Here is a 57671-nt window from a genome sequence, read left to right on the forward strand (position 1 = left end):
CGATACTATTATTGTAATTGCAAGACGTCAGCTTGTCGCCCTACTCAAACCATCTAAATCCATCCTGTTTGCCTTCCGTTCCCTTTGTCTAAAGTAGTCAAAAAGCTATATAAAACAATCGGCTAGTCTGCGCATACTAAATCGTCCGGAAATTCCCCGCTGAACCGCAGATCAAGATTTATGTGCCTTTCCAATCTATACGATTGAAATCTTATATATAATATATGAATCACCAGCATAATTATTATATATTTTCTTTCACCCGCTCACTTGGCTTGAGTGAAACAACATTCCAATTGGCAAGTATATATAATTGATTCACATGTATTGATATGCTATCTCATGAAAAATATATCTAAATGTGTGCAGATTCACGTCCCTCAAGGTTGCAGAAATGGATTGACTATTACAATCAGCTAGCAGACCATCTGCTCAAAATGACAGGGGTAGCGAAATCAACATGTCGCCAGAGCGCTTTAATCAATGTCTGCGAGTCATCCGCTGGACGCCGATCAATATTGCGTCCGCCCTGCAATGCGAGCTTTCGTGGATCGAGGCCCTTGAAGCGGGCAACAACGCCGTCCCTGCCGGTCTAGCCGAATGGCTCGAAACGCTTGCACAAGCACATGAGGCTCTTCCGCCGCCTATCGACTACAGAGGCAAACGGTCGGACCTCTGATCGTCAACACCGCCATCTTAACAATTACCGGATCACACACTATGAAACATGTCATTGCAGCACTGAGCTTCACAGCTTTTGCAAATCCAGCTCTTGCCGCATCCTGCGAGAAAAACTTCAGCGTTTCCGGCCTACCAATGGTGACCGCCGTGTCTTACAAGTCGTGGCAGGAGTTGCCTAAAGCAAAAGCCCCTATTGTCCTGCAAAAACTCGCGCAGGCCGTGGCCGCTGAAGGCTTCTCGGGTATCAAGATCGATAAGTCCTTGTCATCAATTGACGCCCATCAGGAAACCAGCGGAAGCGGCAGGATCCAGACGCTTCGGGTTGTTGCCAGGCAAAAAGGTGCAGCAGTTCGAATCGACGCCGTGTTCAATATTCAAGCCGGACAGGTCACCGATAAAAATATCGTCCGTAAAGGAATCTGCAACATCATAAACGGCGTTTAGGGCCGGCTTAACGACCGGTCCAACAGTATAAGGCCCTATGAACATGAAACCAACCCGCTCATATCAGCCGCCATCGAATAAGAAATGGTAGAGGGATGTGCATCAGTGTGTCTCTCAAATTATCCCTGCCACGAATCAACAATGATAGCACCGGTACCATCGAAATCCCGTACGTTCCGCGTAACAACGGTCAGGTTGTGAACAAGCGCGGTCGAGGCAATCAAGGCATCGGCCTCGTTACGGTCCTGCCTGCCGGGACAGGCCACAAGCGGTTGAAGGCCTCGCCGGACTTTCAGGTCGTAGGCGCATATCCTCCAGATCAGGAGGTCGACATACAGCGCTCAGCTCCGACGAAAGATATGCCGAGAAAAATCAGGGCGCTTGCTACTCCAACAAATGATCCGTAGAGGGATCGCCGGGTGCCTTGCAGAGGTTATGGGGCATGAAATAAACACCCATCCACATCAGGCAACAGCAATCGAAATTACCAGCGATACGACGAGATGACGGTCAAGGGCGGTGGATATAGTTCAAAAGGGGAACAAAATCCGTCATAATCAGTTCGTATCCATTGAGCGGCGTGGCGGCGCCACCGCTTGCATGTTGACCACGGATGTACTGGCGACAGATGATGACAAGCGACAGAAGGTCGGTGCAGTTGCCCCGACCTTTTTTGTTTCCAATATGTTGAAGACAAATGCGCACGCCGGGCTTTAACGCTGGTAACTCCTGCAAACACCGATTAGCGGTCCAAGCCGCACCTATAAGCCAGCGACAGACTGGGTATAAAGGTCCACATTCGAGACATTTTACAGGTCAGAATTCGCACGAGGCTCAACTGGAACCGGTCGGCGACCGATCGCATTTGATCGGGGTAAGGAGAATGCTGCATGAGCCAGACAGAGATCAAGCAATACAACGCCGAAATGCTCCAAGAAGTCTACGAGCTGAGTTTGCCAAAAGCCATCGAGGTTTTAGATCGCTTCGGTGGAGACAGCGCGTCGATCGAAAAGATGATGAAGCGGTGTCCTCGTCGGGGCCCTAAGAATAGACGCTAGAAGGGAAACAGGGGTCGTTCAATTACCGCACACCTTCGTATTTGGTTTTTCTGGTCGGAGCTGAAAACCTTCGTAGCAAGCACTGCACCAGTGGAAAATCAGAAAAGTTCTTGGGGCAGCGCGGTGCAGGCATCGCTCGAACATCGCAATCTATGACACTAAGTCGGGCTCACCGTCACGAGCCGTGCCAGCCCCAAGCCCGGGGTGAGATTTGCGTTCGCTCAACGTGCCTCTATCGCGCCATTCGGCGCGTCGAAACCGTCGAGATAAGAAACGTCGACGAACGAAACTTCCGTGGGGACCAATGTCGGAACAAGCACTAACTTATCGCCGTTCCATCACCGAATGAGGTTCTATTTACCCATTGAAATGGGTTGAATAAATACGTGAATCGCATTACTTGTACCACTAAGAGGGTCAATAAATGCGCTTCACGCTCCAAACCCATTTTGACGACGCGTGGCACCGTGCCGCAACACTAGAACTTAAGGACGACGCGGCCGGATTCCGGGGCGCGTCTATTGTCGATTACGATCTCGACTATTTCGTCAATGTGGCATCGGCGGAATTCGCGGCCGGAAAAACCGTCCGCGACCACCACGCCTTATCGGTCTGTTATCCTGTTGATTTAGAAAATCGATATAGCGGCAACTGGCCGCCTTTCCTCCTGGATCTTATGCCGCAGGGGCATGCAAGGCGAAAGCTTGCGGAGCACCTTAGCCTTGCTGAAGGTTCGCGCGCCTCCGATCTCCCGCTGCTGTTACGATCGGCAACAGGCGGTATAGGCAATATTCGGATCAAAGAAGCGTCAGACGAAGAAACAGAGCGGCTACGCGGTGTTGAGCGCCAAGGGGTAGCAGAAGTGGAAATCCGTGAACGGTCGGATCGCTTCATGGAAGTAGCCGACCGCTTCGGCATGCTCGCCTCAGGCTCCAGTGGCTTGCAAGGCGAGTGGCCGAAGGTCTCAATGACCCAGGCAGATAATGGGCTCTATTATCCTGACAGCTTCGTGAGGGATGACGAGGCTGTGCGCCATATCATCGTCAAACTGGTGCGCAGCAACGAACCTGTGGATCGCCTTATACTCGAAGGAGAAGCTCTCTATTCGCGGATTGCTCGCGAGATCGGCCTTAATGTCCACGAACCCTCGACCTATGCCGAAGGCGTCTTGATCATCCCCCGTTTCGACAGGAAAAAGAGAAAAGGCGGTGGCACTGTGCGGTTGGGGCAAGAGAGTCTTGTTTCAGCGATTGGCGTGGCAGATTTCGGACATATCGGCACACATGAGGCCTACATCGACGTTCTACGTCGATATTCGGCTGATCCTTTCTCGGACATAGTTGAATACTTGAAGCGCGACATTGCAAACCAAGCCCTTGGCAATCCTGATAATCACGGCCGCAATAGTGCGCTAAGCAAACACCAGGAGGGCACGATACGTTTGTCTCCACTCTTCGATTTCGCCCCTATGCGGCTGGCCAGGGAGGGGATTGTTCGCTCCACTCGATGGGCGACTATGCGTGAAAGCGGTCGCGATCATCGTCCCGATTGGAGAAGCATTTGCGGTGAATTAGCACCTGATCCTGCCGAGCAGAAGGTGTTAGCAACTGCGCTCGCCAAGTTTGCCGAACATCTGCGCCAAGTTCCTGCCATAACAAAAGATCTGGGAGCATCTCCGGAGATTCTAGAGCGTGCGATGGGACGCTGTATCGAAGTCGCAGACAGTGTTTTAGAGACATGCCAGTGACGGCGGGGAACAGGTGATGGCTCGTTGGAAAAAACCCACAAAAGAAGAAATCCTTGAGAACCGGAGAACACTGGCGGAGCGCGCGCGCACTGGGGACTTAAGGCTGCCAAGTGCTGTGCTAGAAATCCGCAAAGGGTTCGGTATGACGCAAGAAGAGTTCGCCAGGACGCTATCACTTACCCGGCGCCAAATCGCTGAGATCGAAACAGGAACAGGGAACCCGACGCTCGAAACATTAGAAAAGATCGGCAGGCTTTTCGGGTTCGGAATCGGTTTCGTACCCAAAAGCGGTTGATGCAAAAGCTGAATTGCGCGAGAACAAACTCCGCAAGAGCACGCCAGACCACCTCGCCCATCTAACGACTTCACCAGAAGCGTAAACAAGCGCCCGGCAAATGCCGGACCGAATAACAGCTGAATGCTACAGAGCCGATCAGAAGAGCACAGAGACAGAAGAGGCCTGTTTTCGCGAAGACTTTTGTCACCTCGCCCGCGAACCAATCAGGGGCGGACATGCCGACGCTGCGTAGAAGGACACCGACCAGCCGCCTCCGCTCGCGGATGTCGCCCTTTATTTCCATATGGCGAGCCGTGATCTCTTCGTCAGCTCCGGTCCCACGTAACGGCGTTTTTCACCCTCATCCGTCGGGCACTCAAAATACAAATACTTGCGTCCTTTGACAGGTACGGACACTAACCGACCATCTGACGAAAAGTCTGCTCGAATTGAGCATCGAATATCTGTTTCGCGAGTTCCGCGAATGCAGTATGATATAAAAGGTCGATTTGCTCCACGGGCTTCATAATATAAGGAATCTGCAAAAACCTTATAACGCCATCGCGGCCCTAACAAAGCGGAACGCAAGCCTTGGGAACGTGTCCGACTGGTCGATGACGACCGCTTTTCAAAGCCGCCCGCGCCGCTGCATCCGCCATCTCGTTTCCTTCGATTCCTGAATGCCCCTTGCACAAACGAATCCTGATCTGCGGAATCCGGCCTAGCAGATCATCGAGTTCCTGCCATAGCTTTGCATCCGGGATCGTGCGGCGTCGTTCATGGGAATTCGCTCTCACTCGCTTCCAGCCGTTGCCGCGCCAAATATGTCGCCATCGGTTACAGCCCTCTACAACATGGACGGAGTCCGTCCAGATAACTGCAGTGACCGGCGGAGCTTCATTCACAAGCCATGATGCCGCACGAACGACCGACGTGACCTCAAACGTGTTGTTCGATGTACCTGTCATGGCCCCTGCAGCGGAATGTATTTGAAGCTCGCCGTGTATGGCCACGAACGCCCAGCCTCCCGAGCGGGAGGCGGCATCGAAGGACCCGTCGGTATAAAGTTGAAGAGTATCAGACATGGAACGCAGCTTAGCACGCCGTGGAAGCCGGGCAAGGCGCACTCGCGCATGCGCAGCAATGGTAATTGCGGCAAAAAAGCTGTCAGCATATTGGTTTCCACGCGGAATTGAGCCGGTAGAGATGCGGACGAAAACTCGAACCACTAGATGACGTATCCCATGCATACACCAAAATGCCGAGCCGTCGATCAACCTCGGCAAGCAGGTTAATGCGCCTAGCGTTACAATGCGATGCTGCCCATCGGAGATCCGCTCGCACCAATCGACATTCAGGCTGGATAGCCCTAAAACACTATCAAGCTATCCCTCTGTCGAGCCTGGGACGTTAAGACGATCCACGCTTGCATCAGGCCGTTTGCCCTCATCAAAACACCGACGTCAAGGACGCACCATCATGGTAATGAAACCGCGCAGACCATCAGACCCCAGAGAGGCTGCCGAAGCGCTGTTTGCAGCGTCGAAAAAGGCGGCTGCACCCGCCGTGGAAAAACGTGCCATTCCTAATACAAAAGAGCTTGTGTCTTTGAGGATCGATAGTGATGTTCTTGCGTATTTTCAGGAAGACGGCCCCGGCTGGCAGGACAGAATAAATGATTTGCTTCGAGCCAAAATGTTGGCAGCCGAATGAACGGCAACCGATAATACGCGCCCTCATCAAACGATGAAAACACGTTCAGGCTCAGACAAAGGTGTATATTGTTTGCCTATCCCCGTGCAGACTTTTTTTATCACCTTGGGCACAACGTTCGCTTCGTTATCGATGCCAGCGGCAAGACATTTCGTCTGCTAAACAGGCGGTACACGAGCGAACCATAGCTTCCATTCTTGTTGGATTGAACGACGACATTCCAGGCGAAGGCCTCCCCGATCAAATCGCCATCGTGAAAGGTGGGGAAAGCCGCACTGTCATGGCAATCAGGAATCTCTAATCCGCCAACGTCTCAACAATAGGTTATTTCTGAAAGACCCAGTCGCCGCACTTGAGTCTCTGCGTACTCAATAGCACGGTCTTTCTCAGGGAAAGTGAACAAAGCCGACGCGCCTTCTTCGGTCACGCGCACTGACCAAAGATTATCGTCACCAAACAGTTCGACTTTTGCCAACAGGGCTTCGTCCACGCGATTGAATATGTCTGCCATGAAGTAAAAATACACACCGGCAGTGTGGTAGTCCAGTACTCGTGTCTGTACGATATCGTACATATGCTATATTAGGAATATCTTCATTAGTGGAACATTTACCGGCTTGTGCGATTGGGGGCCGTCTAGGAGAGCCCCTTTGAAAACAACCTACTTTTTCCATATGATCTATGATCAGCATTCCGACATCGATCAGAGGGGATCAGAGTTCTCCACATCCTATAGGGCCGTTGACGAGGCAGTTCTAACCCTGCTGACAAAAGCGTTAGATGCGCAGGTTTTTGGGAAACCATCCCCCCGCCAAGTTGCCGTGGTGGAGGGCGGAAAAATCCCAAAAGTGGTTGCGATTAGAGACGTAACGTAAATGAGCTGAGGCCGAACAGGAATTTCTAAACAGATCGACTTCAGTTTGACGGCGAATGATTAACCACGCAAAGGCTTCGGAACGCCATTGACCCTTGCTTGATGCATTGCGGCCACCAAATGCCAATCTTTACCACTGACGCTTCGAGGTTGATGCGTTCGAGAAGCGCTGCGCCTGCAATGCAAACCTATGGTGCAATCAACGTCCTTCGAGTATCCAATCTCGATGTACAAGCAAAGTAGCTTGTTCCCACTGTTTGCTCAGTTGGTTTTGCCAATTCCGGTCATTTGTTTGAACGCGAAACGTATAAGGCTGAGAAACAGGACAAAAAATCTTGGAAAAAAGACGAAATCTCAGGCTGATAGCCCGTTCGGTTGCCAGAAATCATTCGGTCTTTACCCGTTCGTACGCAGGGAATTTCAGGGCTGTGGCTCGGGCCGTATCGTGACCTCTGCGCCATAGGCTTGGCGCAGCTCGTTTTGGCCGGGCTCACGATCCTTCGCCTGATGTAGCCGCGTTGAAGTATATCCCATACCACCCGTTCCCTCGATGAGGGTAACGTCGGCATTTCCCGGATTGACGGATCGTTCGAACCAATCGACCGGATGCTGCAGGAAACTCATTTCAAATGCGCGGTTTGTAACACCGTGGCCGACAATCACCACGTTATCGTGGCCCTGTCGGGCCTCATGCATGATCGTCTGCAGGAACAGCCGCATGCGCTGCGCGACATCGGCGCGGCTCTCGCCATCGGGCGGTCGGGCGTAGAATTTACCGCTGTTGCTGCGCAGTCTTGCCCATTTCTCGAACTCGTCAGGAAACTTCTTCTCGCGCTCAACGTGGTCGTAGATTTCTGTGAAGAGCCCAAAATCCTGCTCTCGCAATAGATAGTCTTCACGTACCTTTTCGACGCGTTCGACCGGTAAAGCCTCGAGTACAGCGTCTTTGCTTTGCCGGGTGCGCAGAAACGGTGAGTACCATACGCGAAGATTTCGCAATCCGGGTTCCGCCAACCCCGCGAGATAGGTGGCGATCACCGCCCCAGCCTCGGCAGCCTGGCGGTATCCCCATTGCGTCAACGGTACATTGTGATCGCCAAACTGGCTGTAAGCCCGTTCGTCGAGATTGCCAAGGGATTCGCCGTGGCGAACAAGAAAGACGCGCATCAGCTATCCCGCTGCGATTGATAAGACGCCCCAGCGACCATGACCGCCGGCCATCGTGTCAGCGACCCGGACTGGATCGCCAAACCCTTATTATCATATGATTTTCAAATCACGAGACCACAAAGGCGCCAGTAAGCAACAAATCACTGGTGTGGCCTTACCAGGCCATTAATAGCCAACGACATCATCTTTACCGACTGATCGCCATGAGACCTGGATCACCGAACAGCAGCTGTAGATTTGTCCCATCGAGCCGCTGCTCGCCTTATCAAATCACCGACCTCATTCTCCACGGCGCTAGCCTGACGCAATAACTGACTGATGTTGCCGACAACCGACAGCAAGTGTCGATTTGAAGGTCGCGTAGGTGTTCGACCTCGGTTACAGAGAGAGGTCAAGATTTGCAACGACGGAAATCTTTGTGCCGCTATCAAGTACAATGTGCAGATCGCGGATCATACCTGCAGCCAAAAGAAACGCAGCGCGAACCTGATCGTCGTCTCGCCAGCCCCGTTCGACCGACAGAGCCGTTGTATGAATATCGAGTACGATATCGCGCCCTGGCCCTTTGGATATCCCTACAGCCTCTCGTAGGTCTGCAATCGTCGCGACGGCGCGCTCAAGCATTTGCCGTTTTTGAAGCGCATCAAGGCGCTCTATCCGATTGGCATCGCGGATAAGTTCGCCAATAAAATTCGTGACCAGGCTCATCATGCATGAAATGCCGGACGCATGCATTTTTTCAAGTCCCTGACTGGGTGAAACTTAATGAGTCCTGCTGTTTGAGAATGTCTGTGGTCCAACCGCATCACCGATGCCAGCCGATACTCATAGGTGCGAAGCTAATCGCCACCGGAACCTCACGGTCATCGTGATCTTTTCCACATTGAGACAGATCAACGGAACTCCGGAGACAAATATGGACATCGAGCACTTCTGGCTAACAAAAAGCGATTGGGTCCCCAACAATGAGCGATTGCCAGTCATCGTCTATCGCCAGATTAATCCAGATATAGACCCAGCTGGTTTCGAAAGTCTGTTTCTGAAAAATGGATGGACAGGCACATGGCGAAACGGGATTTTCGATTACCATCACTACCATAGCGGAGCGCATGAGGTCTTAGGTGTCGGACGCGGTCGCGCTGCGGTACAACTCGGTGGCCCAGAGGGACCGACCTTGGAAATAACACGGGGTGACTGCCTGATCCTCCCTGCCGGAACCGGCCACAGAAAGCTCACCGGATCGTCAGACTTCCAGGTCGTTGGAGCTTATCCACCCGGTCAGGAACCCGACATTCAGCGCGAGGCTCCCACACACGAGATGATTAAAACGATCCGTTCTCTTCCAACGCCTGCCACTGATCCTGTACAGGGATCCACTGGTGCTCTGCAGTCCTTATGGACTTGAACATAGCCGTTGCGAAGTCTCCTCTTCACGCGGTGGCGAACGCGTTTGGATAGCGCGCCCAGTCTCGGCAAGACATGCCCGGCGCTAAGGGACACCGCATTTCAACCCATCATCAATAACGGCTCTCATCGTCGTCCCACGCGTGCCATCGGTGGCGATCCCTCTCACATTGTCTTGGAAAGCGCTCCGAAAATGATACGCAACGGTTGCATTTATGACCATCGACGACGAAAGCTACGCTACCTGCATCGCGTTCAAATGGTGGTCCCCCTCTCCCGTTTCTTGATGCGTTCGCAACATCCCGTTCTGCCTCCTGAATACTGCAAAAATTATTTGAAAAGAGATCACATTGACCCCAGCGCTTCACCTTCCAAACCGCCCGTTTTCGTTGTCTCGCAATGTGATTTCAATTCCCCGCGCCTATATCTGGTCAACGCCCATCATTCTGGCACTCACGGCGTTTCTTCTTTTCTGGGAAGGACCAGGCGTATACCGAGATTTCCTCATCAGCCAGAACCCGATGGTAGTTGAGGACGGTGATATCCGGGATGGTCGATGCACGACACGAAAGGCAATCCTCACTGACTGCAAAGCACGTCTTGTCTACAGTTTCGACGCCAGAAGCTACGACACGAAGGTCGAAGTCATGTTCGTTGACTTCCACACGGGAGACTATGAGACCGAACTGGTTGTCTCGGCAGACCATCCCGAGTTGGCGACGATAAGCCTTGGTCTCGAAAAGCTATGGAACCGGATCATAACCCTCACGCTCTTTACTCTAGGTTTGGGCGGAATGGGTATCGGGATGATTTTTCTGGCGTTGCGCATTCTGAGGGTCAAGAGCCAGTTGTCCCGGCCGGCATTGCTCCAAACCGTTCCGGTGGAAATTGCTGAATTCGACCGCAAGAGCAATATTCTGTCCGTCACCTACAACGACAAGATCGCCGATGACAAAACTGGCCGATCCGCCTACACACGTTTTACCAACGGCGAAGAACCATTGATCGTAGGGGCAGCAGATGGAAAGCTTTTGGGCATGGCTGTGCGGCATGGAGCCACAGCTCTTCCTGTGCTTCTGGATGACCGCTTCAACCGTGTTGCTTTAACGGACGATGAGCGAGCCGCAGCCCTCATTCCTTTCGCAAATCACCCATCCATCGACGAGGTGCCCAACAGCGTGGCGCAGAAAACGACGATGTCGCCCCGCAGCGTCTTGCAAATTTTCGTCATCACGCTCCTCTTAATCGTTGTTGGCCTGTGCGGCTTTTGGCTTTGGTATGTAACCACATCGCCAACACAGTTTCAGACGCCTGGCATGGACATCAACAGCATGATGCCTCAACCCCTCAACAGCTGGGGCTGCGATCAACTGAAAGCACGCTTTGGTCATGATAGAGCGCCATATGGCTGCGTTGCAGCCGACCACCTCAGTTGGAAATAGGATATCCCTTTAGGCAGGGGCCTGCTTCGACACAGGATGGTTTGAAAGAACGGATTAACCCACCCGCTCCTTCGCGATTCTCACATTTCGGCGCTCCCAGCTGACGAGCACGAGACTTGCTGCCGCGATGAGGATTGCGCCGACAAAAACGTTGATGGCGGGGATTTCCGTCCAGATGGCGTAGCCGTAGACGAAGGCCCAGATCAGGCCGGTATATTCCACCGGTGCCAGCGACGAGGCGGGCGCATGTCTGAAGCCTTCATAGAGAAGATATTGGCCTACCGTCGAGACCAGCCCGACTGCGATCATGAGAAGCCAGCCTTGAGCATCCGGGTTTTCCCATAGCCAGGGCAAGGACAGTGCGCAGGCTATGCCGAACAGTGCACTGGTGGCGTACATCTGCGTTAGCGTCGTCTCGCTTCTGCTGACGAGACGAATGAGGATTGTGCTCACGCCCAGCAGAAGCCTGCGATGATGCACAGTGTTGCGGGGAGCCAGTTTGGAGAATTGGCCGGATTGGCCGCCACGACGACACCGACGAAACCGACCGCGCAGGCTATCCAGCGGCCGGCACCGACCTTTTCCTTCAGAACGAAGATGGAGAGAACCATCACCATGATGGGTGCGGAGAAATAGAGGGTGGTGAGTTCTGCCAACCCCAGATATCGTGCGGAGCTGTAAAACAGGATCCATGCAGCGAGCATGAGGGCTGCGCGAATGACGACGGTGCCGCGATATTTGCTTTTGAGGATGGACGGATGGCGGTAGCGGTATGCCAGCACGCTGGTGATCAGGAAGATGACTGCGCTTCTTACAAAAAGGATCTGGGGAACCGCGTAGCTTTCGACAAGCCATTTGACGAGCGCATCCTGAAGAGCAAAACAGGAGTAACCCATGGCCGCCAGCCCGATGCCGAAAAGCGGTCTTGCTTCCAATGATCCTGCCATGAATTTCACCACGATACTCTGATGGTTTGTCCTAACCGAGCCCAGCGACACGGTCCATCAAATACGTCAGCGTATTTCGACGCGTTTGCCCCGTGGTCCGGTCACGGCAGCCAAGCTCCAAAGCCAAGGGTAAAGCTTTGCTAGACATACGAGCTGGATGAGCGGACACCCAATCCAGCCGCGTTGTGTCATTGCCTCGCTAAACGACGTGGTTTAAAGCCCTCGATCTTTGCACATCGACGGTCTTGACGGTCAATTCACAGGCATCGCGCCCGTCGTGCCACACTTTGCAAATTTACCCTTTGTATCCTCGCACTGTACGGCCTTTTTCTTGACCGGCTCGCACTTTACAAATTTACCTTTGGCGTCTCGGCACTGCTCAGCGCTAGCTGGCGCCGTGACAAAGGAGATCAAGGCAACGTCAAACGCAAACCAAAACCAATTTCCACATATCCGGTTCCTCTAGTCGGGATCGACAACGCTATTGATATACCGACCCGGGAAAAATGCCAGATGCGGCCCGCAACTGTGATATCCAACAGCGGGAGGCCGGCGCCATAGATCGGCGTTGATCAAGGGTCCGCACCAGATCATCTGAACTGGCTCTCAAACCAACACTCGTGGTCAATCGCGCTGCGTACACCCAGCGAAAGGAGTCAGATCAGAAACCAGATCGCGGCCGCTGCGGTGATACAAAGAACCACGAAATGCTGCGCTGTTAGAGAGTATCCCGTCTTGCACGCGGGCATTCCAGGAACAGGCTCACCGACTGGCGGATATGCTCGTGCGCTCACCGCTGGGGACGCGACATCGGTCGTTGTGTCTTCCGGAGGAGAGCTGGGGGCTGCGGCAGACTGCATTGCCGACACGGCGACAACTCTTGTGGTTTCTTCGTCGGACTTGACCGTCACACGGATTTCGGAACCGGACCTGACTGCGTCAACGGCGTCGCGGGCCGCCGCAACCTCGTTATCGGCTTCAACAAGGGTGGTATAGGTGACGAGAAAAAAGGGCATCGCTTCCAGAACTATTTGAACCAAATTATCACCGAGAAAAAACAGTCGATCGTTCTGCCGGATTATAACTTTGCAGGGCCACGATCACTCAGCGCCAGATCGCGCAGCGAGCGGTTCAGCATCCGGCAGAACCCGATCCTCCTTTAGACCACCAAGAGACTGGATAAGATCGAGGACACGCTGGCGAATGCTGGCGTCATCAATCTCCAGGAATGCCTTTACCAACGCCATGCGCTCTTTCGAATCCAACTCCAACGGACGAAGAGTTGGTGCCAGCGAACCCTGATCCATCGATGTTTTCGGATCACCCTCGAAAAAGAAGGAGATGGGAACACTCAAAAGCTCAGATATGCGTTGTAGCCGGCCGGCTCCCGCGCGGTTTGTGCCCTTTTCGTATTTCTGAATCTGCTGCAACGTGATCCCGAGACGGTCTCCAAGCATGCCTTGGGTCATTCCCACCGTCGACCGACGCATCCGGATACGTGCGCCAAGATGAGCGTCGATGGCGGGTGGTGACTTTGTCATGAGGGGCGAAACTCCAAAACGTTCGGCCGAACCCGTGCAACAAATCTGTTGAAGCTGCAACTGCGCAACCCCGAAATTCTCGAGCGTTCTCTCACCTCTGCTGTAGCATGCGTGCCACTTTGCTGGACAGAGCAGACTTTAATGTCACCAACAATAAGAAGATAGACGAGCCTTTCGCGGGGGCAGCATCTGAATCTTTGACTATCATCAGCCAATTCATGCTTGCTGTTATGCTTCATCCGGCAGCACGTCCTGCTCCAGCATTGCGATGTGTTCGTCACAGACATTCTTTACCACCTCGAGAAGATGCGCCGTCCGCTCCCCAAGCCAGACAAGCGCCTCCTCGCTGATCTCGAAATGCTTCGAGTACCGCGCCTTCACATAGGCCTCGTTGATCGTGTTGAACCAGGCCCGCTCCCGATGGTGATCGCGCGGAAAGGCTTCCACCAATCGAAGGCTTTGTTCCTCTGCAAGCGAGCGCAGAAACTTGAGATTGTGAGAAGGTGGCGCGTAGTTTGTAAGCGTCAACAACACGCAAGTGTAAGCTTGCTCGATCAACTGATGTAGATCAAAAGCCGCCAGATCACGGTTGCCTCGGCTAATGTGAAAGGAAGCTCCTTCCGAAAACTGGCGGAGCAAATCTGTTCTGCTTTCAAATGAGTCCCTCGCGACCCTCAACCGCTCTTTCGCAGTGAGCGGCTTCGGCTCAGCCAATGGCTCGTCATCCAGTTCGTAAAGAACGATCCCGTCTCTGCGGATATCCGAGAAGAAGTAATGGCCTTCCTTCAACTGCGTGTTCACCTCACGACGCGAGTGAACGATGAACTGTGCCGGCGTTTCGATAAAGCTGTCGCGTATGAGACGATCGGCTGCTTTGTACCAGTATTCAGCAAAGTCTGTCAGCTTGCGATTGTTGACGATGACAAGCAGATCGAAGTCCGAGCGATAACCCTTCATCGTATGCGGTTCGTCGACAAAGGTGCCACGCGCATAGGACCCGAACAGGATGATTTTGAGGATGCGTCCGCGCTTCTTGAAGTCTGCTGTTCCCTCGCCAAGCGCATCCTCAAATTCTTCGTGCAGGATCTCGAGCGCACGGGCAAGTTCACGTTGCTTGCGTGGCGGGATATGATCGAGCGAGGACTTCATCATGGTAGCAGGTTCTGTTCGTTAGTGGTGGCGACGTCGACTCTCTTAAGGGTAGTGCGGAAAACCTGACACAGTTCAACTGAAACAACAACTGCAGGAAATCCTACTAGGTCTTTGACACGCTTCACACAAAAGCTCTCAGCGGAGTTGGCATGCCTTCGTCTGCGGTGCTGCTTTCAGTTCTGATTTGGCTGCCTTGCCCTTCCTTGCTTACTCATCAATCGTGGCTCTGCCGGGCCTTCCCGTCATCCGTCCAAGTGTTTCGTCATTCAGCGCGAAGCGGTGAACGAGCGCCATGGTGACGTGGCCTGCGATCAGAACCGACAGACCCCATGCCAACAGACTGTGAAAAAGATCGGCCGGTGCGATCATCCATAAAACCTCCGCCCCGCTCGCCGGGATCCACGGCTCCCACCCCTTGCCGCTGCCATAGGCCCGCAACAGCGCCAGTGCCGGAATGCTAAACATCAGAACATAGAAGCTGACGTGAACAACAGCGGCCATACGACCGGTGACGGTGGTCGATTGAACCGGGCGACGGTTGCGATTGACGGTCCACCAGGTAGCGCGAATGACGACAAGCACGATCACCAGAAGGCCGACGGTGCCATGGCCAGGTCCAAGCGACGTGACCGTCCTGACCCACTCCGTATCGCCAAATACACGCCACGTCAGAATGACGAGAAACTGCCAAATCAAAAGAATGGCCATCGTGCAATGAAAGGTTCGGCTGATGAGACCATACTGCCTCGGCGTATCCAGCCACATACGAGAATTCCTGTTTATCATTGCCTGCCTCTAGCTGTGGTTGACGCAGAGCGCAACGGTGGGATCCGACGATCGCCCTTGGTCTGATCCTTGCGCTGCGCTTCGCTCATCCAATAGCGCCAGACGCACGCCTGTCCTGCCGCTCACTACGGCGCTATGGGGAGCGCGTTCCCGTCAGGACAGGCTCATCCCGCAATCCCTTTTGAAAGTCCAGTCATCCGTATCGCCGCCAACGCGTAGCCGAGGAGCAAGCGTTATGACATCCAGCACCGTCAAAGTTGAGCCTCCCCGGTGACATTAGCCTGACTGCTCCTGGCTTGCGGATATTCACTGCTCTGTTGCGCATTGCCGTCTGCCGCACCGTGGCCTTGACCCATCCGGCATTCATCGATCAGGTCGGCAAACAAGGCCCGATCGGCATCGCGACGGAGAAACGCTGGCAGCTGTGTTGCAAGCCAATGCTTCAGGTCACACTGAACGCCGGTATTACCATCCTGCGCCAGGCGCTCCAGCACAAACGAACCGAGCAATATCTTGCGCCGGGTATCGTGCGCACGCTCCTGCCTGTCCAGTCGCGATTGCAAACTGCGCTTGCGCTCTTCGAGCTCTTTGATGCGTTGCGCGATCGGCTTTCTCATAGCGATGTGCTCCTTTGGCGATTTGGCCTCGGAGCTATTCGAACTCCATTCTCTCAGGGCCCGCAACCTGCAAATCTGCACGTCGCCCGCACGGCCTGCCGGTGCTAGCGATGGCCTCATGAATGCAACAAGGGCGCACTTACGAGTTCGGGGGGCGAGTTGCAGCATTCCCACTCACCCGGTTTCCACCATTGGGAAAGGACAGATGCCGGTGGCGATTTACCATCTGAGCAGCAAGCCAGTTTCCAGATCAGGCGGCAGAAGTGCCGTGGCGGCCATTGCCTATCGCACCGCAAGTCTGCTGGTAAATGAACGCGATGGTCTTGTGCATGATTTTACCGCAAAGCAGGGTGTTGATCATTGCGAAATCGTGCTTCCCGATGGCATCGATGCCGACTGGGCACGCGATCGCTCCGCGTTGTGGAATGCCGCAGAGTCCGCCGAGAAACGCTGCGATGCCCGTGTTGCCCGCGAGTTCGAGATCGCCCTTCCGCATGAGCTGAACAACGATGATCGTTTGTCGCTGACGCGTACCTTTGCGCAGGATCTTGCCAACCGCTTTGGCACAGCCGTCGACTTTGCCATCCATGTGCCTCAGGGCAAAAGCGATACCCACAATATCCATGCCCATGTGATGATGACCACGCGGGTGGTGACGTCGGATGGCCTTGGCGACAAGACGCTGATCGAGCGCGAGAACAAATGGCTACTCGCCCATGATCTGCCGACGTCGCACAGCCAGATGCGCGATATCCGCCAGATGTTTGCAGAGCATGCCAACCGCCATCTCCTGCGCGCTGGTCTTGATGTGCGTGTCGATCATCGCTCGCATCTGACGCGCGGTCTGTCGATCGAACCAACCGAACATATGGGGGTGCATGCCAGCCAGATGATGCGGCGCGGGCTTGATGTCTCGAGAACCCGGCTGGAGGAGAATGCGGCACGGAGAAACGCCGAGCTGATCCGGCGCAAACCGGACGAGGTGCTGCGCCTCATCACCGACGAAAAGAGCGTGTTCACCCGTCACGATGTCGCTCGCACGCTGCATCGCTATATCAACGACAATGGCAGCTTCCAACGCGCGCTTGCCGCCGTCATGGCGTCACCGCAACTGGTCGAGTTGCAGCCTGAACGACACGACAACGTGGCGCGCTATTCGACCCGCGAAATGATCGGGATCGAACATTCCATGGCGGCCAGTGCACTGCGCATGGCAGACAGACACAGCCATGGTGTCAGACCTGAAAACGTTGATCAGGCGCTTGGTCGTCAGGACGCGCTTCTGCCCGCTTCTGGTCTCAGCGACGAGCAGCGATCTGCTGTCCATCACATCACAGCTGCGCAGCAGATCGCCGCCGTCATCGGCTTTGCCGGGGCTGGCAAATCCACCATGCTGGCCGCGGCACGCAACGCCTGGGAGGCACAGGGCTTTACCGTTCATGGCGGCGCCCTTGCCGGAAAGGCAGCGGAAGGATTGACGCAATCATCCGGTATCGCCGCACGCACCCTGGCGTCATGGGAATATGGCTGGAGCCGAGGCAAAGGCGAACTTCAACGCGGCGATATCTTCGTCATTGACGAGGCCGGTATGGTCGGCAGTCGTCAGCTCGCCCGGATCGTGTCGCAGGTCGAAAAGCGAGGTGCCAAGCTCGTTCTGGTTGGCGATCACGAGCAGCTTCAGGCGATTGGTGCCGGCTCGCCTTTCCGCGCCATTGCCGAGCGCATCGGCTCGGTCGAGCTTTCTGAAATCCGACGACAGAAACACGACTGGCAGCGCCACGCGTCGGTCGCGTTTGCCACGCATCGCACCGGTGTTGGACTGGTCGCCTATGCTGAACGGGGCGACATCCTCTTTGCCAATGACACAGAGATGGCGCGCGAAAACCTCGTGCGTGATTATCTCGGCGATCTCAATCAACATCCCTCCGCATCCCGCATTGCCCTTGCCCACCGCCGCGTCGATGTTCGCGCCATCAATGACGGCATCCGACAGGCGTTGCAGGCTGAAGGGCGGCTTTCGAAAGGCAGTGGTCTGGGCATCGCAGACCATGAAGCGTCGACCGTTAACGTTAGGACGGGACCGGCTGACAATGGAGATCGTGAGATCGTCTATCAGACCGTCAACGGCAAGCGCTCCTTTGCGCCCGGCGACCGCATCCTTCTTCTGGAAAACAACCGTGATCTCGCTGTGAAAAACGGCATGCTGGGAACCGTGGAGGCCGTCGAGCCGAACGCAATACATCTGCGGCTCGACGGAGCTGCCAGCGGGCAAAACAATGCCCGTGTTCTCTCTCTACCCGTAAAAGATTACCAGAGTTTTGATCATGGCTATGCGACCACCATTCACAAGGCCCAAGGCGCCACCGTCGACCGTAGCTTCGTCATGGCATCGTCGACCATGGATCGACACCTGACCTATGTCGCCATGACGCGCCATCGCTATCAGGCAACCCTTTATGCCGGTCGCGATGACCTCGGCGACACCAAAGACATGGTTGCCAGACTAAGCCGGTCCGGTGCCAAGGAAACGACACTCGATTACACAAACCTCTTTGCCGAGAGGCGTGGGCTGACATCAAAGTTGCACGACACGGACGAGATAAAACGTGAAGTCCGGAACACGATCGCGCATGACGTCCAGCACCCAGCCGGGCAACCGGTGGGCCAGGAGCAGGATCGGCCACACGATCGCAGGCAGGCTGACGAGGAGCTCGTCGACGATCTGGTCGGTCCCGCCCTCAACGCCATCGACGCCGCGCACGGTTTTGAACACGTTCAAGACGATCGGGATGCCCGTCTCGTTACCTCAGCAGACATCCCCGCCCCGCTCATTCCCGCCGTTCGTTTCTACGATCGTACTATCGAAGACATCGCTCGTGAAAAAGCAAAGCCCTCTCTGGAGCACGACATGCAGGCCGTCCGCTCCGTCGGTCGAGAGGTTTACCTCGATCCTGAACAGGCAGCAGCCAGGCTCAGTGCCGCCATCGTCGACAACGGCATTGAGGGCCACGTCCTGGCCAGATCTCTCATCGAGACCCCCGAGCAGTTCGGACCCCTGCATGGTAAAGTCGGGCTGTTCGGCGAAAACAAGGAGCGCAGGCTTGCCCGCCATTACACACAGGCCCTTGGCAGCCACGTCCTATCCGCTGCAAAAACCTGGCAGCGTCGTCTTGAAGCCGAGCGCAAGTCAGAAACATGGAAACGTGAGCGCCAGGATATCGTCGAAGTCCCCGGCCTTACAAAACGCAGCCAAGTCCTTCTGCAGCAGTTTGACAGCCTCGTCGTTGAAGACAGGCCGACATTCCTGGCGCAACTCTCCGCCACGCCTGAGGGCAAGCTGGCCATCGTCGAGGCACGCGCAATCGCCAGTGCCCTCGAGCAGCGCTTTGGTAGCGCCGATATGCGCACCCTGAAACCGGAGGCGCTACGGCTGGCTCCAGAGATGGCCAACACATTCAATCAGATCAAGGATGTGGCCCGCATCGTCGAGCGGGTCCAGCGGGCTGAGCTCACCCAAAAGCATCAGCTTAAACAGGCTTTGACGAAAAGTCTGGGCCTGAGGATGTGAGGTCAGCGGGCCGGACGGTTGATACGGTCGAGAGCTGTTGCAAGCAAGAAGGCTGCCCGCCTATAAAGGTTACGGCCCACCCTTAGATATTCCATTCGGCACATGTTGGAGTGTTGAAGGTCACGACGCAATGATCCGGAAGCTCCCGGAATGGTGGGAGGCATCCGTTGGCCCGTGGCGTATCGTGTGAGCCACACCTGTCATTATCATAGTGCGTGGGGACGTGTTCGCAACAGCCGAGCGCAGGGTCAAAGCTTTAGAAAATCGACGTCCGTCGCCATTGGGTCTCCCCGTGTCGGAGTCGCGGCAGTCCAATAGCGCTGTTGATGTTCTGCTGGAAGAGGTAAGTTGCGTTATCTACTTGGCATAACCTTTAAGAGGAGGAACGATTCCACGGCAGAACTGGCGTTCAAACGACTGCCAGCCAGAAGGTGTCGCTTCGAACTTTACCCCAGAGGAGGAATGGGAATGAGCAGGAACAGAGGCGTAGTGTATTTGCGGCCAGGCAAGGTCGAAGTAAGAGACATCGACGATCCCAAGCTTGAGGCACCTGACGGTCGTCGGATCGAGCATGGCGTCATCCTCAAAGTCATTTCTACAAACATCTGCGGCTCCGACCAGCACATGGTCAGGGGCCGAACCACGGCCTTACCAGGTCTCGTGCTGGGCCATGAAATCACGGGGGAAGTCATTGAAAAGGGCGTCGACGTCGAGATGCTGGAGATCGGAGATATCGTCTCAGTGCCCTTCAACGTCGCCTGTGGTCGCTGCCGCTGCTGCAAGTCTCAAGACACTGGCGTATGTCTCACCGTCAATCCATCACGCGCGGGCGGGGCTTATGGTTACGTCGACATGGGCGGATGGATCGGCGGCCAGGCCCGTTACGTCACAGTCCCCTACGCTGATTTCAATCTCCTGAAATTTCCTGATCGTGACAGGGCTTTATCGAAAATCCGCGATCTTACGATGTTGTCCGACATCCTGCCGACAGGTTTCCACGGCGCGGTGAAGGCCGGGGTCGGCGTTGGCTCGACAGTCTATGTCGCAGGTGCCGGTCCGGTCGGTCTGGCAGCAGCAGCGTCAGCGCGCATTCTTGGTGCAGCGGTCGTGATGATTGGTGATTTCAACAAGGATCGTCTCGAGCATGCAGCCAAGGTCGGGTTCGAGCCGATTGATCTTTCCAAGAGCGACCGGCTCGGAGACATGATCGCCCAGGTCACCGGGATCGATGAGGTCGATAGCGCCATCGATGCCGTTGGTTTCGAAGCCCGCGGTCATTCTGGCAGTGAGCAGCCAGCCATCGTTTTAAACCAGATGATGGAGATCACACGAGCGGCAGGTTCGATAGGCATTCCAGGCCTCTATGTCACGGAAGACCCAGGGGCAGTAGATGACGCCGCCAGAAAGGGTAGTTTGTCCCTTCGACTGGGTCTCGGCTGGGCCAAGGCCCAGTCCTTCCACACCGGCCAGACACCAGTGCTGAAATACAATCGTCAGCTCATGCAGGCTATCCTTCACGACCGACTGCCGATCGCCGACATTGTCAACGCAAAGATCATTTCGCTTGATGATGCCGCGCAGGGCTATGAAAGCTTTGACCAGGGGGCGGCGGTAAAATACGTTCTGGACCCTCATGGAGACCTGACGAACGCCGCCTGATTTGATCAGACACCATGGTGGCTCGCTATCCTTGCTCCGCCCTTTATCGAGGTTGGACAAGGGCAGTTTGTTCGTCCTCCCTTGCCACAAATCAATGTTCATTGGACCCAGTTGCTCTTGTTGGAAAGGTCGACGGAGCGGGTGAAGGGAATATTTGGAGCGGGTAGAGGGCTCTGACTAATCATATGTGCGTTGATTTAATTGCACAATTATTAGTGAAACCGAGATATTCTGCACGTCTTGTGGCACATGTTGTGGCACGCCAGTGTCGCAGCTCGTAAGCAATATTAGTGCATGTCACCGCTCAATACTACAGTGCGTGGCGCCGGCAACGTAAGCCATCCAGCCTCATTGATAATTCTAATGAACGATGAATATCTGAAAGTTAAAACAAAAGTCTCCCGGGAATGAGCTGCAAACTCGAGATGCCGGACAAGGGAAATGTCCAATAGTACGGTTCGAGAGAGTTGAAAGCACTCTGCGTGTGATATGCAGGGAACTTGGCATGCGGACAAGATGGCCCCGAGCCAGCTTGACAGGGTGAACCGCCAGTTCAAAGCCCCTGCGCCGAACAGGCTGTGGGTTTCGGATTTCACATATGTCGCTACCTGGCAGGGGTTCGTCTACGTGGCCTTTGTCATCGACGTCTTCGCTCGTCGCATCATTGGCTGGCGGGCGAGCCGGACGGCACATGCAGGCTTTGTCCTGGATGCCCTTGACCAGGCGCTTCATGATCGGCGTCCTGCTCATGGCGGTGGCCTTGTGCATCACTCGGATCGCGGCGTTCAATACGTGTCCATTCGCTATTCCGAGCGGTTGGCAGAAGCAGGTATCGAGCCATCTGTCGGAAGTGTCGGCGACAGCTACGACAACGCCCTCGCAGAAACGATCAACGGTCTTTACAAGGCCGAGGTCATTCATCGCCGGGGACCGTGGCGAAGCTTCGAAGCGGTCGAGTTCGCTACCCTGGAATGGGTCGACTGGTTCAACCACCGACGCCTTCTGGAGCCCATCGGAAACATGCCGCCAGCCGAAGCTGAAGAGCGCTTTTACGCCATGCTGGACGAACCAGCCATGGCCGCATAACTTAACCGAAATGGCCTCCGGCAAACCCGGTGCGGTTCACCCGCATGCCGTTATCATCTGTGACCTCGATCATTTTAAGAGTATCAATGACACCTACGGCCACCATATCGGCGACTTGGTAATTCAGTCGTTCGGAGAACTTCTTCGTAACTACGCGCCCGCAACTTCAGCAACAGGCCGGATAGGCGGCGAGGAATTCGCAGTCTTCTTACCTAGCACGCCTTTGGACACTGCGCTGTCCCTCGCTCAGACGCTACGCAAGGCGACTACAACCATCGAGGGTCTCCCGCTGAGACCAACCGCGAGCTTCGGTGTCGCTTCGCTCTCCGCGGCTTCCGATCTGCAAGATGCATACCGGCGGGCAGACAAGGCACTATATGAAGCAAAAAACTCAGGGCGGGATCGGGTGAAACTGGCGATGAGCCACGCCTAGATCAGTGTAGGACTATCGACTTGCTACTCTCCGTAGCATCAATCGGCAAATGAGTCTCTGCCGTCCATAATGGAAATATGGATAAGCAAAATTGACGGCCGCCTTCCTTGCAATTTGGCATCATATCCGAACGGTCTGAAACTACGCTTTAGAGGGAGCCCAACCTTCGACATGCTATTTTTGATGTTAAGCTTGGGAAAACCAATCTGAAGATCCGCGGACCGCATGAGTCTTGCGTTCGAGAGTGCTGAGGAGCTCGCGCTACGAAGTTCTGACAAGGTAGCCCTGCATAGAGAATTGAATGCTCCGACCCGATAATCTAGAATCTGCAACGACCGCTCTAGTCTGCAGGATTTTACTGGTTGAACAAGAGTTTACTGCAGGGACGGAAACTATAGAAAATCCGGCTTTTTGATCGTATAGATTTGCAATCCCGGATGAAGATATCCCACGTCTCAGGCGCCTGCTACGATCGTGTCTACGTACGGAGAAAATCCCGTTTATATTAAAAGCGGCATGCAAGATTCTGTTTCGCCATAATAGACTGTCAGACTCAGAAGTTCCTAAAATAGAGCAACCAAATCGCGCGACGCCAGCGGGGGCAATACGCATGTCTCTCCACGGAAGTGGTCGGCACATCAGTTACCGATCGCCTCATAGGTGAACGTAAGCGATCCTACGGAAACAGCCCGTCCTTTCTCGTCTCTGACTTTCACAGTAACAATCCCTCGGTGGTCGTCATAGGGCATTTCGTCCTTGGCGATGTCCGCCATGATGCGTCCAACCTCACGCGGAAGCTCGTCTGGTGAAGATACGAGCATCCCTTGACCGTCGATCACTTCCCCGTCGCCGTTGTGGACATCAAAAAAATACCGGCTAGCCATTGCAGGTCCTATGTTTTAGGGATCATAATTGCGTACGGTTGATGTAACTAAGGGGAGTCTGGCTTTCGGAAACCATGCTCCATCAATGTTTGATGGACAAGTTCTGCCGTAAACGGTTTGCCTATGAACTTCGCGTTGCCTGGAAGGTCGCCCGGACCGGGAACAATTGCCCCGGACGCGATCACCACACAGATGTGCGGCCAGCGCTCTGCGACGATTCGTGCCAGACTGAAGCCGTCCAGGTCTCCGGGCATCTGTACGTCTGTAAAAAGAAGCTGGAGCGAGGAGTGCCTGTCGAGAAACGCAAACGCCTGATCTGCCGTGGATGCCTCCACGACTGAGTATCCCTCATCCAAAATGATATCGACCGTCTCCAAGAGGATGAGCGGCTCGTCGTCGACGACAAGGGCAATGGGTTGAACGAGCTCTTCGAATTCTGCGGTTTCCATTCACCCTAAAGCTACAGAACACCAGTTTGTTCCTTATATCCAGGAGATGGAGCAACATTGGTCAACAAGTTCAATTTCTTGAAGATGTCTTCTCTCTATAATTGGCCTTCGAAGGTAACGCCTTGACGTTCGTGGCCTCGTTAGCGTCTGTGTAAGCTGTAGTCACAGGTGCAATGAGATCTGGGTACCCAGCAGTTGATTCGAGTATTGCGGCACAACCCATATGCACTCGACACCAACGCGCCTTGCCATAGCGGTCCAAACCACCGTATGAGATCATGAAACGCAACAACTGCATCCATTCCACAACTGTAAACGTTGAACCCGGATACTCCTTATTACGCGATATCTGTAATGTTGGGTTTCGTTCTAGTAGTCGTGTGTAACAGGTCACCTCCACCTCTCGATGGGAGGTGACCTGATCGAAGTCCGTCAAAGCTGGTTTTTCTTAGAACTCTTCCCAGCTTTTGTTTTTGAGCGCTGCATTGCCCGAAAATGACGAGCTCACCCGGTTCAGCAATTGTCGGGCAGGCGACCGTTTTTGATCCGGGTACCGATCTACTGCGGACGAAGCGCCTGATTTCGCCTTGGCGTCTGTCTCGAATTTTCCGACCAGAATGAACAAAGCTTCCGCTTCTCGTGCAAGGGCATGGCTTGCCGCGGTGGATTCTTCCACCATTGCGGCATTCTGTTGGGTGCCCTGATCCATTTGGGACACAGCCTGGTTGATTTCCTTGATACCGGTCGTCTGCTCGCGCGACGCTTCTACAATAGACAGCACGTTGACGCTGATTTCTTTCACCTGCTCGACGATTTTGCCGAGCGATTCTCCTGTCTGTGCAACAAGGCTGACGCCGCTTTTGACGTGATCCCCTGATTTGGCAATCAGCGTTTTAATGTCTTTCGCCGCACTGGCCGAACGCTGCGCGAGCTCGCGAACTTCCTGGGCAACCACGGCAAAGCCCTTGCCGGCCTCACCCGCCCTCGCCGCTTCAACGCCCGCATTTAGGGCAAGTAGGTTGGTCTGGAATGCAATTTCATCGATGACGCCGATGATATTGGAGATTTCGTTGGAGGACGTCTCGATCGCATTCATCGCATTGATGGCTTTCGTTACCACCGTCCCGGAATGCTCTGCATTCTCACGCGTGGCGGTCACGAGGCGACCGGCTTCTTCAGCGCGGCGGCTGGTGTCGGCAACCGTTGTCGTAATCTGTTCCAGCGCAGCGGCTGTCTCTTCGACGGATGCCGCCTGCTGTTCGGTGCGCTTGGCAAGATCGTCCGCCGAGGCGCGGATCTGGTTGGATCCGGCAGAAATGGCCTGCGCATTGCCGCTCACATTGACGATGGCGTCCTCAAGGCGCTCTATTGCGCCGTTGAAGTCCACCCGGATTTTATCCAGACGGGTCGCAAAGGTGTGGTTGATGCGGTAGTTCAAGGTGCCATTGGCCATAGCGCCCAGACCTGCAGCCAAAGTGTCGACCGCAAACTGCACTTCTGCACTTTCCGCTGCTTCTCTTTCCTGCTGCTCCAGCCGTTCACGTTCAGACAGCGCGCGGTTGGCCTGCGCTTCCGCTTCCAGTTTCGACCGTTCCTGTGCGTTGGTTTTGAACACGGCTACGGATTTCACCATGTCGCCGATTTCACTACGGTCGGCAACGACGCTCAATTCGGCTTCCGCATGGCCATTCGCCAGTTCGCGCATTGTCTTTACAATACGGGTAACAGGGTTTGTGATAGACCGTGTCACGATTGTTGCGAGCACGGCAACGAGTGCAAGAACGCCAAAGGATATCGCCAGGGAGATGAGAAGGCTGTTGTGCTGTTGCGCAGCACATGCGGCGGCGAAGTCGCGCAGGTCAAGGCCTGTCTTGTCTTCGACAGCTTTCAGGGCATTGATGCGATTGGTCGACGCTTTGTACCATTCTTCACCGCTTACGCTGTTCAGTTGCCCCCCAAACGGGCTGGCCATTGCAATGTTGCGTTGGTTTTCGACAAGCTTGCCTGCATCACCGCTCAACGCATCCTTCAATGCAGCTCGTTGGTCTGCGCCCGCATAGCTATTGAAATCAGAGAAATAGACATTTTGCATCGCACCGAATTTTACGAAGAGCTGGTAGCTTTCAGGGCTGAAGCTGCCGGATGTGAAGGCCGCAGTTCCAATCGTTCGCTCTTGTCCCGCCCTTTCCTTGCCTTGCAGCAGTGCCGAGTAAGCGACAATTCTGTTGGATATGGTGCTGTCCGTCGTCAAGGAACTCATCGATTCGATGATCTTGATGAGGCTGCTGATCGTGTCGGCAAAGTAGGAGGCAATCTCCGGCACACCGGCCTTGAGCGACGTCACGTCCTGCCGCATGGCTGTGAGCCTATCAAGCTTGGCTTGAGCGGCAGAAGCGAGTTCTCTAAGGGCTGGCGCCAGATTGCTATTTTCGTCTGTCAGGCCCAGTGTTTTGAAGCGTTGAATTGCCACGTCCGCAGCACCTCTTTGCTTTTCAAGAAGGGGGCCGAACTCGCCCTGCCCACGGGCACCCACAAAACCGGCGGAAGCTCCGCGTTCTTTTTGAACCTCATGGATCGTGGCGCCCAAAATGGGGGCCATTGAGGCAATTTCTGCAACAGATTGCGCTTCGGATGCTGTTTGCAAACGCTTCACATTGTCTTGCAAGGCTGCGCCAACCAAGGCGATAGTTGGGATGGCCGCAACGATGATGATGCGAGTCCTGATTTTTAGATTGCCGAATATGCTCACGTTTGGCCTCTGATGATGAATAGCGTATCTGCTAGAATTACGTCAGTCATATAATAATAAACCATTGAAATTTCGTTATTTTTGCATACAAAGAATTCAATATGCCCATTTACTAGGCAGAGTTGCAATTGTAGAGGTTTGGAATCTCGGACTCACGTAAGGTCAATCAGGAAGTTTGCCTCTTGCATACAAATGGAAAGTTCTTCCGAGACCTGAGTGTTAGGCACAAACCAGCATCTCGAAATTTCAGCTTACTCGTGCAAGGATGCCTCAACTCAGTGAGCTGCCGAAAATGCACGCGTTTAATAGGTCTTCCAGCGCTGACTATCGCGAGGCTGGGAATATGAAGTGCACTCGCGCTGGTAAAACCCAACCGCATCTTCGATGGAGCAAAGAAATGAACCGTAAGCTCTGTACCCCGGTGGCGTATGGATTAGCTCCGCGAAACTATTTGACAGGGTACCACAGCGGGCCTTGGTGTCCTTGGGCTATTTAAAGTTTCTGCTCACCCGATCTAGGCGGAACGATCTTTCGGCAATCTGTTGTCTCTAATGACCGGGAGAGACCGTGTTCAATGCTGAAGAAAGATAACGGGCAGCCAGATGGTTACCTCTTCTTTCCGCGATTGATAACGCCGCGCGACAATGGGCCTGCAAAGGATCGCTACCCTCCGCAATATGCGGTGAGGAGGCATCCATAACAGCTCCGGTATAGAACGTCGGGACGCCCATCTCATCATGAAGACAACGTCCAAAAGATATCAAGGTCCGCGTCGAACCGTCGGAATGCCGCACACGGAAGCGACCAATCGATGGTTCGGCGTTCAGGATTGCACTGTGGACGTTACTGGCGATCACAGCGCGGTCGTCTTCCACCATGATTGCAAAGATCTGTTCGACTGAAATTCCTTTGGCGAGTTCCTCGATGGAAAAGCCATAGAGTTTAGCCAAGTAGGGGTCACCGTAAAGTTTGTTCTCTGCGACATGCCAAGTGTAAAACCCCATACTGTGTGGGGATGAAACAACTGTGGCTCCTGTCAGCAATGACTTTTTCATAACTCTCTCCCAGCCTTAGAAAGAAATGGACTCAGAACGGCCATAGACTTGCATGTCGGATTGCTAATTTAAAGTGTCGATGTCATAGGTCCGTTCGTTCTTGCTGTTCTTTGAGGAAAATCGTTCTCCAGTGTCAGTCCGCCAGTCTTGGCGCGCAGTGCTTGAATATCGACGGGTTGGTTGCACGAACCGTATCGTTGCGATCGGCGACACGTTGCTGGTAACCGGTCATAATTCCCAGCTCTACATCCGGGAACGCGACCAGTGGAAATGGTTCAACAGGACATACTGCCGATGCCATCGGAGGAGTTCGACCATCTCGTGTTCGGCGCGCTCGCTGGCCCTTCGCTTGACGATCTCTATATGGCAGTCACCTGCATCCCTAAGGCCTCGGGAAGGAAGTTGACCGAGGAAGAGGAGGACCGGACAGCGGAACTGTTCGATCTGGGACGACCCGACGAGGCGCTCGCCATCCACCATGCGGCCGAAGGCGAGACCAAGGTCATGGAAGGTCGGCTTTACCACTGGAACGGAACCGATTGGAAGGTGGTCGCCACCCCGAGAGACGGTCAACACTACGCCCAGCCAGCGGTAATGTCGGACGTTTTCGTAGAAAATCCGGGCAGGGTATGGACGGTCGGAGAAAACGGCGTCATTCTGGATGGCAACGCAGAGCGCGGCTTCAGTGACGTTTCATTCAAGGGAGACGACGAGGACCTGAGATCGATAACCCGTTTTGGTGACAGGATGACAATTGGCTCTGATTACGGACTCTATTCATTTGATGGACATATCCTGTCCCCGCTGAAACCGACCCTTGATCCTTCCATCAACATAAACGTCCCCAATCCGCTCAGTGTGCAAACTGTTGGCAACACGCTTTACTTCTTCGACAGGAACCACGGCGTTCAAACATTCGACGGAGCAGAGTGGACCGCGATCACGATCCCACCCCCCTGCTCAAACGCTAATGCCGCTTGTCGAACACAAACAAGTCGTCTTCCGGCATACGCCACTTCACCCGGAGGGTGCCCGGACTGCAGGACACTAAAATGTTAGCGCGGTACACCTGCCCGATCGCCGTCCTATTCTGCATTCTTTCTACAGCGCAATTTGAAGGAGCCGAAATGCCATCTGAAGGTTATACCGATGTCATCGCCTTCGCGTCCGATTTCTCGGGAGCCGATCCTACCATCGTAAAGCGGGTCCAGGAGATGGCTGTCAACCCGCCTACAGATATGGAGACCATCGGATTTTACGGCGCAGAGGATTACTCTGCGCGTCATCGATTGTTTCTCGCCACCGTCAATCTGCTGGACAACGCAGGAAAGCTGCACTCTGTTGAAGACAAGTACACCAGCGATATTTTCTCGATCTGGCAGGAAGGCGGCATCATAAACAAGACCACGCTAGGTTCTGTCGCCAATGCCGTTTTTGGCCCTCTTATAGTTGGAGAACAACCGCCGGGACCGATAAACGCTTATCGTGATCTCGTCTGGTCGCAATATGCCCTAGCTACGAAGGAACTGGAGCAGAACATCCAGGACTACGGCAAGGTTCTTCTGTCGATCGATGCGACGGACGGTGACACGATGTTTTTTGCGCTCGTGCCTCCCGAGATCGCCGGCCGTTGGCGCGACAAGGCTTTGAGCGAACAGGAAGGATATCGCGCCGGGGTACGCTCCCCGATGTGGGACCGCCTTTGGCTCAACCTGACTTACTCCACCCGAGGAATGGTGGTTGACGACGACCGGAAAGGCCTTCCACCCGGCACTCGCACACGGGACGAAACAATCCCGTTTGCAAAATGAATTCTGTCAAGCTTAGATATGCGTGGGCGATAGAAGAAGGAGATGTTTTGCAACAACACCGCTCAGGACTGAGTGAAGTGAGCAAATTTTCTTGTCCCCCCGCGATCTCAAGGCGATAAGACTTCCGACAGCATCTCCTCACATACATCGGAACCACCGTGGCGTAAAAGCTTGACGCGCTCCGTCAACCACGCAAGTTTCTCTTCTGGAGTCTCGTGGGCAGGGAAATAATCGAGATCGACGCACGCCCTTGAGGCGACTGAAGCAGCGCCTTGCAAATTTCGTATCGCGTGGCCCAAGTCGATCAAAGACGCTCCATCATCGACGCCTAGTCACGTCCGCCGCCGCCCTACGATTTTCTCGTTGATCCCGTATCAGGATCTCGCCTCGGGCGTCGTATCTTGTGGAGTTACACTTTCAAGGGCTTGATAGGATCGGAGTCTCCAATCCCGGGTTCATTGCTTCGTATCACCTGCTACTTTGGCGTCGCTTTCTCCTGCAACAAGCTCCAGTGGCCAAATGATTTGCTGCTTCTCGTCTGGGTAAAATGAAGCGTAAGCGGGCATTTTGGAAAGTAGCGTCTTCCCCACCGAAACACCCAAATCTCGCAATGACAGCCGGAAACTAGTGAGTGGCGGCTGCAGAAATCGCCCCCGAGGCTCTTCTCGAAAACCGATGACGGCAAGGTCACGACCGACTTTGAGGCCGACTTCTGCCAATCTGCGGTAGAGACCAAGCGCCATCAATTCGTAGATCAATACCACAGCTGTCGGTCTCTGCGGCATGTGCAGCAATTCGCTGCCCGCATGATAGCCCCCTTGCTCGCTGGATTTGGCCTTGATCACAAGCGATGGATCGAAGGAAAGCCCGTTCTCCTTCAGTCCTCTTTTGTAGCCATCGAGAAAAACATAGCCCAAATTGATGTCGTTATCGGGAACCGCCACCGCAATGCGTGTATGTCCATTGGTGGCAAGCCGGTTGATCGATGCGAATGCAACGCCTTCGAAATCCAGATCGACCCACGGATAATTCCCGCCTGATTGCGACCGCCCGAGCGCGACAAAAGGCACGCCCGTCTTGACGAGGAAATCAATCCGCCGGTCGATGCGACGGGTGGAGGATATGATCATCGCATCCACTAACCGCCGCACCACCATGCGCTTCAAATATTCCTCGCGGTCCTCGTCGTCGGAACAAGGAAGGATGACGAGGTCCAGCTTGTGAGGTGCAAAAACGCTTTGCAATCCGTCGGTTACGCCCATGAAGAAATTATCCGAGTTCTCCACCGTCTCCGGGTTGCTACCCATCATCAAGCCGATAACGTTTGTGGTACCCTGGCGCAGGCTGCGACCCGACTGGTTGGCGACATACCCAAGCTCTTCGGCAGCCTCAAGCACGCGGCGACGTGTCTCGTCATTGACATCCGGCTTGCCGTTCAATGCCCGTGAAACCGTGCCTATGGAGATGTCGAGATGCTCGGCAAGCTGGCGTATTCCCTTCATGTCTTATCCGTCTCCGTCTAATCACGCATCTGCGTTCGCTTACGCCTCTTGACACATCTAGCCTTTCCATCATAGCGTCGTAAACGTTTACGGAATGTCGCACCTTGAGGAGTTTGGTGCGAAAACCGGGGAGGAAATCGTCATATTGAATGCCGTTTTATGCGGATGCGGAGCTATGGCAAAAGGCTGGCTGCGGGCAATCGCCTCGACGCCTGAACTGACCGCTTCCATCGAAATTGTGGGCCTGGTGGATTTGAGCCGCGACACGGCGCAAGCGCTGGCGCAAGAGTTTTCCTTGACCGATGTCGTCATCGGTACCAATCTTAGCCATGTGCTGGAGACGACCAAGGCCGATATCCTGTTCGACGTGGTCGTTCCCGTGGCGCGGTTCAATGTCGTGTCAACCGGTCTGGCTGCGGGATGCCATGTGCTCAGCGAAAAGCCGATGGCGTCATCGCTGGAAGAGGCTCGGGAACTCATCGCCATGGCCGAAAAGGCTGGCAAGGTGCACGCGGTCGTTCAAAACCGTCGCTTCATCTCTGGTGTCCGACGCCTGCGCCGTGCCGTCTCCGAAGGGTTGATCGGCACTCTTACAGGCATCCATTGCGATTTCTTCCTCGCTCCCCACTTCGGTGGCTTCCGTGAAGAAATGAAAAATGTGCTGCTGCTCGATATGGCCATCCACACCTTCGATGCCGCACGTTTCGTCGCTGACGAGAAGCCTCTCGGTGTCTATTGCCTCGAAACCAACCCGTCCGGGTCGTGGTATTCGCACGGCGCTGCTGCCAATGCCGTATTCGAATTTTCTAACGAGGTCGTCTTCACCTATCGCGGCTCGTGGTGTGCCGAAGGACAGCGCACCAGCTGGGAAAGCCAGTGGCGCCTGGTCGGCTCCAAGGGCATGATTACCTGGGATGGCGAAGAAGAATTCGTTGCATCGCTTGCGGGAACGGAACCGGGGCTTCTTCGCGGGTCGAAACCCGTAAACGTTCCTAATGCCTCCCATGACGAGGAAACCCACGGTCATGCCAGCGTGATTTCTTCGTTCATCTCGGCCATCCGTGACGGTGGCGTGCCGGAAACGTCGTCTTTCGACAATATCAACAGCCTCGCCATGGTGATTGCAGCGATTGAAAGCGCGCGCCTTCGCCAGCGGGTTCCTATTGCAGCGTAAGGATCGATAACAGTGAGCAATCCGGCAAAATCCATCCGCATCGGCACCATGGTCAGCGCGACAAAGGGAAATGCGGCAGAACGCATCGCCCAGATCGCCGATAAGGGGTTTGAGAGCTTCGAGCCATTTTTCTGGCAGACCACCAGCGGTCAGGACGTCGCGGAACTGGGCAAGCGCTGCCTCGATTCCATCGGCGATCGCGATATCACCATTTCCACGCTGGGCATGTTCGGCAATCCCCTGGAAGAAACTGATATCGATCTTCAGACATTGCAGGGATGGAAAGACTGCATCGATAATGCCCATCATTTCGGCGCCACATGCGTTGCCGGTTTCACCGGCCGCCTGCGCGGTAAGCCGCTGCCGGAAAGCCTTCCACGCTACAGGCAAATCTGGAGCGAACTGGCCAAACGTGCAGCGGACAAGGGCGTCAAGATCGCCTTTGAAAACTGCGCCATGGACGGCAACTGGGCAAGCGGCGACTGGAACATTGCCCATAATCCGGATGCCTGGGAACTGATGTTCAACGAGACGCCGGACGACAATATCGGTATCGAATGGGAACCGTGCCACCAGATGGTCTATCTCATCGATCCGCTGCCGCAGATCCGCAAATGGGCGCCAAAGATTTTCCACGTCCACGGCAAGGATGCCACCATTCGCTGGGATGTCATCAAGGAGCATGGCATTTTCGGCAAGGAGAAATTCGTCTTCATGCGCACGCCGGGTTTTGGTGACAGCAACTGGACAGACATAATTTCCGAACTGCGGCTGGCTGGCTGGTCCGGCTCGATCGATATCGAAGGCTGGCACGACCCGGTCTATCGCGATGCGCTGGAAATGACCGGTCAGGTACACGGCCTGAACTATCTGAAAGCATGCCGTGGCGGTGATTTCATCGTCGATCCGGTGTGAGTTAAGAGCGCGGCTCAGGAGGTGGGCCGCGCGTGAGAAATGCAATAACGATAACCACAGAGGAGGAGACCATGGGTATCGCTAAGGGCATGATGATGGGCGCACTCGCGCTTGCAGGCGTTTCCCTTGCCGCACTGTCGGTAAAGGCTGAGGACGTCAAGATAACGGTATGGTCGCTGGACCGGGATATCCAGCCAGCGCCCAATCTCATCAAGGATTTCAACGCGCTGAAGAACGGTATTCAAGTTGAATATCGCTATATCCAGTTTGATGATGTGGTGAGCGAGGCGATGCGCGCCTATTCCACAGGCAATGCGCCAGACATCATCGCCATCGATAATCCCAACCATGCGATGTTCGCAGCACGGGGCGCGTTTCTGGATATCACGGACAAGATTGCCAAGTCGGATGCGATCAAACCCGAAAACTATTTCCCCGGTCCGCTGAAATCCGCGACATGGGACGACAAATATTTCGGCATACCGAAAGCCACCAACACCATTGCACTCTACTATAACAAAGATCTGTTCAAAGCCGCCGGTCTTGATCCCGCAAAGCCACCTGTAACATGGGAAGAACTTGTCGCCGATGCCAAGAAGCTGACCGACCCATCCAAGAACGTCTACGGGATTGCGTTTAGCGCCAAGGCCAATGAGGAGGGCACCTTCCAGTTCCTGCCTTGGGCGCAGATGGCCGGTGCGACATACAAGAACATCAACACGGATGGCGCGGTAAAGGCGCTGGAAGTGTGGAAGCAGATCATGAGCGAGAAGCTGGCCTCTCCAGACACGCTCACAAGAAGCCAGTGGGATGCGACCGCAACCTTCAACGCGGGTAACGCCGCCATGGCAATTTCCGGTCCGTGGGAAATCGACCGTATGCTGAAGGATGCCAAGTTCGATTGGGGCGTGGCCCTGTTGCCGGTTCCAACGGCTGATGCTCCGCGTTCATCGGCGATGGGTGACTATAACTGGGCGATCTTTTCCAAGACCAAACATCCTGACGAAGCGTTCAAGGTGGTCGAGTATTTTGCTTCGCAGGACAAGGACATGTTCAAGAGGTTCGGCCAGTTGCCCGCCCGCTCGGACATCGCCATTCCGCCCACTGGCAATGCTTTGAAGGATGAAGCACTGAAAGTCTTCGTGGAACAGCTTAAATATGCCCAGCCGCGCGGCCCGTCTCCCGAATGGCCAAAGATTTCCAAAGCCATTCAGGACGCAATCCAGGCTGCCTTGACTGGCCAGATGTCACCCAAGGAAGCACTCGATCAGGCCGCCGAGAAGATCAAGCTCGTCGAAGGTTGATCGTGCTTGTGCCACGGGTTGGATCAGCCTGCGGCATCTCACCTTACCAGTTCCTCCCGGCGAGCTGTCTGTCACCCATGGAAGCAGGCAGCCTGTCCGGACATATCCTGTGTGGAAACAAGGGCGTCTCATGAAGAAGCTATTTTCCAGCGTGAGCGATGGCCGCGGTTTCGATATCATTCTGGTGGCATTGCCGCTCGCCTTTCTGTTCGTCATGGCTGGCTTGCCGTTGCTCTACAATATCCTCATGAGCTTTCAGGAGGTTGATATGTTCAGCCTCGGTAGCTTCGTGCGGCCATTCGTTGGCTTGAAGAATTATATCGATCTATTCAAACAGCCTGAGACGATCCCCATTCTCACCAACACGGTGATCTTCGTAGTGGCTTCCATTGCCGGTCAGTTCATCTTCGGCTTCGGGCTGGCGCTGTTCTTCTGGACAAATTTCCCCGGCGCATCCTGGTTGCGTGGCCTCTTTCTGGTCTCCTGGGTCATGCCAGGACTCGTCGTCGGCGCGATCTGGAACTGGATATTATCGGGCGATTTTGGCGTACTGAACTTTATTCTGCGCGAAAGCGGAATGATCGATGCGAACATCTTCTGGCGTTCGGACCCAAATTTCTCGCTCTGGGCCGTCGTGCTTGCCAATATATGGCTGGGCACATCCTTCAACATGATCCTCCTCTCGGTTGGTCTTGCCGCCATTCCCGGCGATCTTTATGAGGCAGCGGAATTGGATGGCGCAAATGCATGGCAGCGGTTCTACACGATCACGCTTCCCATGATGCGCTCCACCATCGGCGCCATCGTGGCGCTGGGGCTGATCTTCACCTTGCAGCAATTCGATCTTTTCGCAGCCATTACCGATGGCGGGCCGAACAACACCTCCAACGTCGCGCAATATTGGGCCTGGGACCTGTCCTTCCGCCAATATGATTTCGGTAAAGGCGCGACCATCTCGGTCATCATGATCGTGTTCGTCATGCTGGCGTCGGTCGTTTATGTTCGCTCTACACGTCATGAGGTGCGCGGATGAGCCTTGTCATACGCAATCGCTTCATGCTGGCCATCGCCCTCGTCATGGCCGCAATCTATCTGTTCCCGCTCTACTGGATGTATGTCACATCTCTCAAGGGCGGCTCGGAAATGTTCGCCAATCCACCGAGCTTCTGGCCCTCAGTACCACAGTGGGAAACCTACACCTATGTGTGGGAAAGCCGCAATATGGGCCGGTATTTGTGGAATTCCATTCTGATCGCGACCGGGGCAGTCAGTCTCATCACCATTTTGGGTGTGGGATGTGCTTACGTGTTGGCACGCTATCGCAATCGCTGGGTGGATGTCGGCCTGTTCCTGATCCTCATGCTTCAGGTCTTGCCTGCATCCTTGATGATTACGCCTATCTTTGTCGGTTTCTCGCAGTTCGGCCTTCTCGATTACCCGCGGCTGGCGGTCATTCTGGCGATTGCGGCCAAAAGCATGCCGTTCTTCGTCATTCTGGTGCGCGCCACTTTCATGGCCGTGCCGCAGGAGCTGGAAGAGGCGGCACTTGTCGATGGCAATTCGCGCATTGGCGCGTTCTTCAACATTGTGCTGCCGCTTGCCCGTAACGGCATTCTGGTCTCGGCAATCCTCATTTTCATGCAGGCCTTCGGGGAATTCGTGTATTCGAAATCCATCATCCAGGCAGTGGAATTGCAGCCCGCAAGCGTGGGGCTGAACTCCTTCATGGGGCCAAACACCAGCGAGTGGAACAACATCATGGCCTACGCCACGATGTACGTGACGCCCATTCTCGCCATTTTCATTCTCTTGCAGCGCCGCATCGTTTCCGGCCTGACATCGGGAGCACTCAAATGACCCTTCAGATCGAACTTTCCGGTGTGAACAAATATTACGGCGCGTTTCATGCGCTGAAGAACATCGACCTATCCATCGAAAAAGGCACCTTCGTCGCACTCGTCGGCCCATCCGGCTGCGGCAAGTCCACCTTGCTACGCTCGCTGGCAGGGTTGGAGAGCATATCGGCTGGCGATATGCGCATCGCCGGCAAGCTCATGAACGGCGTGCCGCCGCGCAAGCGCGATGTGGCGATGGTGTTCCAGTCCTATGCGCTCTACCCGCATATGACAGTCGAGGAAAACCTCACCTACTCGCTGCGTATACGGGGTGTGAAAAAAGCCCAGGCACGCAAGGCTGCCGAAGCAGTAGCAGCCACCACTGGCCTTTCACAACTGTTGAAACGATATCCCCGCGAGCTTTCTGGCGGCCAGCGTCAGCGCGTAGCCATGAGCCGCGCCATCATCCGCGATCCGCAAGCGTTCCTGTTCGATGAGCCTTTGTCCAACCTCGATGCGGCACTGCGCGTGCATATGCGCAAAGAAATCCGCTCGTTGCATGATCGTCTTCATGCAACGTCTGTCTATGTCACGCATGACCAGATCGAGGCCATGACCATGGCCGATCACGTGGTCGTCATGAAGGATGGCATCATCGAACAGCAGGGTTCACCCATCGAACTCTACGATAAACCGGTCAATCGCTTTGTGGCTGGGTTCATCGGTTCGCCTGCCATGAATTTTGTGCCTGCTATCGTTGAAAATGATGGGCATCATATCTCTTTGCAATTCGGTAGTGGTTTGGCGACTGGAAGCATTCCGCTGAAAAAATCGTTTTCGCCCGGTTCTCGTGTCGTTGTCGGTATTCGCCCGGAACACATTCAACTGACCGCGACTGATGAGGCCCAGTTTAGCCTGCCCGTTGCTGCAGTCGAGACGACAGGGTCCGCGACATTCATCACGACCGCCACAGAGCCGGAAATCTCGATGGTGATTCAGGGCCGAAGCACTGTCAAAGCCGGTGAACAGCTTGGTTTCGCCATCGATCCTGTAACGCTACATCTATTCGATGATACGACCGGCATCCGGATTTGAAATAAGGAGGTGCGATGTTGAAATATTCAACGAATTTCCTATTTGTTTCTTAGCTCCCTGTTAAACCTGCTGACCTGTGTGCGCGGATTAAAGGCTACTGGCGCAAATACAGTTGAAACAAAGTGTTCCCAACAAACGGCGTGGCATGCAAATATAGGCCGAGATAGAAAAAAAATCCATCAAACATAACAATACCCTTAAACATAGGCTGTGAATTTAGTTTTGATCCTTCTTCGTTTAAGTTGCCTTACAACTTGGTCGGATACGGTCCCCAATGGTGTCCATCAGGCAGACATTCTAAAACTGTGGCTTCTAAAGCGCTTAAGCAACTCGCGCTCAGATCAATGCTTTGTTATGTGCAAGATGGCGTCTGACATCACGAGCTAAAACGGTGGCTGATGACGCACGTAAAGCCGCAGCGGTTCCGGCTGCTTGACCGGTAGCGAAAGATGTTCCCATCACACGTAAAGAGCCGTACGCGCTTGAATCAGCGCCAGCAACCCGGCCCGCGAGAAAAAGATTGTCGGTGCCTGCCGCCTCTATAGCTCCGATCGGTATGTCGGCATATCCATCACCACCAACGTCGATGAAACGTGCCCTTCCCGGCGCTTCGTGAACCTCCATCGGCCAAGCGGCACGACCGATGCCATCATCACGGCGTTCTCCATTGGTTAAAGCTGTACAAGTCAAATCTTCACGAGAACGTGGACGGCGTGTTTCGCGAATACCAATTTGTGGCCCCGTGGCTGAGATATAAGCGCCCTCAAAGCCCGGCAGCTGCCGCAGCAATTGCAAGTTCCGCCAGGCTTCCAGCCGCGCCTGACGTTCTGCCGCGCCCAGACTGGCACCGCTCAGACCGTCGGTCTCAAGATCGATCGTCATCCACCAGTAATCATTGGATGTCGGCAACCGCAACATCACGCCGCCATCTGCGCGGTGGATCGGTGCCTGTGAGCTGGCGTTGTGCTCGGTGATAAGTTGTGTCATTCGCGCACGGTCGAAGATCGTATCGGCAGCTACGCCACCGATACGGACCGGCATCGAGGCAGGCTGGACATGGTCACCGGCAATGCTGTCCTTCGTCATCTCAAGTCCGGCTCGCGACGCGACGATGGCCTCTCCACTAGCATCAACGAATGCGTCGGCTGTGATCTCGTAGCTGCCTACATGGTCGGTCACGGTGATCGCAGCAATCCCATTAGGCTTGGTGAAGACCGCAGTGACGAGGCTGTGCAGCAGGACCTCTATGCTAGAAATGTCGGTCATCCGGTCGAAGCCGAATTTGACGGCTTCTGGATCCAGCATGACGATCCAGTTGCCGCTACTCGATTTGATCGGCGCGACGTCTTGCCCGATCTGTGCAAGCGTAGTCAGAAGTTCGGCGCCGATTCCGCCGACGGCAAAGACAGGATCAGCACCTTTCAGGAAGAAGCCGCAATAGGCAAGCACAAGTGAATTTGCGGCCGCGCCGCCGAGAAAGCCATAGCGCTCTATCAGAGCAACCTTTGCGCCAAGGCGGGCAGCAGCCACAGCCGCGCTCATTCCTGCCGCTCCTCCTCCCACGACCACGACATCGAAACGGGCGTTGCGCGTGTTAGTCATTGAATCGTCCTCCACCCATAATTCCCATGGCGCTGCCTAGGGCGAAAAGTTGTGCTTTCGCCATTTCTTCTCCGCTCTGGATGGTGAGGCCACGTGCGACGGCAAGTGCAAGAAGAGGGGTAATTGTCGGACTCGTCACAACATCCGCCACAAGCCCGTGCCCAGACATGGCATCGAGAACAGCTTCAGGAATGGGCAGTGGATCATTCGCCTGCATGCCGGAAGACGACGCGTTGACGACAAGATTGAACGAGCGGATTGGGATTGGACCCGAGGTGATATCCACGCTTGGAAAAGCCTTGGCAAGACGTGTTGCAAGACTTTGAGCGCGATCATCATTGCGATCCGAAATCAGTAATGAAGCCACACCTGCCGCAGCTAGGGAATAGGCAATCGCACTTCCGGCAGCCCCAGCGCCGACAAGGAGCACGGCCTTGCCGGCAGGGGTGAAACCATGCAGTCGCGATGCGCTGACAAAGCCGGTTCCATCGGTCATGTCCCCGGAGAGGCGACCGTCTGTGTGTCGCCTGACGACGTTTGCCACGCCGAGGAATCGTGCCGTATCGCTGAGATCATCCACCAGTTCAGCAACCGCAGCCTTGTGAGGAATGGTGACCACGAAGCCGTCGAGATTGCGCCAACCGCGTGCTGTGGACAGAAAGTCCGCCACGCTTTCTGGAAGCAGATCGACCGCGATCATTGCCCGATCTGTCGCTTGATCAGCAAAGTAGCGATTGAAATTATCCGGCGACTTCACTTGGGCAATCGGTGAGCCGATGATCGCCACTAGTCGTGTCTCGCTGCCAATCATAAGCGTTTCTCCCAATTTGTGGAGAGCGTAGAAGATGGTTCCTATTGACGCCAATATAATTATTGGCTGATGATATAACTTCAATTTATAGGATTGATGTGCGCTGCGGATGACAAATTCCAAGCTCAGGGAGCCAAAACTAAAAGAACGGCAAGTCGAGATTTTCCGCGCCATCATGGCGACGAACTCGTTGACGGCAGCGGCTCGTCATCTTGGCGTCTCGCAGCCTGGCCTTTCGATTGCTATCAAGCGGCTCGAGGATCAGCTGGGCGTTGCGCTATTCGCCCGCATTTCAGGTCGGTTGGTGCCAACGCAGGAAGCAGAGTTGATTCTTGCAGAAGTCGAACGCGTTCATCAGCAATCGGAAATGCTCTCGGATGCGATCTACGCCATCGCGCGCGGCAATGCCTCCACGTTTCGCTTCGGCTCCACGCCAAGCCTTGGCATGCGGCTGATACCAAAGGCGTTGAGACGTTTGCAACAAGAGGGCACGGCTGGAACCTACTACAGCGATTCATTATCCCAACGCGATGTGCGCGACTATTTGTTGTTCGGTCAGGGAGCTTGCGTTGCAACGATTGCCGAGGTGAAAGATCCCATGATTGAGACGGCGCGCATCGCCAGCGCCGGGCTAGTATGTGTCGTGCCCAAAGATCACCACCTCGCCAGCCGGAAGTCGATCACGCCAGTAGAGCTTGCCGAAGAGACCCTGATTTCCTTCGAGGCGAGCACCACCCACGGTGTTTATATCGAAGAGACCTACCGGCGCTGGGATGTCCCGCGCAAAACCGCCATATACGTTCATTTTGTCGAAGCCGCACTGTCCTTCGTTACAGAGCGTATTGGCATTACCATTCTCGATGCATTTTCAGCCATCGATTGCGATATCCATGGGCTTGTCGCCATTCCAATCGAAAACAGCGTCAGCATTTCTGCATATGTCCATGTCTGCCATCTGCGCCCACGGCAGAAGGGCGTTGATAGTCTGATCAACGCGCTGCGGGATATTGCAGCCGCAGCCACCAATCAAACCGAAGCAGGATAGCTCAACCAATGCATAGACAGGCCAATGGATTGTTCCCCGGTTTTGAAGACAGACGCATTGAAACGCCTGAGGTGGATTTTGCCGTTTTGACGAAAGGGACCGGCCCGGCAGTTCTTTTGTTACACGGCTACCCCGAGACGCGCGCCGCCTGGCACCGCATCGCGCCTGCACTGGCGGAATCCTATACCGTTGTTGCTCCCGATCTGCCCGGTTATGGCCACAGCCGCGTGAAGGACGCGGCGCTGGATATGGGCTCCAAGCGGGCGATGGCGAAAAGCCTGCATGATATGATGCGCGCACTTGGGCATGATCGTTTCGTCGTCGTCGGTCATGATCGTGGTGGACGCGTCGGTTATCGGATAGCGCTCGACTTTCCGGAGACTGTTGTTGCGCTGGTCTCCGTCACTGTCGTGCCGACACCCGAAATGTGGGAGGGAGCCAACAAGGCCTTCGGTATGGGAGCATGGCACTGGTTCATGATGGCCCAGCCCGCGCCCCTGCCAGAAACATTGATGGCCGCAGATCCGCGTTTCCTCATCGATCTAACGCTTGCCAAGATGACAACGAATATCGATCTGCTTGACCCCATTGCCCTTGAAGACTACCGATCGGCGTTCGACAATGCCGATGTCCGTCATGCTATGTGCGAAGATTACAGAGCGGGTGCCAACACAGACGAGGCACACGATCTGGCCGATCGCATGGCTGGGCGCAAGATAAAGGTTCCGACGTTGCTGTTGTGGGAAGAAGGTCGGCGTTATGGCGGTGGTCGAGAGCCTTTGGATATATGGAAGGACTGGGCAGAACATGTCGAAGGCAGAGGGATTGGCGGCGGGCATCTGCTGCCCGAAACTGCTGCGCCGGAAGTGTTAGACGCTTTGCTACCTTTTCTGGGAAAAGTTTCATATGGCAGATGATGGCAAGGCCGAAGACCACGTCACGCATGGCTCTGGCGAGGGACTGCTGAGTCTGCGACAGATGGAAGTGTTTCACACGGTGATGCAGGCCCGATCGATCACCGGGGCATCGAAGGTGCTGAACGTTTCTCAACCTGCTCTCAGCCGCACCATTCGTCGTATAGAAGACCTGCTCGGCATTGCGCTTTTCGCCCGCGACAGGAACGGCCTTGTCCCCACGTCGGAAGCGTTGGAAATCTTCCAGGAGATTGATCCACTGATCCGACAGTTGACCGGTGTTGGCACGCAGATTGGGCGAATTGCCCGCGGAGAGACCGCCGTGTTCCGCGTCGGCTCCACTGCGAGCGTCGCGCGTGCACTGGTTCCACAGGCGTTGCGGACCTTGTCTGTGGAGGTTCCGGGCATAGAGCTCTTCTTCGACGTGCTGCCCGTGGACCAGATCGAGGAATATTTGATTACCGGACGTGGAGAAGCGGTGGTCACCATCGCATCGCCAGATCATCCGCTGATTGCCGTCGAACAGGTCGGGCGGGTCAATCTTGTGGCCGTCATCCATAGGGATCACAGCCTTGCCAGTGCTCCTATGATACGCGCAGCCGACCTTGCGGATATGGATTTCATTGCATTCGCGCCGGGCGGCGCTCATCAGACCGTCGTCGATCGTTTTCTCAGTCGTGAAAAATTGAAGGTCAATACGCGTGCCGTCGCGCGGTTTTCTGACACGGCATTGGCGCTGGCAAATGAGGCGATGGGCATCGTGCTGGTCGACTATGTCACGACACTCGGACCCGTTGGCAGCAATCTCATCGTTCGGCCTATTGAAAACGCGCCACAGTTCTCGATATCGGTTCTTTGGAACCGCCGCCGCTCGCATTCTGCCAATTTGCGCAAATTGATTGAGATACTGTGCCGCAGACTGGCCGATCTGGCACCACTCACATGAGGCAAGAAGCCATCTCCATGCCTCAAAGGCATGGGAGGCATAATCATTGTTCGTTGTCTTCCCTTTCAGTTGGTGGCAATGAATGCGAATGGCGTTCCAGACACGTCATTTTGGGAGGAGATATCGAATGAATGTATTTTTGAGCCGCCGTCAGGCGCTTATCGGTATGGGCGCTGTCGGCAGCGCTGCTGCTTTCGGCCTGCCAGCACGCGCCGCAACGCGTAATCTCGCAGTGCTTCACCTTGCCAGCCATGCGCCAAGCTTCATCGCTTTCGAGCGCGGCTACTACAAGGAAGCCGGACTGGACATTGAACTGAAATTCTTTGAAGCAGCGCAGCCTATGGCCGTTGCAATTGCGTCAGGTGATGCCGATTTCGGCGTGACCGCGATGAGCGGCGGCCTCATCAGCCTTGCTCAGAAAGACGCCATCAAGGTTATTGGCGGGGCGCTGACCGAACAAAAGGGCGTTACAGGCGCGATCATTCTTGCTTCAAACAAAGCCTATGACGCTGGGCTTACCGATCCTTCAAAGCTCGCGGGAAAAAGCTTCGGCATCACCACGGCTGGCTCCTCCTTCCACTTCATGGCCCACAAGATTGCCATGGCCAACAATATCAAACTGTCTGACATGCAACTCCGCCCGCTGCAAAAGCTCGGAGCTATCGTCGGCGCTCTCACGACGGGGCAGATCGATGCCTGGGCGATTCAGCCAAATGTCGCTAAAAAGATGATCCGTGAAGGCGCCGCCAAGCAGATCGGCCTAGTCTCGGACTATGCGCCGGATTACCAGGTTACGACCGCTTTCACTTCGACCAAGAACGCAGCCAATGAACGCGAAATGACGGCGGCGTTTGTCAAAGCCTATTCGCGAGCTATTGCAGACTACAATGCTGCTTTCATGGATAACAAGGCTGACGATGCCGAACGTGACGCTCTGGCAAAAATCGTTCACAAATATGTCGAAAGTGATAGCCCGTTCGAGACTGCCAAGCAGAACCTGATCGATGGAGCCATGCGCATCAACGCTGATCTCGCACTGTCGCTCGGTAGCTGTGTCGAGCAACTGGAATGGTTCAAGGCCGAAGGCATGGTCAAGGATGCCATAACCAATGAACAGTTGTTCGACACGTCCTACGTCAAGACAATCTAATCAGCTTGCGATTTTTCGCGGAGGCATCGCGCCTCCGCCAAGGAGGCCCGTATGGACCTTAAGCTTAAAAACATCAGCCATTCCTACGGATCGGTCGAGGTTCTCAAAGATATCTCCCTCGATATACAGCAGGGACAGATCATCTGTCTGATAGGGCCATCCGGTTGTGGTAAATCGACCTTGCTCCGCTTTCTAGGCGGCTTAGAGAGACCGAGTTCGGGCGAAGTGTTGCAAATCGGCAATCCGCCGAAGGGGTCTCTCAATCCTCTGACCTATGTTTTTCAGCACTTTGCGCTACTTCCCTGGCGTACCGTGGAAGGTAACATCAAGCTCGTTCTCGAAGATCACGGCCTGAGCAAACGCGATATGGACGACATCGTGACGGATGTTCTCGAGCGTACCCGTTTATCAGATTTCAGGCAGGCACTCCCGAAACAGCTGTCGGGTGGCATGCGCCAGCGTGTCGCGATCAGCCGCGCTCTTGCCGTACGCCCCGCCGTGATGTTGATGGATGAGCCGCTTTCAGCGCTCGACAGCCAGACCCGTGAACTTTTGATGGATGATCTGATTTCACTGTGGACTCGCCAGCCATTCACGTCTGTCTATGTGACGCACAATCTCAACGAAGCCGTTCGGCTCGGCCACCGCGTTGTCGTCTTGTCTCGCCGACCTGGACAGATACGCGAAGTCGTCGATATCGACATCCCACTGTCCGAGCGCCATCTCGGAGATTCCGTGCTGGAAGAGAAGCAGAAGCAACTCTGGGACCTGATGCGTGAAGAAGCCATGGCCGCTGACAAGGAGTTGGTCAATGTCTGACATTAACACACTTGCCAATGCCGCCGAATTATCCGTCGAAAACGGGACAGAAAACAAGAGAGCACCGGTGCGATCAGTCGAGTTTCGCGGCGGTGGTTTTGCGCCAATGCCTGTGCGTGGCATGGGCATTGCTGTCTTTGTCGTCCTGATCGCGCTGGCCGAAATCGGTACCCGTAGCGGCATCATTTCCAACCTGACCCTGCCACGACCATCCGCCGTTCTGGATACCTTCGTGCAACTCTGGCAAACCGGACTGCTGTGGAAACACTTGCTGCCATCGCTACAGCGACTGTTCGTCGGGGCATTCCTTGGCATCGCGGTTGGCATATCGGTTGGGGTCATGATCGGTCTGTTCAGCTATGTCCGTGCCGGTCTGGTGCCCTTGGTCGCTGCGCTCTTTCCGATCCCCAAGATCGCGCTTTTACCGCTGTTCGTGATTTGGTTCGGCATCGATGAAACGTCGAAATACGCGTTGATTGCCTTTGGCACATTCACGCCGACAGTGGTCGCGACCTACGGCGCCGTCGACAACGTCGATCGCACGCTGATCCGCATGGGCCAGAGTTTTGGTCTGAGTTGGTGGTCGATCATCAGAAAGATCGTGCTGCCCGGCGCTTTTCCGGCCATCTTGTCCGGCCTACGTGTGTCGATTTCCATTGCCATTATCCTCCTCGTCGCAGCCGAAATGCTCGGTGCTCAATATGGTGTTGGCTCCTACATCCTGGAGGCAGGCTCACTCTATGATCTCGAAAAGCTTTTCGCCGGTGTGACGATACTCTCTGTCATGGGTTTGATCGTCAATTTTGCAATCGGACAGGTCGAGAAGCGCTTTCTAAGCTGGCGCGGCTGACACCCAGACTTCACCAACGGAGATTCAATATGCTGGCATTGCAAAAGGTCCGGCCCGGCAGCGGCGTGCAATTCAACACTCTGGCCGAGCCCGACCACGTCGCCTTGGGCGAAGTGTTGATCCGTGTGCATTCCGCTGGCATCTGCGGTACCGACCTGCATATCGCGCAATGGACACCTGGATACGAATCGATGGAGCGGGCAATGCCCGTCACGCTGGGCCATGAGTTTTCCGGCACGATTGAACGGGTTGGCAAAGATGTCCCGGCAAACGCCGTGGGCACTCGTGTGACAGCAAGACCCTCCACCACCTGCGGCAAGTGCGATGCTTGCCTGAAAGGTGACGAGGACAATTGCTCCGACCGCAAGGGTGTCGGTATCGGCCGGAACGGTGCTTTCACCTCCTACGTCAGCGTTCCCTTCAAGAACTGCCACGCTCTACCTGATAGTATCGATATGAATGTCGCTGCTTTAACAGAGCCGATGACCGTTTGCGCGGAAGCTGTTGCGACAGCAGAGGTGCAGCCAAGTCAGACCATCTTGGTCATCGGGCCTGGCTTTATCGGTCAAGGCATTGCGATCCTTGCCCGCCACAAAGGAGCGAAAGTGGTGATTATGGGACGCGACGACAGTCCGCGCCTCGACCGCCTCCGAGCTGCAGGTTTTGAACATCTGATCGATACAAGTGATGTCGAGATGGGACCGGCGCTTGCTGAGTTTGGGCCCTTCGACGCGATTATCGAAGCGGCAGGCGTGCCAGCGCTTGTTGCTGCTACGCTGCCATTCCTGAAGAAGCGCGGTATTTTCACTGTTGTCGGCATCCACGCCACTCCTGCGCAGATCGATCTTACCTCGCTCGTGCGGATGCATCAGCAAATACGCGGATCCTACAGAGCACCTGCCGATAGCTGGGATGACGTCATCTCCTTCCTCGATGGTCATCAGGATTTGATGCGGCAGCTGATTTCACACAATCTACCTTTGACTGACGCGTTAGTGGGCTTTGAGGCTGCGCGCAGCCGTGAAGCATCCAAAGTCATTTTACGCATGGGAGACGTTTGATGGCCGCTGCCATTTTAGCACTCTGGAACGATTACCCTTCAAACCTCGCCGAAGAATACGCGGCCTGGCACACGTTCGAACACGTGCCAGAGCGCTTGACAGTACCCGGAATGCGAGCTGCACGCCGCTACGTTTCTTCGGTCGACAGCGAAAGATATTTCACGCTTTACGAGCTTGAAGACATCAAAGTCATTGAGCAAGACGCTTACTTCGATCTTGTCCGCAACCCGACATCTTGGTCGCTTAAAATGCGCCAGCATTTTTCAAGAGTTCTGAGAATTCCAGGCGAAATCGCGATAATCGGCGGTAAAGGCATCGGTGGAGCGGCAATCGTCCAAGCATATGCTGTAGAGCGTACCAAGGCCAAGGCATCAATGTCAGAGCTCGAAACTCTGTTGAGGCAATTGCTCATTGAAGCGCAAATTGTGTGCTTCCGAGCCACAATAGCAGAACCTAATCAGAATTATGAGGTTTTCACACAGGAAGAGACGACTGACCTGGACACTGTGAATGTCGTGGTCCTAATCGAGGGTGAATCAGTTGAGGCACTCTCGCGCAATCAAACAATCATCACGCAACGCATAGAAGCATTACTTACGCCACGTAAATGTCTGCGGGCAGACCTCTTCAGCCTGCTCGTAAGCTACCGCGAGGACGAGTTTCCCGATAACCGGGCAGGCATTTCAAGCCGTATAAGTGACACATATCTGAACCCATCCGATCCATAGGAATAAATCTCCAATATGATTTTTCATACGGGTTCAGCCAAATCTATACGCCTGATCGATTAGAATAACCTCTCATAATCTCCTGCCACGCCTCGTACGCAGACACCACCGTCTGCATCTGCGCGGTGTGACCAGCTATGAAATCGTCGCCGTAGATCGTTTCGTCTGGATACTCGGTTATCAGCGTCATCGGTACCGTGTGTCGATCATCGACCGATGAAAGGCACGGAAAACCGTTGATGATGCGAAAACCGGTCTCGCCGGCGTGGATTTCGTAGAGTGCGATCTGGCGATCATTATAGTCCAGCAGACCGGGGATTGTGCCAAGATGGCGGGTAACCTTGTCGAGCAAGGCCTCGGCCTGTTCGGTCCAGCCAGCGTGATGACGCATGACAAGAAAGAAGCCTTTTGGCAAAGTCCACATCGCAAAATTACGCGGCACATACCCCGAGAGCGGACGGGTCCATTCGTGCGAGGGATAACCGTGAAGATTGACGTGCAAGGTAGCTCCGCTTAAGTCTTGCGCTTTGAAACGGATTTCCTTTTCGTTGAGATACGCTCCCGAATTCTCAGGCGTCCGATACTCGAGATCATCTCCCAACGCGGTATAGCGCGCGGCGTGATGCATATGTCTTGGATTATCGACGCGAAGCCGTTGATGGATGGCGTAACCATCAGGGTTTTCCAGCGGCGAAATGGTGAAGTGCGCACCCGCCTTCGTCTGCAATTCAAGGGCCGCACGGAGAGCCCCGACGATGCCTGTCGTTTCATTCGGGTGTTGTCCGCCGCTGATCATGACGGCGGCGTCGTTTCCGCTGACATAGCGTGCGGTCACTTGCCTGCCTGATCTGGCGCGGGCAGTGAACGCGTCGCCACCTATTTCGGTCAGCAGATTTGATATCTGATCTGTCGATAGCGGGGCAGCAGCTGTTTCGATTGCTTGGTCCGCGCTATCCAGAAATGCCGTGCCCAATGGCCTGGTTTCGATACGCACCGAAATTCCCGCGTCACTTTTGATGACTTCCGGGACGATCTGGCCGGGTTTCAAGCCACGATCACCAAGTGGACGACCGGATTTTTTCTGGAAGAATTCGAGAAGTGAGAAGTAGAAATCCTCATGCAGGGCTTCCCGCAGGCTGACCATCTCATCGCCAATGGAAAGCGGCAGATCCTCGGAAGGATAAAGGACGCGAATATTGAGCTCATCGAAATAGGGCTCTTTATTTCCCCAATAGTGTGTTGCGACTGCGTTAATCGCGCTCTCGAACAAACGCTCGTAGTCCGTTTCAAGCCGCTCATCATGCTCGCCGTGGCGCAGCCAGCCGGTTGGCGAGACATTGGTTTCTCCAACGATATCGACATGGACGCGATTTGGCGCGAATACCTTCAGTGTCTCGGTACCAGCTGCCCGTTTCAGAGAAACGTCATAGAAAAACGCATCATCTGCACGCGGCACGAAGTCAATTTTGATCTCTCCGACCAAAGCGGCCAACGGATAGGCCTCGAGCCGAAACCGATTTTCGGGTGCGTCTGGGTGAACGGGATATGCGATCTGAATGCTCTCGACGCCTTCCAGGTCAATCTCTTCCAGAAAGCTATGGAGCAACGGCTTGTAGGCACTGCGGATGCGTGCCGTCACGCCTTTTTCTGCAAGGCGGCGCTCGGCATCACGTCTGCTCTTCACGTCATCGAATGTCCATGCTTCCAGGGACTGCCCGGGAACCGCCTGCTCGACCAAATCATCAAGAGTGCGCTTGAATGTCTGTCTAAATATCTCTGTCATGGCATTTACCTTGAAGTTCTACCGGTCGGATCGAGGCTATCGCGCAGCCAGTCGCCCAGAAGATTGAGGCCAAGCACAGTGAGAAGGATTGCCAGACCAGGGAAGACGCTGACCCACCAGGCGATCTGCAAATAGGTGCGACCATCCGCCAGCATGCCGCCCCAGCTTGGAATGGTTGGATCGACCCCCATGCCAAGGAAGGTAAGGCTGCTTTCCAGCAGGATATTGTTGGCCACATTCAGCGTCATCAGCACGATGACCGGGCCGATGAGGTTTGGCAGCAGATGCTGGAAGATGATGCGCCAGTCTTTGACGCCGATAGCGCGCGCCGACAGGATGAATTCCCGCTCACGCAGTGTGAGCACCGAGCCGCGCACGAGGCGCGCATATTGCACCCACTGCGACACGATCAGCAATATGATGGTGTTGGTGAGGCTGCCACCCACAATGGCAATGAATGTAATGGCCAGCAGAATGAAAGGCATGGCAAGCTGGATATCGGCAAAGCGCATCACGACCATATCCCAGAAGCCGCGGTAGTAGCCTGCAATCAGGCCCATCAGCACACCGAAAACCACGGCACCGATGACAGACGTAAAGCCCACCAGCAGCGAAATCTTGCCACCTGCCACGACACGCGCCAGAACATCACGGCCCAACGGGTCAGTGCCGAAAGGGTGTGCCGCGCTAGCAAACGGTTTTGCAAGCCGCGCCATCAGATCGATCTTTTCCGCACCGCCGGGGAAAAGCACGTCGGACAGCAGCACGGCAGCGCAGATGACGATGGTCAAGGTTGCACCCAGCACGAATTCAAGGCTGTAGAACCGCGAAAGGCGGAAGGTTTTGGTTGCCATGTCGGTTACTCCGTGCGGATACGGGGATCGACCAGCCCGTAGGCGATATCGACCAGAAGATTGATGCCGACGATCATCAGCGACAGCACGGTAATGACGGCCTGCAACACGGGGTAATCGCGTGCACCAACGGCATCGAATGCCAGCGAGCCCATGCCCGGCCAGTTGAACACCCGCTCGATGACAACGATGCCGCCCAGCAACCCCCCGAACTGCAAACCGAAATAGGTGATGAGCGGAATAGCGCAGTTGCGCAGCGCGTGCTTGTAAAGAACCTTGCTTTCGCTCAAGCCCTTGGCACGCGCAACCATGATGTATTGCGATTGCAGAGTATCCAGCATGGCCGTGCGAACGAGACGGACATTGGTGGCGGTGAGAATAACGCCCATCGTCACCGCAGGCATGACGTAGCTGACCGCGCCACCCATACCACTTGGCGGAAGCCAGCCGAGTGTGATCGAAAACAGCAGGACGAGCATCAGCGCGAGCCAGAAATTCGGAAAGGACAGGCCGAGCAGCGAGAATATCCTGATGGCCTGATCGACACCCTTCCCTTTCGAGGTCGCCGCCTTGATGCCCAGTGGGATCGACAGCGCAATCGACACGATCATAGAAATGAACGCCAGCATCAGCGTTGCCGGTAGCGCATCACCGATCAGGCGCGAGACTGGCGTGCCACCGATGAAGCTCTTGCCAAGGTCCAACGTGACTAGGCCCTTTAAGAAGTTCATGTATTGCACGAAGAACGGTTGATCCGTGCCAAGCGCGACACGTATGCGCATCAAATCTTCTTCCGTCATGCTGCCACCGCCCTGAAACATGGTAACGGCAGGGTCGCCGGTCAGGCGAATGGCGAATGAGACGAGCAGCGTGATGGCGATGACGACGAATAACGCCTGCAACAATCGCTTGATGAGGAAACCGGCCACGTTCTTTTCCTTGCAATGGGGATGGTGACGCCGCCCCTTGAGAGCAGCGTCAAACATTCATTTTTACTCGACGGTGACGTCGGTCAGTTTCAGGCGGTTATCCGGCGGGGCGACGAAGCCCTTGACCTTCTTGCTGACGCCATAGATCGCGTTGCTGTTGTAGAGCGGCAGCTCAAGAGCCTTCTCGGCAGTCGCTTTGCCGATTTCCTTCAGGATGCGCTCACGCTCCGCGCGGTCCGTCAGCGGGCGTTGGGATTCCAGCAGCTTGTCCAGCGCAGCGTCCTTTTCGTAAGGATTCCACTTTTCACCGGAGTGATACATGGAATAGGCGGTGTTGTCGTAATCGAAGGTCCAGCCGCCCCACTTCTGCTGGAACATGGCACCGGTCTTACCCTGCGGAATGATATCATTCAGCAGAACGTTGGTTTCATAAGGCTTGATGGTGGCGGTAATGCCGACCATCTGGAGGTAGCTGGCGATGACCTGCGTAACCTCGTTCATCGTCGCGTCATTACCACGAATATCGATCTGAACAGTTGCACCCGGCTTTACGCCAGCCTCTGCCAGAAGCTTTTTTGCGCCTTCTGGATCGTAAGGAAGCGGTTTCAGTTCTGAGTCGTAACCAAATGACAACGCGCCCTGGAAGCTTGCGATTTCAGAGCCCTGCCCTGCAAGGATCGACTTGACGATGGTCGCACGATCCACTGCCATGATGATCGCCTTGCGAACCTTCGGATCAGCCGTGATGCCATCACGCGTATTGAAGCGCAGAGCATCGACGGTTGGGCCGGGAACGCTCACGATTTCCAGCTTGGAATCGCCCTGAATGACCGGCAGCATGCCAATAGGGATCGTAGGCGGAATGACGAGATCGACACGGCCAGCCTGGAGCTCGGCAACGGCTGTCGCCGGTTCGGAGATGAAGCGGTAATCGAGCTCAGACAACTTCGGCGGGCCGCCCCAGTAATCCGGGTTGGCTTCCAGCTTGATGTTCACCTTCGGCGCGTAGGACACGAATTTGAATGCACCCGTGCCGACAGGATTGGTGTTGAAGTTGTCTTCACCCTTTTCCTGAATGTACTTTGGCGGCACGATCATGGCACCATATCCGGCAAGCTTGGTCAGCAGAACGGGATCGGGAGCCTTCAGCTTCATGTCCACGGTGTTCTCGTCGATGATCTCGACGCTTTCGATGGCCGTGTAGTTGGAACGCTGCGGCCCCTTCGCACCCTGTTCGCCAAGCAGGCGATCGAAGGTGAACTTGACGGCTTCCGCGTTGAATGGCTCGCCATTGTGGAACTTAACGTTCTGGCGAAGCTTGAAGCGAATGCGCTTGCCTTCGTCCAATTCTTCCCAGGATTCAGCAAGACCCGGCACGAGCTTCAGATCAGGGCCACGATAGGTCAGGCCATCGAAGATGTTGGTGGCAACGGCAGCCCACTGGACCAGAAATGTATCGATGGGGTCCCAGCTGCCTGGGTCCTGCGGGGTGGAAATCGTCATTTTTCCGGCTGCAATTGCCGGTGCGGCAGTAAAAGCCACGCTTGACAGGGCAAGCGCCACGAAGGCCGTCAGCCCCCTGTTTATTCTGGTCATTGATCTGTTCCTCTCAGATAGATGCGATTTTTCGCGGTTTTTCAGGCGCTTCTTGCGACGAAGTGACCTGGATTGATTTCCTCGTGAACGAGAATTGCGGGCTCATCGCCGACGCGACGAACAGGATTGGGAATTTCACCCTCGATCATTGCGGTGTGCCTGACGGCAGCAGGATCAGCGACCGGCACTGCCGACAGCAACCGGCGTGTGTAATCATGCGTCGGTGTCTCAAAGACCTGTCGGCGGCTGCCCAATTCCATGATCTGGCCGAGATAAAGAACAGCAACGCGGTGGCTGATCTTCTCAACCACGGCCATGTCATGGCTGATGAACAGGTAGGCGAGACCGCGTTCGGCCTGCAAATCCATGAACAGGTTGATGATCTGCGCCTGAATGGACACGTCGAGCGCCGACAGCGCTTCGTCGGCGATGATCAGCTTCGGATCGGATGCCAATGCGCGCGCAATGCAGACGCGTTGGCGCTGGCCACCCGAGAACTCGTGAGGATAACGCTCGGCCACGGCGGAGCTCAGGCCAACGCGTTCGAGGAGTTCGTCGACCCGACGGCGAACCGCCTTACTGCCGGAGATCAAGCCATGCGTGTTGATCGGCTCGGCAATCGAAAACCCAACCGTCTTGCGCGGATCGAGCGAGGCAAATGGGTCTTGGAAGATGTATTGAACTTCCTGTCGCATGCGAAAACGTTCCGCCGCAGACATGGATGAGTAGGTCCGCCCGGCAAAGGCGATCTCGCCACCCATTGACGCCTGAAGCTGCTGGATCGTACGACCGATGGTCGATTTGCCGGAACCGGATTCACCGACCAGCGCCAGAGTTTCACCCGGATGAATGTCGAAACTGACGTTCTGGACGGCACTGAGGCGATGGGTCGCCTTGCCGAAAAGGTTCTTCTTCACATCAAACCGAACCAGCAAATCCTTGACCGACAAAAGCGGCTTTTCATCGTATTTCGCGGTGTCCTGCACGCGCTCTTCACCGATGATTTTGGGCTCACCATCTTCCAGAACCGTCAGCGGCGTGCGTTTGGGAAACTCCTCCCCGGCCATGCTGCCGAGACGCGGCACGGCCGATAGAAGCATGCGCGTGTAGGGATGCTGCGGGTTGGCGAATATCTGCCCAACGGGGCCTTCCTCGACCTTCTTGCCTTTCCACATGACGACGACGTCATCGGCCATTTCGGCAACGACACCCATGTCATGCGTGATGAAGACCATGGCCATGCCGAGTTCTTTTTGAAGGTCGCGCATGATGTTGAGGATTTGCGCCTGAATGGTGACGTCGAGAGCCGTGGTCGGCTCGTCTGCGATCAGGAGCTTTGGGCGGCAGGCCAGCGCCATGGCGATCATCACGCGCTGTCGCATTCCGCCCGACAATTGGTGCGGATAGCGATCCAGAAGTGCGGCCGAATCCGGCAAACGCACCATATCGAGAAGCCTTCGCGCCTCTGCGGAAGCGGCCGTCTTGCCCATCTTTTCGTGGAGGATCAGCACCTCGCAAATCTGATCACCGATAGTGAAAACAGGATTGAGCGAGGTCATCGGCTCCTGAAAGATCATGGCGATGTCTTTGCCCCTGATGGAGCGCATGTCCCTCTGCGAAACCTGGAGCAGATTCTTCTCACCGAACATGATCCTGCCGGTCGGAAACTTCGCGCCCATCATATCTGCCAGAAGCATGGTCGAAAGCGAGGTTATCGACTTTCCTGAACCCGACTCTCCTACGATAGCAACTGTCTTCCCAGCTGCAACGGAGAAGGAAAGATCATCGACAACGCGACTGGCGCCAAACTCGACACTCAACCCCTCAACCGAAAGGAGCGGCGCGAGTTTGTCCATTGCGTTCGTCATGTCTGCGTCTCCAGCGGCGCTTGCACCATATTATTCAATTTCAAATCCGTCATGGGTACGAAGACATTGAGCTACAATCAAATGCGCCCTTACGGTCCCGACCCACCAAAAACAGGAAATGAATTGCTAATTAAGACGCTACCAAAGCGGAACAATCATGTCTATACTGTTGAACAATATTCTATCATTGCCTAACAATCGTGCATTTGACCACTCAAAAAGCATTGGGTTGGTGAACCCGTCGGCATTGGGTGCCCGACTGAATCAAGGCGAAAAAAATGCGCGCTTCTCGACCACATCGGTCAAGCTGAGCCGCTGCACGCTTTAACGCGCTGTCATTGATGAGTTTTCGAAGGATGTTGCCTTTACCGCTTGTGTGCGGGACTATATGGCCATCAGGCTAGGGCGACTCGGGTATCCGCCTTTTTTTTCAGACAGTTCTATCGTCGAGGCAGGTTGTTGACCACGGCTAGCCAATCTCTCTAAGCGATTTCTGTTCCAGCGACTGGCACGCAGGTTCCGTGAGCGAATTCATTTGGTAGTTGCTATAGCAATCACGCAACCTTTGAAAAGAGTGCTGCTGGCATATTTGGAATTGCTAGGGCTTCGAAGCTTGGTTTTGCCAGCACATAGCCCTGAATAAGCGAGACTCCAAGGTCCTTCAGCACGGCCAACTCATCCACTGTCTCGACACCTTCGCACAGTGGGACAATGGCCAAGTCTTCCAGCATGTTTAACGTGTGCTTGACGATCGTGCGTCTGACCGGGTCGATATCGATGCCACGGATTATGTCCATGTCGAGCTTGACGATGTCTGGCTGAAAGTGGGTCAGAAGACCCAATCCTGAGTGACCTGCTCCGAAGTCATCTATTGCCGTCTTGAAACCCATGTCCCTGTATGTTCTCAAAATATGGAGCACATGTTTGGTGTCGAGGACTTCGTTTTCGGTAAACTCGAAAATGATACGATCCAGTGGAAACCCGGTTTTCATGGCGGTGGCCAGTGTAAGGCGAATGCAGGCACGAGGCTCGTATACGGCGTTTGGCATGAAATTGATCGAGAGCTTCACATCGTCAGCCGGGCTGTAAAGGCTTGACGCCAGTTCAATCGCCTTGACACGACATTGCTGATCGAATGCATAACAATTATCAGTCCTGACCTGCCCAAGAACGGAACCAGCGCCTTCGCCATTCGGCCCGCGCACCAATGCTTCATGAGCAAAGACTTTACCCGTGGTGATATCTACGATGGGCTGAAACGCCATTGAAAATGGCACGTCGAATGCTGCACCATCGTGGCAACCACTGCACTGTGTCGGCATCCGTCATCATCCCATGTCCGCTATTTTCGAAATACTAAATTATAAGGCGTTAAGATTGTGCTGATGTGCGATCTCTAATTTCAACATTCGAGCTTACCGCTCAAGCCTCTAGTTTTGGGAACAGGTATGTACTTCGCCATAAAGTGGCATCACGACCAGGCAAAGAAGGAAAATGAGACAGTGAACCGCAAGCGAGCCGCCCAGCGTTCTGTCCACATACCGACTGGTTTCTCTAATAGCCGGTCATCTCGAGGTACCCCGCTCCCTTCGTGCTGCCGCTGATGCTGATCGGACCCTCCCAATATGGTGGCGACGTCGCCATCCAAGACCCGTCGTTTAATGGCTGGGTTGTGATGTCGAGCGATTTCTTAGGGATTTGTATACGCCATCCAACCGGTATACTGCGCCCGCCTGCCTCAGCCCGCCGGATGAGTTCCAGACGAACGTCGTCCTTCGACAGCGGTGTCGTCTCCCCATCAGCGGCAATCCAGTTTGCCGAAATGAACCCATCCTTGTCATCGCGCAGCCTGAACGCCATCAGCTTCTCACCCGCTTCCAAATGAATTGAGAACCAATCCCACCCAGTCTGATTGCTGGCGAGCGGCTGAGATGACCATTCCCTATCCAGCCATGCCTTGCCGGTGACCTTTACGTCGGAGCCGGCAAGCTTGATCGCCCCTGTTACCCGATAGAACGGCTGCGAGTAATAGTAGCTAGCTTGGCCCGCCGCGGATTTTACGGAAAAACCGCGATCTCCTTGCAGGACGAGAGGTCCAATTGCTTTTAGGTTCAGGTCGTAGCTGAAGTCGCTTCCATTGGCTACCAGGGTGAGATCCGCCAGTTGATCCCCACGCGACGATGTTGCGCCCTTCATTTTCCAGTCATCGATCCAAGCTTCAAAAGGTGCGGTACTGACCCCTGCCTGCCCGACGCCTCCCCGACCGAGGCGCTCAGCGAAGTAGTGCTGGTCTTCCGTTGTGAGGGCGGCATGGCCGATCCAGACCTGTGGGTCTGAAAATCCCTCGCTGTTTCCCGGCACCAAGGCTGACCGGAACAGTGTCCACTGCGCGCCATATGTTTTGCCATCCTCACCTTCAAGATTGGCTGTTACGTACCACCATTCGATCCGATAATCGGGGTGAGCGCCGTGGTCTGCCGGGAAGGATAATGCGTGTCCTTGCTGGGGCACTGCAAAACCGTCTGCATCTGAACCCAGCCCGGCGAAGCCTTGCGACTGGCTGCTACCAGCGGAGACGGCCATGAATATGGCGGACAGGATCGCGACCGACTTTCTAGCGTTCATTGGCGAATATCCTGAGCAGATCGGCGGGGTTGATCGTCGCCAAGCGGCGGACAGGCACAGCGACCGATAGCAGAGCGGCAATCAACGCAATTGCGCCCAGCCATACCCAGTCCAGCGGGAAGACCATCATCGGTAGACGCCAGCCGAATGCCTGAACGTTGACGATTGCCAAGAGCACCCACGCCAATCCGAGGCCGACAGGAATGGCGGCGATGAAGGTGGCGAGCCAGAGCGCCAGAGTGCGGGCGATTTCGTACAGTGCCAGATCTCGCCGCCGGATGCCCATTGCCCAGACCGGCGCCAATTGCGGAAGGCGAATGCCGGAGAGTGTGAGCAAGCTGGCGAACATCGCGAACCCGGCAACTCCGAGCGTCAGCACGTTCAAGGCGCCGGTGACTGTGAATGTCTGTTCGAAGATGGCTCTTGATTGCTGCTTGAGAGATGCCTGATCGATAACGGCGGTTTCGGGAAGGCCGAACTCGCTGACGATCTGCCGCTTGAGATCTTGTGCGCGTTCGGGCGGCACACGGACGCCGTAGCGGAGTTTGGCCACATCGGGATAATAGGCGACGAGGCTGTCTATTCCGACCATGACCTGACCCTTGGTATTGCCGTAGTCCGAATAGGTCCCCACTACAGTAACGCTCCATTCGCCTGGCATGGGAAGGATTTGCCCAAGCTTTACATCGCCTCGGCGCCACATTTGCTCATTGATGAG

At 55.0% G+C, this 57671-nt stretch carries 52 protein-coding genes and 3 pseudogenes (1 of these 55 running past the window's edge); 29 read left to right on the forward strand and 26 right to left on the reverse strand.

Features of this window, described 5'->3' with window-relative positions; translation table 11 throughout:
• Positions 1-460: 460 nt before the first annotated feature.
• Together HRR99_RS15160 and HRR99_RS15165 are read left to right on the forward strand one after the other, a co-directional pair.
• Positions 461-679: a hypothetical protein gene (locus tag HRR99_RS15160; RefSeq protein WP_113090081.1), complete on the forward strand. Its 219-nt coding sequence runs from the start codon at positions 461-463 to the stop codon at positions 677-679.
• A gap of 41 nt (positions 680-720) precedes the next feature.
• Positions 721-1125, forward strand: a complete 405-nt coding sequence (locus tag HRR99_RS15165; protein ID WP_233123575.1) for a hypothetical protein — start codon at positions 721-723, stop codon at positions 1123-1125.
• A 119-nt stretch (positions 1126-1244) separates the two neighbouring features.
• On the opposite strand, the pseudogene HRR99_RS15170 reads toward HRR99_RS15165, so the two are convergent.
• A pseudogene (locus tag HRR99_RS15170) lies at positions 1245-1367 on the reverse strand (VapC toxin family PIN domain ribonuclease); the annotation flags it as partial.
• A 648-nt stretch (positions 1368-2015) separates the two neighbouring features.
• Here HRR99_RS15170 and HRR99_RS15175 point away from each other — a divergent pair.
• From HRR99_RS15175 to HRR99_RS15185, 3 genes are all read left to right on the forward strand, one after another.
• The gene (locus HRR99_RS15175; protein ID WP_233123576.1) at positions 2016-2183 is read left to right on the forward strand and encodes a hypothetical protein; all 168 of its coding nucleotides are present in this window, start codon (positions 2016-2018) and stop codon (positions 2181-2183) included.
• 424 nt (positions 2184-2607) lie between these two features.
• Positions 2608-3930, forward strand: a complete 1323-nt coding sequence (locus HRR99_RS15180; protein WP_233123577.1) for a type II toxin-antitoxin system HipA family toxin — start codon at positions 2608-2610, stop codon at positions 3928-3930.
• Positions 3931-3946: 16 nt separating this feature from the next.
• A complete protein-coding gene (locus tag HRR99_RS15185) occupies positions 3947-4225 on the forward strand; it encodes a helix-turn-helix transcriptional regulator (RefSeq protein WP_111840549.1) in 279 nt (92 codons plus the stop codon).
• Positions 4226-4776: 551 nt separating this feature from the next.
• Here the strand turns inward: HRR99_RS15185 and HRR99_RS15190 are convergent.
• The gene (locus tag HRR99_RS15190) at positions 4777-5457 is read right to left on the reverse strand and encodes an RNase H family protein (RefSeq protein ID WP_338422845.1); all 681 of its coding nucleotides are present in this window, start codon (positions 5455-5457) and stop codon (positions 4777-4779) included.
• Between the two features lie 229 nt (positions 5458-5686).
• Here HRR99_RS15190 and HRR99_RS15195 point away from each other — a divergent pair, with 229 nt between their 5' ends.
• On the forward strand, positions 5687-5920 hold the full coding sequence (locus tag HRR99_RS15195; protein WP_233123579.1) for a BrnA antitoxin family protein: 234 nt from the start codon (positions 5687-5689) through the stop codon (positions 5918-5920).
• Positions 5921-6233: 313 nt separating this feature from the next.
• Here HRR99_RS15195 and HRR99_RS15200 read toward each other — a convergent pair whose 3' ends face one another.
• Positions 6234-6494, reverse strand: coding sequence for a hypothetical protein (locus tag HRR99_RS15200; RefSeq protein ID WP_233123580.1), 261 nt, complete (start codon positions 6492-6494; stop codon positions 6234-6236).
• Positions 6495-6570: 76 nt separating this feature from the next.
• Here HRR99_RS15200 and HRR99_RS15205 point away from each other — a divergent pair, with 76 nt between their 5' ends.
• Positions 6571-6795, forward strand: a complete 225-nt coding sequence (locus tag HRR99_RS15205; protein ID WP_162694709.1) for a hypothetical protein — start codon at positions 6571-6573, stop codon at positions 6793-6795.
• Positions 6796-7214: 419 nt separating this feature from the next.
• On the opposite strand, the gene HRR99_RS15210 is transcribed toward HRR99_RS15205, so the two are convergent.
• Together HRR99_RS15210 and HRR99_RS15215 are read right to left on the reverse strand one after the other, a co-directional pair.
• Positions 7215-7961, reverse strand: coding sequence for a histidine phosphatase family protein (locus tag HRR99_RS15210; protein WP_233123581.1), 747 nt, complete (start codon positions 7959-7961; stop codon positions 7215-7217).
• Between the two features lie 381 nt (positions 7962-8342).
• Positions 8343-8675 carry a hypothetical protein gene (locus HRR99_RS15215; RefSeq protein ID WP_338422842.1) on the reverse strand — a complete coding sequence of 111 codons (333 nt, stop codon included), beginning with the start codon at positions 8673-8675 and terminating at the stop codon, positions 8343-8345.
• A gap of 205 nt (positions 8676-8880) precedes the next feature.
• Between HRR99_RS15215 and HRR99_RS15220 the strand changes: the two genes are divergently transcribed.
• Together HRR99_RS15220 and HRR99_RS15225 are read left to right on the forward strand one after the other, a co-directional pair.
• Positions 8881-9369, forward strand: coding sequence for a cupin (locus HRR99_RS15220; protein ID WP_233123582.1), 489 nt, complete (start codon positions 8881-8883; stop codon positions 9367-9369).
• Positions 9370-9712: 343 nt separating this feature from the next.
• Complete coding sequence (locus HRR99_RS15225) at positions 9713-10810, forward strand: hypothetical protein (protein WP_422387359.1); 1098 nt, start codon at positions 9713-9715, stop codon at positions 10808-10810.
• Between the two features lie 54 nt (positions 10811-10864).
• Here the strand turns inward: HRR99_RS15225 and HRR99_RS15230 are convergent.
• The 6 genes and pseudogenes from HRR99_RS15230 to HRR99_RS15255 form a co-directional block, all read right to left on the reverse strand.
• Positions 10865-11757 (reverse strand): annotated as a pseudogene (locus HRR99_RS15230) (DMT family transporter).
• Between the two features lie 656 nt (positions 11758-12413).
• On the reverse strand, positions 12414-12797 hold the full coding sequence (locus HRR99_RS15235; protein WP_233123584.1) for a hypothetical protein: 384 nt from the start codon (positions 12795-12797) through the stop codon (positions 12414-12416).
• A 60-nt stretch (positions 12798-12857) separates the two neighbouring features.
• Positions 12858-13358, reverse strand: a complete 501-nt coding sequence (locus HRR99_RS15240) for a helix-turn-helix domain-containing protein (protein ID WP_233123585.1) — start codon at positions 13356-13358, stop codon at positions 12858-12860.
• Between the two features lie 168 nt (positions 13359-13526).
• The gene (locus HRR99_RS15245; protein ID WP_233123586.1) at positions 13527-14450 is read right to left on the reverse strand and encodes a nucleotidyltransferase and HEPN domain-containing protein; all 924 of its coding nucleotides are present in this window, start codon (positions 14448-14450) and stop codon (positions 13527-13529) included.
• Between the two features lie 207 nt (positions 14451-14657).
• Positions 14658-15236: a cytochrome b gene (locus tag HRR99_RS15250; RefSeq protein WP_233123587.1), complete on the reverse strand. Its 579-nt coding sequence runs from the start codon at positions 15234-15236 to the stop codon at positions 14658-14660.
• A 251-nt stretch (positions 15237-15487) separates the two neighbouring features.
• On the reverse strand, positions 15488-15853 hold the full coding sequence (locus HRR99_RS15255) for a mobilization protein (RefSeq protein WP_233123588.1): 366 nt from the start codon (positions 15851-15853) through the stop codon (positions 15488-15490).
• Between the two features lie 211 nt (positions 15854-16064).
• Between HRR99_RS15255 and traA the strand changes: the two genes are divergently transcribed.
• From traA to HRR99_RS15275, 4 genes and pseudogenes are all read left to right on the forward strand, one after another.
• Positions 16065-19421 (forward strand): Ti-type conjugative transfer relaxase TraA, encoded by a 3357-nt coding sequence (traA, locus tag HRR99_RS15260; protein ID WP_233124929.1) that lies wholly within the window; start codon positions 16065-16067, stop codon positions 19419-19421.
• Positions 19422-19889: 468 nt separating this feature from the next.
• A complete protein-coding gene (fdhA, locus tag HRR99_RS15265; protein ID WP_233123589.1) occupies positions 19890-21080 on the forward strand; it encodes a formaldehyde dehydrogenase, glutathione-independent in 1191 nt (396 codons plus the stop codon).
• 507 nt (positions 21081-21587) lie between these two features.
• A pseudogene (locus HRR99_RS15270) lies at positions 21588-22166 on the forward strand (IS3 family transposase); the annotation flags it as partial.
• A gap of 10 nt (positions 22167-22176) precedes the next feature.
• A complete protein-coding gene (locus HRR99_RS15275; protein WP_233123590.1) occupies positions 22177-22599 on the forward strand; it encodes a GGDEF domain-containing protein in 423 nt (140 codons plus the stop codon).
• Between the two features lie 638 nt (positions 22600-23237).
• Here HRR99_RS15275 and HRR99_RS15280 read toward each other — a convergent pair.
• The 4 genes from HRR99_RS15280 to HRR99_RS15300 all read right to left on the reverse strand — a co-directional run bounded on the left by HRR99_RS15280 (position 23238) and on the right by HRR99_RS15300 (position 27736).
• The gene (locus HRR99_RS15280; protein WP_233123591.1) at positions 23238-23483 is read right to left on the reverse strand and encodes a DUF6894 family protein; all 246 of its coding nucleotides are present in this window, start codon (positions 23481-23483) and stop codon (positions 23238-23240) included.
• 47 nt (positions 23484-23530) lie between these two features.
• Positions 23531-23932, reverse strand: coding sequence for a response regulator (locus HRR99_RS15285; RefSeq protein ID WP_112500253.1), 402 nt, complete (start codon positions 23930-23932; stop codon positions 23531-23533).
• A gap of 448 nt (positions 23933-24380) precedes the next feature.
• Positions 24381-26531, reverse strand: a complete 2151-nt coding sequence (locus HRR99_RS23195; protein ID WP_277877905.1) for a methyl-accepting chemotaxis protein — start codon at positions 26529-26531, stop codon at positions 24381-24383.
• A gap of 698 nt (positions 26532-27229) precedes the next feature.
• The gene (locus tag HRR99_RS15300) at positions 27230-27736 is read right to left on the reverse strand and encodes a PAS domain-containing protein (RefSeq protein WP_112500251.1); all 507 of its coding nucleotides are present in this window, start codon (positions 27734-27736) and stop codon (positions 27230-27232) included.
• Between the two features lie 264 nt (positions 27737-28000).
• On the opposite strand from HRR99_RS15300, the gene HRR99_RS15305 reads away from it, so the two are divergent.
• On the forward strand, positions 28001-28795 hold the full coding sequence (locus tag HRR99_RS15305) for a hypothetical protein (protein WP_233123592.1): 795 nt from the start codon (positions 28001-28003) through the stop codon (positions 28793-28795).
• Positions 28789-29547, forward strand: a complete 759-nt coding sequence (locus HRR99_RS15310; protein WP_162698259.1) for a hypothetical protein — start codon at positions 28789-28791, stop codon at positions 29545-29547. The genes HRR99_RS15305 and HRR99_RS15310 overlap by 7 nt, the downstream gene beginning before the upstream one ends.
• Positions 29548-30002: 455 nt before the next feature.
• Here the strand turns inward: HRR99_RS15310 and HRR99_RS15315 are convergent, their stop codons facing one another.
• Positions 30003-31049 (reverse strand): LacI family DNA-binding transcriptional regulator, encoded by a 1047-nt coding sequence (locus HRR99_RS15315; protein ID WP_233123593.1) that lies wholly within the window; start codon positions 31047-31049, stop codon positions 30003-30005.
• A gap of 94 nt (positions 31050-31143) precedes the next feature.
• Between HRR99_RS15315 and HRR99_RS15320 the strand changes: the two genes are divergently transcribed.
• The 6 genes from HRR99_RS15320 (at position 31144) to HRR99_RS15345 (ending at position 37372) form a co-directional block, all read left to right on the forward strand.
• Positions 31144-32223, forward strand: coding sequence for a Gfo/Idh/MocA family protein (locus tag HRR99_RS15320; RefSeq protein ID WP_277877906.1), 1080 nt, complete (start codon positions 31144-31146; stop codon positions 32221-32223).
• 12 nt (positions 32224-32235) lie between these two features.
• The gene (locus tag HRR99_RS15325; RefSeq protein ID WP_112500247.1) at positions 32236-33138 is read left to right on the forward strand and encodes a sugar phosphate isomerase/epimerase family protein; all 903 of its coding nucleotides are present in this window, start codon (positions 32236-32238) and stop codon (positions 33136-33138) included.
• Between the two features lie 71 nt (positions 33139-33209).
• Positions 33210-34442, forward strand: coding sequence for an ABC transporter substrate-binding protein (locus HRR99_RS15330; protein WP_112500246.1), 1233 nt, complete (start codon positions 33210-33212; stop codon positions 34440-34442).
• A gap of 130 nt (positions 34443-34572) precedes the next feature.
• Entirely contained in the window at positions 34573-35475 is a 903-nt protein-coding gene (locus tag HRR99_RS15335; protein ID WP_112500245.1) for a carbohydrate ABC transporter permease, read from the forward strand.
• Positions 35472-36299 (forward strand): carbohydrate ABC transporter permease, encoded by an 828-nt coding sequence (locus HRR99_RS15340; RefSeq protein ID WP_112500244.1) that lies wholly within the window; start codon positions 35472-35474, stop codon positions 36297-36299. Before HRR99_RS15335 ends, HRR99_RS15340 begins: the two co-directional genes overlap by 4 nt.
• A complete protein-coding gene (locus HRR99_RS15345; protein WP_233123595.1) occupies positions 36296-37372 on the forward strand; it encodes an ABC transporter ATP-binding protein in 1077 nt (358 codons plus the stop codon). Before HRR99_RS15340 ends, HRR99_RS15345 begins: the two co-directional genes overlap by 4 nt.
• Positions 37373-37708: 336 nt before the next feature.
• On the opposite strand, the gene HRR99_RS15350 is transcribed toward HRR99_RS15345, so the two are convergent.
• Both HRR99_RS15350 and HRR99_RS15355 read right to left on the reverse strand, forming a co-directional pair.
• Complete coding sequence (locus HRR99_RS15350; protein WP_277877907.1) at positions 37709-38974, reverse strand: FAD-dependent oxidoreductase; 1266 nt, start codon at positions 38972-38974, stop codon at positions 37709-37711.
• Positions 38967-39908: a shikimate dehydrogenase family protein gene (locus HRR99_RS15355; protein ID WP_233123596.1), complete on the reverse strand. Its 942-nt coding sequence runs from the start codon at positions 39906-39908 to the stop codon at positions 38967-38969. Before HRR99_RS15355 ends, HRR99_RS15350 begins: the two co-directional genes overlap by 8 nt.
• Between HRR99_RS15355 and HRR99_RS15360 the strand changes: the two genes are divergently transcribed.
• The 8 genes from HRR99_RS15360 (at position 39895) to HRR99_RS15395 (ending at position 47298) form a co-directional block, all read left to right on the forward strand.
• The gene (locus tag HRR99_RS15360) at positions 39895-40830 is read left to right on the forward strand and encodes a LysR family transcriptional regulator (protein WP_112500240.1); all 936 of its coding nucleotides are present in this window, start codon (positions 39895-39897) and stop codon (positions 40828-40830) included. The two genes, HRR99_RS15355 and HRR99_RS15360, sit on opposite strands and share 14 nt — an antisense overlap.
• Positions 40831-40838: 8 nt before the next feature.
• Positions 40839-41747 (forward strand): alpha/beta fold hydrolase, encoded by a 909-nt coding sequence (locus tag HRR99_RS15365; RefSeq protein WP_233123597.1) that lies wholly within the window; start codon positions 40839-40841, stop codon positions 41745-41747.
• Positions 41737-42690 (forward strand): LysR family transcriptional regulator, encoded by a 954-nt coding sequence (locus HRR99_RS15370; RefSeq protein WP_233123598.1) that lies wholly within the window; start codon positions 41737-41739, stop codon positions 42688-42690. The genes HRR99_RS15365 and HRR99_RS15370 overlap by 11 nt, the downstream gene beginning before the upstream one ends.
• A gap of 127 nt (positions 42691-42817) precedes the next feature.
• A complete protein-coding gene (locus HRR99_RS15375) occupies positions 42818-43840 on the forward strand; it encodes an ABC transporter substrate-binding protein (protein ID WP_111839258.1) in 1023 nt (340 codons plus the stop codon).
• Positions 43841-43891: 51 nt separating this feature from the next.
• A complete protein-coding gene (locus HRR99_RS15380) occupies positions 43892-44659 on the forward strand; it encodes an ABC transporter ATP-binding protein (protein WP_111839259.1) in 768 nt (255 codons plus the stop codon).
• On the forward strand, positions 44616-45509 hold the full coding sequence (locus tag HRR99_RS15385) for an ABC transporter permease (RefSeq protein WP_422387332.1): 894 nt from the start codon (positions 44616-44618) through the stop codon (positions 45507-45509). The genes HRR99_RS15380 and HRR99_RS15385 overlap by 44 nt, the downstream gene beginning before the upstream one ends.
• 29 nt (positions 45510-45538) lie before the next feature.
• On the forward strand, positions 45539-46570 hold the full coding sequence (locus HRR99_RS15390) for a zinc-dependent alcohol dehydrogenase (protein WP_233123600.1): 1032 nt from the start codon (positions 45539-45541) through the stop codon (positions 46568-46570).
• Entirely contained in the window at positions 46570-47298 is a 729-nt protein-coding gene (locus HRR99_RS15395) for a DUF4286 family protein (RefSeq protein ID WP_112500234.1), read from the forward strand. The genes HRR99_RS15390 and HRR99_RS15395 overlap by 1 nt, the downstream gene beginning before the upstream one ends.
• A gap of 43 nt (positions 47299-47341) precedes the next feature.
• Here the strand turns inward: HRR99_RS15395 and HRR99_RS15400 are convergent, their stop codons facing one another.
• From HRR99_RS15400 to HRR99_RS15435, 8 genes are all read right to left on the reverse strand, one after another.
• Complete coding sequence (locus tag HRR99_RS15400; protein ID WP_233123601.1) at positions 47342-49081, reverse strand: M14 family metallopeptidase; 1740 nt, start codon at positions 49079-49081, stop codon at positions 47342-47344.
• Positions 49082-49086: 5 nt separating this feature from the next.
• A complete protein-coding gene (locus HRR99_RS15405) occupies positions 49087-49935 on the reverse strand; it encodes an ABC transporter permease (protein ID WP_233123602.1) in 849 nt (282 codons plus the stop codon).
• Between the two features lie 5 nt (positions 49936-49940).
• Complete coding sequence (locus HRR99_RS15410) at positions 49941-50864, reverse strand: ABC transporter permease (protein ID WP_233124931.1); 924 nt, start codon at positions 50862-50864, stop codon at positions 49941-49943.
• Between the two features lie 63 nt (positions 50865-50927).
• Positions 50928-52460, reverse strand: coding sequence for an ABC transporter substrate-binding protein (locus HRR99_RS15415; RefSeq protein WP_233123603.1), 1533 nt, complete (start codon positions 52458-52460; stop codon positions 50928-50930).
• A gap of 41 nt (positions 52461-52501) precedes the next feature.
• Positions 52502-54328 (reverse strand): ABC transporter ATP-binding protein, encoded by a 1827-nt coding sequence (locus HRR99_RS15420; protein ID WP_233123604.1) that lies wholly within the window; start codon positions 54326-54328, stop codon positions 52502-52504.
• Between the two features lie 554 nt (positions 54329-54882).
• Complete coding sequence (locus HRR99_RS15425; protein WP_233123605.1) at positions 54883-55650, reverse strand: EAL domain-containing protein; 768 nt, start codon at positions 55648-55650, stop codon at positions 54883-54885.
• Between the two features lie 232 nt (positions 55651-55882).
• On the reverse strand, positions 55883-56953 hold the full coding sequence (locus tag HRR99_RS15430; protein WP_233123606.1) for a lipocalin-like domain-containing protein: 1071 nt from the start codon (positions 56951-56953) through the stop codon (positions 55883-55885).
• A protein-coding gene (locus HRR99_RS15435) for an ABC transporter permease (RefSeq protein WP_233123607.1) crosses the window boundary here: on the reverse strand, positions 56943-57671 show its 3' end. 1680 nt of this gene lie beyond the right edge of the window; only the last 729 of its 2409 coding nucleotides appear in the window; its start codon lies beyond the right edge, outside the window — the gene reads right to left on this strand; its stop codon occupies positions 56943-56945. Before HRR99_RS15435 ends, HRR99_RS15430 begins: the two co-directional genes overlap by 11 nt.

Source organism: Agrobacterium vaccinii (assembly GCF_021310995.1).
Classification (GTDB): Bacteria; Pseudomonadota; Alphaproteobacteria; order Rhizobiales; family Rhizobiaceae; genus Agrobacterium; species Agrobacterium vaccinii.

Bases quoted from the DNA above. Each gene is read 5' to 3' on its own strand.
- HRR99_RS15160 (WP_113090081.1), top strand. From the start codon at position 461: ATGTCGCCAGAGCGCTTTAATCAATGTCTGCGAGTCATCCGCTGGACG.
- HRR99_RS15165 (WP_233123575.1), top strand. From the start codon at position 721: ATGAAACATGTCATTGCAGCACTGAGCTTCACAGCTTTTGCAAATCCA.
- HRR99_RS15175 (WP_233123576.1), top strand. From the start codon at position 2,016: ATGAGCCAGACAGAGATCAAGCAATACAACGCCGAAATGCTCCAAGAA.
- HRR99_RS15180 (WP_233123577.1), top strand. From the start codon at position 2,608: ATGCGCTTCACGCTCCAAACCCATTTTGACGACGCGTGGCACCGTGCC.
- HRR99_RS15185 (WP_111840549.1), top strand. From the start codon at position 3,947: ATGGCTCGTTGGAAAAAACCCACAAAAGAAGAAATCCTTGAGAACCGG.
- HRR99_RS15190 (WP_338422845.1), bottom strand. From the start codon at position 5,457: ATGCATGGGATACGTCATCTAGTGGTTCGAGTTTTCGTCCGCATCTCT.
- HRR99_RS15195 (WP_233123579.1), top strand. From the start codon at position 5,687: ATGGTAATGAAACCGCGCAGACCATCAGACCCCAGAGAGGCTGCCGAA.
- HRR99_RS15200 (WP_233123580.1), bottom strand. From the start codon at position 6,494: ATGTACGATATCGTACAGACACGAGTACTGGACTACCACACTGCCGGT.
- HRR99_RS15210 (WP_233123581.1), bottom strand. From the start codon at position 7,961: ATGCGCGTCTTTCTTGTTCGCCACGGCGAATCCCTTGGCAATCTCGAC.
- HRR99_RS15215 (WP_338422842.1), bottom strand. From the start codon at position 8,675: ATGATGAGCCTGGTCACGAATTTTATTGGCGAACTTATCCGCGATGCC.
- HRR99_RS15220 (WP_233123582.1), top strand. From the start codon at position 8,881: ATGGACATCGAGCACTTCTGGCTAACAAAAAGCGATTGGGTCCCCAAC.
- HRR99_RS15245 (WP_233123586.1), bottom strand. From the start codon at position 14,450: ATGATGAAGTCCTCGCTCGATCATATCCCGCCACGCAAGCAACGTGAA.
- HRR99_RS15250 (WP_233123587.1), bottom strand. From the start codon at position 15,236: ATGATAAACAGGAATTCTCGTATGTGGCTGGATACGCCGAGGCAGTAT.
- HRR99_RS15255 (WP_233123588.1), bottom strand. From the start codon at position 15,853: ATGAGAAAGCCGATCGCGCAACGCATCAAAGAGCTCGAAGAGCGCAAG.
- fdhA (WP_233123589.1), top strand. From the start codon at position 19,890: ATGAGCAGGAACAGAGGCGTAGTGTATTTGCGGCCAGGCAAGGTCGAA.
- HRR99_RS15275 (WP_233123590.1), top strand. From the start codon at position 22,177: ATGGCCTCCGGCAAACCCGGTGCGGTTCACCCGCATGCCGTTATCATC.
- HRR99_RS15280 (WP_233123591.1), bottom strand. From the start codon at position 23,483: ATGGCTAGCCGGTATTTTTTTGATGTCCACAACGGCGACGGGGAAGTG.
- HRR99_RS15285 (WP_112500253.1), bottom strand. From the start codon at position 23,932: ATGGAAACCGCAGAATTCGAAGAGCTCGTTCAACCCATTGCCCTTGTC.
- HRR99_RS23195 (WP_277877905.1), bottom strand. From the start codon at position 26,531: ATGGCCCCCATTTTGGGCGCCACGATCCATGAGGTTCAAAAAGAACGC.
- HRR99_RS15300 (WP_112500251.1), bottom strand. From the start codon at position 27,736: ATGAAAAAGTCATTGCTGACAGGAGCCACAGTTGTTTCATCCCCACAC.
- HRR99_RS15310 (WP_162698259.1), top strand. From the start codon at position 28,789: ATGTTAGCGCGGTACACCTGCCCGATCGCCGTCCTATTCTGCATTCTT.
- HRR99_RS15315 (WP_233123593.1), bottom strand. From the start codon at position 31,049: ATGAAGGGAATACGCCAGCTTGCCGAGCATCTCGACATCTCCATAGGC.
- HRR99_RS15320 (WP_277877906.1), top strand. From the start codon at position 31,144: ATGTCGCACCTTGAGGAGTTTGGTGCGAAAACCGGGGAGGAAATCGTC.
- HRR99_RS15330 (WP_112500246.1), top strand. From the start codon at position 33,210: ATGGGTATCGCTAAGGGCATGATGATGGGCGCACTCGCGCTTGCAGGC.
- HRR99_RS15335 (WP_112500245.1), top strand. From the start codon at position 34,573: ATGAAGAAGCTATTTTCCAGCGTGAGCGATGGCCGCGGTTTCGATATC.
- HRR99_RS15340 (WP_112500244.1), top strand. From the start codon at position 35,472: ATGAGCCTTGTCATACGCAATCGCTTCATGCTGGCCATCGCCCTCGTC.
- HRR99_RS15345 (WP_233123595.1), top strand. From the start codon at position 36,296: ATGACCCTTCAGATCGAACTTTCCGGTGTGAACAAATATTACGGCGCG.
- HRR99_RS15350 (WP_277877907.1), bottom strand. From the start codon at position 38,974: ATGACTAACACGCGCAACGCCCGTTTCGATGTCGTGGTCGTGGGAGGA.
- HRR99_RS15360 (WP_112500240.1), top strand. From the start codon at position 39,895: ATGACAAATTCCAAGCTCAGGGAGCCAAAACTAAAAGAACGGCAAGTC.
- HRR99_RS15365 (WP_233123597.1), top strand. From the start codon at position 40,839: ATGCATAGACAGGCCAATGGATTGTTCCCCGGTTTTGAAGACAGACGC.
- HRR99_RS15370 (WP_233123598.1), top strand. From the start codon at position 41,737: ATGGCAGATGATGGCAAGGCCGAAGACCACGTCACGCATGGCTCTGGC.
- HRR99_RS15375 (WP_111839258.1), top strand. From the start codon at position 42,818: ATGAATGTATTTTTGAGCCGCCGTCAGGCGCTTATCGGTATGGGCGCT.
- HRR99_RS15380 (WP_111839259.1), top strand. From the start codon at position 43,892: ATGGACCTTAAGCTTAAAAACATCAGCCATTCCTACGGATCGGTCGAG.
- HRR99_RS15390 (WP_233123600.1), top strand. From the start codon at position 45,539: ATGCTGGCATTGCAAAAGGTCCGGCCCGGCAGCGGCGTGCAATTCAAC.
- HRR99_RS15395 (WP_112500234.1), top strand. From the start codon at position 46,570: ATGGCCGCTGCCATTTTAGCACTCTGGAACGATTACCCTTCAAACCTC.
- HRR99_RS15400 (WP_233123601.1), bottom strand. From the start codon at position 49,081: ATGACAGAGATATTTAGACAGACATTCAAGCGCACTCTTGATGATTTG.
- HRR99_RS15405 (WP_233123602.1), bottom strand. From the start codon at position 49,935: ATGGCAACCAAAACCTTCCGCCTTTCGCGGTTCTACAGCCTTGAATTC.
- HRR99_RS15415 (WP_233123603.1), bottom strand. From the start codon at position 52,460: ATGACCAGAATAAACAGGGGGCTGACGGCCTTCGTGGCGCTTGCCCTG.
- HRR99_RS15420 (WP_233123604.1), bottom strand. From the start codon at position 54,328: ATGACGAACGCAATGGACAAACTCGCGCCGCTCCTTTCGGTTGAGGGG.
- HRR99_RS15425 (WP_233123605.1), bottom strand. From the start codon at position 55,650: ATGCCGACACAGTGCAGTGGTTGCCACGATGGTGCAGCATTCGACGTG.
- HRR99_RS15430 (WP_233123606.1), bottom strand. From the start codon at position 56,953: ATGAACGCTAGAAAGTCGGTCGCGATCCTGTCCGCCATATTCATGGCC.